This window comes from Arthrobacter burdickii, from assembly GCF_030433645.1.
Classification (GTDB): Bacteria; Actinomycetota; Actinomycetes; order Actinomycetales; family Micrococcaceae; genus Arthrobacter_D; species Arthrobacter_D burdickii.
The window spans coordinates 1,991,465-2,048,056 of sequence record NZ_JAROCG010000001.1 but is presented as its reverse complement, the minus strand read 5'-3'; the positions used below and the strand labels follow the sequence as shown (position 1 = coordinate 2,048,056).

General features: G+C 66.4%; 55 protein-coding genes, 1 other RNA gene and 3 pseudogenes (2 of these 59 only partly in view). 29 read left to right on the top strand and 30 right to left on the bottom strand.

The genetic code is table 11. From position 1 onward, the window contains the following. The 5 genes from P5G52_RS09530 to P5G52_RS09510 form a co-directional block, all read left to right on the top strand. On the top strand, positions 1-2 hold a 2-nt sliver of the coding sequence (locus P5G52_RS09530) for a GDSL-type esterase/lipase family protein (RefSeq protein WP_301226818.1). It extends 598 nt beyond the left edge of the window; a 2-nt sliver of its 600-nt coding sequence is all that appears in the window; its start codon lies off the left edge, out of view; only part of the stop codon is in view: it crosses the left edge, with 2 bases visible at positions 1-2. A gap of 223 nt (positions 3-225) precedes the next feature. Next, the gene (locus P5G52_RS09525; protein ID WP_301226816.1) at positions 226-2,010 is read left to right on the top strand and encodes an ABC transporter family substrate-binding protein; all 1,785 of its coding nucleotides are present in this window, start codon (positions 226-228) and stop codon (positions 2,008-2,010) included. Positions 2,011-2,112: 102 nt separating this feature from the next. Further along, positions 2,113-3,645, top strand: coding sequence for an ABC transporter permease (locus P5G52_RS09520; protein ID WP_301226814.1), 1,533 nt, complete (start codon positions 2,113-2,115; stop codon positions 3,643-3,645). 9 nt (positions 3,646-3,654) lie between these two features. Beyond that, the gene (locus P5G52_RS09515) at positions 3,655-4,689 is read left to right on the top strand and encodes an ABC transporter permease (RefSeq protein WP_301226812.1); all 1,035 of its coding nucleotides are present in this window, start codon (positions 3,655-3,657) and stop codon (positions 4,687-4,689) included. Next, positions 4,686-6,464, top strand: a complete 1,779-nt coding sequence (locus P5G52_RS09510) for an ABC transporter ATP-binding protein (protein WP_301226810.1) — start codon at positions 4,686-4,688, stop codon at positions 6,462-6,464. The genes P5G52_RS09515 and P5G52_RS09510 overlap by 4 nt, the downstream gene beginning before the upstream one ends. A 103-nt stretch (positions 6,465-6,567) precedes the next feature. Here P5G52_RS09510 and P5G52_RS09505 read toward each other — a convergent pair whose 3' ends face one another. After that, positions 6,568-7,533, bottom strand: coding sequence for a zinc-binding dehydrogenase (locus P5G52_RS09505; protein WP_301226808.1), 966 nt, complete (start codon positions 7,531-7,533; stop codon positions 6,568-6,570). A gap of 172 nt (positions 7,534-7,705) precedes the next feature. Between P5G52_RS09505 and P5G52_RS18365 the strand changes: the two genes are divergently transcribed. After that, positions 7,706-7,780 (top strand): 50S ribosomal protein bL37, encoded by a 75-nt coding sequence (locus P5G52_RS18365; protein ID WP_369299106.1) that lies wholly within the window; start codon positions 7,706-7,708, stop codon positions 7,778-7,780. Between the two features lie 115 nt (positions 7,781-7,895). Here the strand turns inward: P5G52_RS18365 and rsrA are convergent, their stop codons facing one another. After that, positions 7,896-8,156 (bottom strand): mycothiol system anti-sigma-R factor, encoded by a 261-nt coding sequence (gene rsrA, locus P5G52_RS09500; RefSeq protein WP_087076341.1) that lies wholly within the window; start codon positions 8,154-8,156, stop codon positions 7,896-7,898. Next, positions 8,153-8,947 (bottom strand): sigma-70 family RNA polymerase sigma factor, encoded by a 795-nt coding sequence (locus P5G52_RS09495; protein ID WP_435868697.1) that lies wholly within the window; start codon positions 8,945-8,947, stop codon positions 8,153-8,155. Before P5G52_RS09495 ends, rsrA begins: the two co-directional genes overlap by 4 nt. 331 nt (positions 8,948-9,278) lie before the next feature. Here P5G52_RS09495 and P5G52_RS09490 point away from each other — a divergent pair, with 331 nt between their 5' ends. The 11 genes and pseudogenes from P5G52_RS09490 (at position 9,279) to P5G52_RS09440 (ending at position 19,364) form a co-directional block, all read left to right on the top strand. Beyond that, positions 9,279-9,827, top strand: a complete 549-nt coding sequence (locus tag P5G52_RS09490) for a DoxX family protein (RefSeq protein WP_301226803.1) — start codon at positions 9,279-9,281, stop codon at positions 9,825-9,827. Positions 9,828-9,832: 5 nt separating this feature from the next. Then, positions 9,833-11,209 carry a 3-phosphoshikimate 1-carboxyvinyltransferase gene (aroA, locus tag P5G52_RS09485; RefSeq protein WP_435868663.1) on the top strand — a complete coding sequence of 459 codons (1,377 nt, stop codon included), beginning with the start codon at positions 9,833-9,835 and terminating at the stop codon, positions 11,207-11,209. Next, complete coding sequence (gene rsgA / locus P5G52_RS09480; protein ID WP_301226801.1) at positions 11,206-12,336, top strand: ribosome small subunit-dependent GTPase A; 1,131 nt, start codon at positions 11,206-11,208, stop codon at positions 12,334-12,336. The genes aroA and rsgA overlap by 4 nt, the downstream gene beginning before the upstream one ends. Before the next feature lie 173 nt (positions 12,337-12,509). Then, positions 12,510-12,713 carry a cold-shock protein gene (locus tag P5G52_RS09475; RefSeq protein WP_043446208.1) on the top strand — a complete coding sequence of 68 codons (204 nt, stop codon included), beginning with the start codon at positions 12,510-12,512 and terminating at the stop codon, positions 12,711-12,713. 142 nt (positions 12,714-12,855) lie between these two features. Then, on the top strand, positions 12,856-13,665 hold the full coding sequence (gene hisN, locus P5G52_RS09470) for a histidinol-phosphatase (RefSeq protein WP_301226796.1): 810 nt from the start codon (positions 12,856-12,858) through the stop codon (positions 13,663-13,665). 30 nt (positions 13,666-13,695) lie between these two features. After that, positions 13,696-14,457, top strand: a complete 762-nt coding sequence (locus P5G52_RS09465; protein WP_301226795.1) for a class I SAM-dependent methyltransferase — start codon at positions 13,696-13,698, stop codon at positions 14,455-14,457. A 31-nt stretch (positions 14,458-14,488) separates the two neighbouring features. Then, the gene (locus P5G52_RS09460) at positions 14,489-15,409 is read left to right on the top strand and encodes a metal ABC transporter solute-binding protein, Zn/Mn family (RefSeq protein ID WP_301226793.1); all 921 of its coding nucleotides are present in this window, start codon (positions 14,489-14,491) and stop codon (positions 15,407-15,409) included. Continuing rightward, positions 15,406-16,269 (top strand): metal ABC transporter ATP-binding protein, encoded by an 864-nt coding sequence (locus P5G52_RS09455; protein WP_301226791.1) that lies wholly within the window; start codon positions 15,406-15,408, stop codon positions 16,267-16,269. Before P5G52_RS09460 ends, P5G52_RS09455 begins: the two co-directional genes overlap by 4 nt. 1 nt (position 16,270) lies before the next feature. Continuing rightward, a pseudogene (locus P5G52_RS09450) lies at positions 16,271-17,119 on the top strand (metal ABC transporter permease); the annotation flags it as partial. Between the two features lie 260 nt (positions 17,120-17,379). Then, the gene (locus tag P5G52_RS09445) at positions 17,380-18,090 is read left to right on the top strand and encodes a metal-dependent transcriptional regulator (RefSeq protein WP_301226789.1); all 711 of its coding nucleotides are present in this window, start codon (positions 17,380-17,382) and stop codon (positions 18,088-18,090) included. Positions 18,091-18,263: 173 nt separating this feature from the next. Beyond that, the gene (locus tag P5G52_RS09440; RefSeq protein ID WP_301226787.1) at positions 18,264-19,364 is read left to right on the top strand and encodes a carboxylate-amine ligase; all 1,101 of its coding nucleotides are present in this window, start codon (positions 18,264-18,266) and stop codon (positions 19,362-19,364) included. 24 nt (positions 19,365-19,388) lie between these two features. Here P5G52_RS09440 and P5G52_RS09435 read toward each other — a convergent pair whose 3' ends face one another. From P5G52_RS09435 to P5G52_RS09370, 14 genes are all read right to left on the bottom strand, one after another. Further along, positions 19,389-19,616, bottom strand: coding sequence for a hypothetical protein (locus P5G52_RS09435; RefSeq protein ID WP_301226785.1), 228 nt, complete (start codon positions 19,614-19,616; stop codon positions 19,389-19,391). Between the two features lie 45 nt (positions 19,617-19,661). Then, positions 19,662-20,966 carry a D-alanyl-D-alanine carboxypeptidase family protein gene (locus P5G52_RS09430; RefSeq protein ID WP_301226783.1) on the bottom strand — a complete coding sequence of 435 codons (1,305 nt, stop codon included), beginning with the start codon at positions 20,964-20,966 and terminating at the stop codon, positions 19,662-19,664. 125 nt (positions 20,967-21,091) lie between these two features. After that, positions 21,092-21,459: a transfer-messenger RNA gene (gene ssrA, locus P5G52_RS09425) on the bottom strand. Positions 21,460-21,568: 109 nt separating this feature from the next. Then, the gene (locus tag P5G52_RS09420) at positions 21,569-21,946 is read right to left on the bottom strand and encodes a hypothetical protein (protein WP_301226781.1); all 378 of its coding nucleotides are present in this window, start codon (positions 21,944-21,946) and stop codon (positions 21,569-21,571) included. Next, positions 21,943-22,416 carry an SsrA-binding protein SmpB gene (gene smpB, locus P5G52_RS09415; protein WP_087076369.1) on the bottom strand — a complete coding sequence of 158 codons (474 nt, stop codon included), beginning with the start codon at positions 22,414-22,416 and terminating at the stop codon, positions 21,943-21,945. Before smpB ends, P5G52_RS09420 begins: the two co-directional genes overlap by 4 nt. 67 nt (positions 22,417-22,483) lie before the next feature. Next, a complete protein-coding gene (locus P5G52_RS09410) occupies positions 22,484-24,055 on the bottom strand; it encodes a M23 family metallopeptidase (protein ID WP_301226778.1) in 1,572 nt (523 codons plus the stop codon). Positions 24,056-24,083: 28 nt separating this feature from the next. Then, positions 24,084-24,998, bottom strand: coding sequence for a permease-like cell division protein FtsX (ftsX, locus tag P5G52_RS09405; protein ID WP_301226777.1), 915 nt, complete (start codon positions 24,996-24,998; stop codon positions 24,084-24,086). Next, the gene (gene ftsE / locus P5G52_RS09400) at positions 24,995-25,699 is read right to left on the bottom strand and encodes a cell division ATP-binding protein FtsE (protein ID WP_301226776.1); all 705 of its coding nucleotides are present in this window, start codon (positions 25,697-25,699) and stop codon (positions 24,995-24,997) included. Before ftsE ends, ftsX begins: the two co-directional genes overlap by 4 nt. A gap of 172 nt (positions 25,700-25,871) precedes the next feature. Further along, on the bottom strand, positions 25,872-26,987 hold the full coding sequence (gene prfB, locus P5G52_RS09395) for a peptide chain release factor 2 (RefSeq protein ID WP_087076375.1): 1,116 nt from the start codon (positions 26,985-26,987) through the stop codon (positions 25,872-25,874). A gap of 89 nt (positions 26,988-27,076) precedes the next feature. Then, on the bottom strand, positions 27,077-27,556 hold the full coding sequence (locus tag P5G52_RS09390) for a pilus assembly protein TadG-related protein (protein WP_301226773.1): 480 nt from the start codon (positions 27,554-27,556) through the stop codon (positions 27,077-27,079). Next, on the bottom strand, positions 27,556-28,014 hold the full coding sequence (locus P5G52_RS09385) for a hypothetical protein (RefSeq protein WP_301226772.1): 459 nt from the start codon (positions 28,012-28,014) through the stop codon (positions 27,556-27,558). Before P5G52_RS09385 ends, P5G52_RS09390 begins: the two co-directional genes overlap by 1 nt. 46 nt (positions 28,015-28,060) lie before the next feature. Continuing rightward, a complete protein-coding gene (locus P5G52_RS09380) occupies positions 28,061-28,477 on the bottom strand; it encodes a TadE family protein (RefSeq protein ID WP_301226771.1) in 417 nt (138 codons plus the stop codon). Continuing rightward, complete coding sequence (locus P5G52_RS09375; protein WP_301226769.1) at positions 28,478-28,738, bottom strand: hypothetical protein; 261 nt, start codon at positions 28,736-28,738, stop codon at positions 28,478-28,480. 617 nt (positions 28,739-29,355) lie between these two features. Beyond that, positions 29,356-30,240 carry a DUF3800 domain-containing protein gene (locus P5G52_RS09370; protein WP_301226768.1) on the bottom strand — a complete coding sequence of 295 codons (885 nt, stop codon included), beginning with the start codon at positions 30,238-30,240 and terminating at the stop codon, positions 29,356-29,358. 375 nt (positions 30,241-30,615) lie between these two features. Here P5G52_RS09370 and P5G52_RS09365 point away from each other — a divergent pair, with 375 nt between their 5' ends. Beyond that, complete coding sequence (locus tag P5G52_RS09365) at positions 30,616-31,218, top strand: RNA polymerase sigma factor (RefSeq protein ID WP_301226766.1); 603 nt, start codon at positions 30,616-30,618, stop codon at positions 31,216-31,218. 370 nt (positions 31,219-31,588) lie between these two features. Continuing rightward, a complete protein-coding gene (locus P5G52_RS09360; RefSeq protein WP_301226765.1) occupies positions 31,589-31,870 on the top strand; it encodes a hypothetical protein in 282 nt (93 codons plus the stop codon). 214 nt (positions 31,871-32,084) lie between these two features. On the opposite strand, the gene P5G52_RS09355 is transcribed toward P5G52_RS09360, so the two are convergent. The 8 genes and pseudogenes from P5G52_RS09355 to P5G52_RS09325 all read right to left on the bottom strand — a co-directional run. After that, positions 32,085-33,257: a phage major capsid protein gene (locus P5G52_RS09355; RefSeq protein ID WP_301226764.1), complete on the bottom strand. Its 1,173-nt coding sequence runs from the start codon at positions 33,255-33,257 to the stop codon at positions 32,085-32,087. 524 nt (positions 33,258-33,781) lie between these two features. After that, positions 33,782-34,030: a hypothetical protein gene (locus tag P5G52_RS09350; protein ID WP_301226763.1), complete on the bottom strand. Its 249-nt coding sequence runs from the start codon at positions 34,028-34,030 to the stop codon at positions 33,782-33,784. Next, a complete protein-coding gene (locus tag P5G52_RS18310) occupies positions 34,030-34,311 on the bottom strand; it encodes a WhiB family transcriptional regulator (RefSeq protein ID WP_363321879.1) in 282 nt (93 codons plus the stop codon). The genes P5G52_RS09350 and P5G52_RS18310 overlap by 1 nt, the downstream gene beginning before the upstream one ends. An 809-nt stretch (positions 34,312-35,120) precedes the next feature. Next, entirely contained in the window at positions 35,121-35,330 is a 210-nt protein-coding gene (locus P5G52_RS09345) for a hypothetical protein (protein ID WP_301226761.1), read from the bottom strand. Between the two features lie 823 nt (positions 35,331-36,153). Then, entirely contained in the window at positions 36,154-37,566 is a 1,413-nt protein-coding gene (locus P5G52_RS09340) for a recombinase family protein (protein WP_301226760.1), read from the bottom strand. An 18-nt stretch (positions 37,567-37,584) separates the two neighbouring features. Next, the gene (locus tag P5G52_RS09335) at positions 37,585-38,460 is read right to left on the bottom strand and encodes a type II secretion system F family protein (protein WP_301226759.1); all 876 of its coding nucleotides are present in this window, start codon (positions 38,458-38,460) and stop codon (positions 37,585-37,587) included. Beyond that, positions 38,457-39,314, bottom strand: a complete 858-nt coding sequence (locus P5G52_RS09330; RefSeq protein WP_301226757.1) for a type II secretion system F family protein — start codon at positions 39,312-39,314, stop codon at positions 38,457-38,459. Before P5G52_RS09330 ends, P5G52_RS09335 begins: the two co-directional genes overlap by 4 nt. After that, positions 39,311-40,291: pseudogene (locus tag P5G52_RS09325) on the bottom strand (TadA family conjugal transfer-associated ATPase); the annotation flags it as partial. The pseudogene P5G52_RS09325 and the gene P5G52_RS09330, both read right to left, overlap by 4 nt. A gap of 387 nt (positions 40,292-40,678) precedes the next feature. Here P5G52_RS09325 and P5G52_RS09320 point away from each other — a divergent pair. The 3 genes from P5G52_RS09320 (at position 40,679) to P5G52_RS09310 (ending at position 42,810) form a co-directional block, all read left to right on the top strand. Continuing rightward, positions 40,679-41,515: a tyrosine-type recombinase/integrase gene (locus P5G52_RS09320; RefSeq protein WP_301226755.1), complete on the top strand. Its 837-nt coding sequence runs from the start codon at positions 40,679-40,681 to the stop codon at positions 41,513-41,515. A gap of 226 nt (positions 41,516-41,741) precedes the next feature. Continuing rightward, positions 41,742-42,329 carry an Rv1352/Rv1906c domain-containing protein gene (locus P5G52_RS09315; protein ID WP_301226753.1) on the top strand — a complete coding sequence of 196 codons (588 nt, stop codon included), beginning with the start codon at positions 41,742-41,744 and terminating at the stop codon, positions 42,327-42,329. Positions 42,330-42,465: 136 nt separating this feature from the next. Further along, positions 42,466-42,810 (top strand): histone-like nucleoid-structuring protein Lsr2, encoded by a 345-nt coding sequence (locus tag P5G52_RS09310; RefSeq protein WP_301226752.1) that lies wholly within the window; start codon positions 42,466-42,468, stop codon positions 42,808-42,810. A gap of 74 nt (positions 42,811-42,884) precedes the next feature. Here P5G52_RS09310 and P5G52_RS09305 read toward each other — a convergent pair whose 3' ends face one another. Together P5G52_RS09305 and P5G52_RS09300 are read right to left on the bottom strand one after the other, a co-directional pair. After that, a complete protein-coding gene (locus P5G52_RS09305) occupies positions 42,885-43,109 on the bottom strand; it encodes a helix-turn-helix domain-containing protein (RefSeq protein ID WP_301226751.1) in 225 nt (74 codons plus the stop codon). Between the two features lie 17 nt (positions 43,110-43,126). Next, entirely contained in the window at positions 43,127-43,429 is a 303-nt protein-coding gene (locus P5G52_RS09300; protein ID WP_301226750.1) for a hypothetical protein, read from the bottom strand. A 251-nt stretch (positions 43,430-43,680) separates the two neighbouring features. On the opposite strand from P5G52_RS09300, the gene P5G52_RS09295 reads away from it, so the two are divergent. Continuing rightward, the gene (locus P5G52_RS09295; RefSeq protein ID WP_301228747.1) at positions 43,681-44,931 is read left to right on the top strand and encodes an IS256 family transposase; all 1,251 of its coding nucleotides are present in this window, start codon (positions 43,681-43,683) and stop codon (positions 44,929-44,931) included. 1,908 nt (positions 44,932-46,839) lie between these two features. Next, positions 46,840-47,403 carry a hypothetical protein gene (locus tag P5G52_RS09290; RefSeq protein WP_301226748.1) on the top strand — a complete coding sequence of 188 codons (564 nt, stop codon included), beginning with the start codon at positions 46,840-46,842 and terminating at the stop codon, positions 47,401-47,403. Positions 47,404-47,463: 60 nt separating this feature from the next. On the opposite strand, the gene P5G52_RS09285 is transcribed toward P5G52_RS09290, so the two are convergent. Continuing rightward, on the bottom strand, positions 47,464-48,330 hold the full coding sequence (locus P5G52_RS09285) for a hypothetical protein (RefSeq protein WP_301226747.1): 867 nt from the start codon (positions 48,328-48,330) through the stop codon (positions 47,464-47,466). A gap of 110 nt (positions 48,331-48,440) precedes the next feature. Here P5G52_RS09285 and P5G52_RS09280 point away from each other — a divergent pair, with 110 nt between their 5' ends. Beyond that, positions 48,441-48,695, top strand: a complete 255-nt coding sequence (locus P5G52_RS09280) for a tyrosine-type recombinase/integrase (protein ID WP_301226745.1) — start codon at positions 48,441-48,443, stop codon at positions 48,693-48,695. Between the two features lie 30 nt (positions 48,696-48,725). On the opposite strand, the pseudogene P5G52_RS09275 reads toward P5G52_RS09280, so the two are convergent. Both P5G52_RS09275 and P5G52_RS09270 read right to left on the bottom strand, forming a co-directional pair. Continuing rightward, positions 48,726-48,989: pseudogene (locus P5G52_RS09275) on the bottom strand (CpaF family protein); the annotation flags it as partial. 280 nt (positions 48,990-49,269) lie between these two features. Next, positions 49,270-49,539: a hypothetical protein gene (locus P5G52_RS09270; protein ID WP_301226744.1), complete on the bottom strand. Its 270-nt coding sequence runs from the start codon at positions 49,537-49,539 to the stop codon at positions 49,270-49,272. On the opposite strand from P5G52_RS09270, the gene P5G52_RS09265 reads away from it, so the two are divergent. The 4 genes from P5G52_RS09265 to P5G52_RS09250 form a co-directional block, all read left to right on the top strand. Then, positions 49,532-52,270, top strand: a complete 2,739-nt coding sequence (locus P5G52_RS09265) for a hypothetical protein (RefSeq protein WP_301226742.1) — start codon at positions 49,532-49,534, stop codon at positions 52,268-52,270. The genes P5G52_RS09270 and P5G52_RS09265 overlap by 8 nt on opposite strands. Before the next feature lie 42 nt (positions 52,271-52,312). Next, a complete protein-coding gene (locus P5G52_RS09260; protein WP_301226740.1) occupies positions 52,313-54,931 on the top strand; it encodes a GH25 family lysozyme in 2,619 nt (872 codons plus the stop codon). A 71-nt stretch (positions 54,932-55,002) separates the two neighbouring features. Continuing rightward, positions 55,003-56,319, top strand: a complete 1,317-nt coding sequence (locus P5G52_RS09255) for a hypothetical protein (protein ID WP_301226738.1) — start codon at positions 55,003-55,005, stop codon at positions 56,317-56,319. After that, on the top strand, positions 56,316-56,592 hold the 5' portion of the coding sequence (locus P5G52_RS09250; RefSeq protein ID WP_301226736.1) for a glycosyltransferase family 2 protein. 716 nt of this gene lie beyond the right edge of the window; 277 of the gene's 993 nt are visible here — the first part of the coding sequence; it begins with the start codon at positions 56,316-56,318; the stop codon falls past the right edge of the window. The genes P5G52_RS09255 and P5G52_RS09250 overlap by 4 nt, the downstream gene beginning before the upstream one ends.

Genomic DNA, 56,592 nt, shown 5'->3' with positions numbered 1-56,592 from the left:
AGCGGCACGCTGCAGGAAGCCCCCGGGATTCGCATCCCGGGGGCTTTCTCGTGCTCGGGTGCCCCATGTTTCCCTCCGGTAACGGTTGGGTTATCACTGGCTCACTGAGTGTCCGAAGGCAACGATCTGCCGCTATGCTGTCCGAGTGTGATTGCCGTCACTGCCGCAATCCGCCGCGGAGGACCTTCCTGCGTTCCTCGCGCCAAGCACAGTAAGGACTATCGAATGCGTAATAAGCGCACTATGACGCTCGCCGCACTGTCCATCGGAACGCTCATGCTGAGCGCCTGCGGATCGGCGGGCGGTACGGCCGAGACACCGGCATCCCAGGGTGCGACGGAGAACATCGCCCCGACGATCAATATCGCGATCAGCCAGGCGCCCACCGGCTACAACGGCAACACCGCCAGCACCAATGCGGTCTACAACACCTACGTGGACAACCTGACCTCGAGCGGTTTCGCTGCCTTCGCCGCCAACGGCAACCTGGAGCCCAACGAGGAGTTCGGCACCTACGAGAAGACCAGCGACGACCCGCTGACGATCAAGTACACCATCAACGAGGATGCTGTCTGGTCCGACGGCACGCCGATCGACTACGACGACGTCCTGCTGAGCTGGGCGGCCCTGTCCGGCACGCACCCGAGCGGTGAGAAGGATCCCGAGACGGGCGCCGAGGCCGATCTCTTCCAGGCGGCCTCGACCAACGGGTTCGCCTCCATGGAGAAGATCGAGGGTGAGCCCGGCGCCAAGGAGTTCGAGGCCGTCTTCACCGAGCCCTACGCCGACTGGGAAGCCCTGTTCACCACCGGCGTCTTCATGCCTGCCCACATCGCTGCCGAGCAGGCCGGGATGTCCGCCGAGGGCGACGGCGCCGAACTCGTCGAAGCCATCCAGAACGACGACAGTGCGGCCCTTGGTCCGGTCGCCGAGTTCTGGAACAGCGGCTGGAACTACGAGGCCGACCTGCCGACCCTTCCCGACACGGCGATCCTCCCCTCCTCCGGCCCGTACAAGCTGGACAACGCCACCGACGGCACCCTGACGCTCGTCAAGAACGACAAGTACTGGGGCGAGGAGCGTGCCGGCAAGACGGACTCGATCGTCTTCAAGACCATCGTCGACGAGGAAGCAGTCCAGGCACTGCAGAACGGCGACGTCGACGTCATCGAGCCGTCCAGCCCGACCGTCGACACGAAGGCGGCCCTCGAGCAGATCGGCGAGACCGTCACGGTGGACACCGGGCAGTCGCTGACCTTCTCGCATGTGGACCTCGACCAGCGTCCCGGTGCCGTCTTCGAGGACCTCAAGGTGCGCCAGGCCTTCGGGAAGTGCGTGCCGAGGGCCGACATGGTCGACAAGTTCGTGACCCCCATCGATCCCGAGGGTTCGGTCATGAACCTGCACGAGTACCAGCCGGCGCAGTCCGACTACGAGACGGTCCTCGAGGGCGCACCCGCCGCAGAGGGCGACGGGACCGCCGACATCGAGGGTGCCAAGGCGCTCCTCGCCGAGGCCGGCAAGACCGAGCCCGTCAAGGTCAGCCTGATGTTCGCCTCCACGAGCCAGTTGCGCGCCGACATGGTCGCCCTGATCAAGGACTCCTGCGACAAGGCGGGCTTCGAGATCGTCCCGCAGCCCGAGGCCGAGTGGAGCGCCAAGCTCTCGCAGCCCGGTGCCTGGGACGCTGTCGTCTTCGGCTGGGCAGGCTCCGGCCTCGTAGCCTCGGGCCAGTCCATCTACATCACCGGCGGTGAGCAGAACTTCGGTGGCTACAGCGACCCCGAGGTGGACCGCCTCTGGGACGAGATCGTCACGAGCACCGACTCCGAGGCGGTCGTCCCGCTGAAGACCGACCTCGAGCAGCGCCTCGCCGAGACGCAGTACAACGTGGTCCTCTACGCCAACCCGAACATCGCGGGCTACTCCTCGAAGCTCGAGGGCGTGGAACTCAACCCGACGCAGACCGGCATCACCTGGAATGCCTACAGCTGGACGAAGCAGGCCTGATTGCATCATCCGGAGAACGCATGAGGACGGGCAGGCCCTCGGGCCTGCCCGTCCCTGTGCCCGGCCGCGCCACCGCCTGCACCGTTTCCTAGGAGCCCCCACGTGTTCTACTTCATCGTCAAGCGAACCATCATCTCGTTCTTCATCATGCTCGCGGCGACCACGCTGATGTACTTCCTCACCATCTCGTCGGGCGATCCCTTCGAGGATCTCGGCGAGACCAGCGGCCCCGAGAAGGCCGCCACCATCGCGGCACGTACTGCGGCGATGAACCTGGACGTCCCGCCCATCCCCCGGTACTTCCTGTGGCTGCAGGACATCGGCCACTGCATCGTCCCCGGCGGCGTGAGCTGCACGCTCGGCCAGGACCGCACGGGCGCCGCTGTCCTCCCCCAGCTCGAGAACGCCATGGGTTCGACGCTGCGGCTCGTCATCGTCGCGACCGTGCTCGCCCTCGTCCTCGGCGTCATCGTCGGCATCGTCACCGCCATCCGGCAGTACAGCACCTTCGACTACTCCGTCACCTTCCTCTCCTTCCTGCTGTTCTCGCTGCCCCTGTTCTGGCTCTCGACGCTGCTCAAGCAGTACCTGGCGATCGACCTCAACACCTGGCTGGCGAATCCGCAGTTCCCCTATCTGACGATCGCCCTCATCGGGGTGGTCTCCGGCGTCGTCTGGGCCGTCGTCGTGGGTGGTGACCGCAGGCGCCGGGCGACCGTCTTCGGCGTCGCCGCGGTCGTCACCGCACTCGCCCTCTACCTCCTGCTCGTCACCGGATGGTTCGTCACGCCGGGCCTCGGCGTCGTCGGGATGCTCGTGTCGGCAGCAGGGATCGCCGTGCTCTGGACCGCCCTGCTGGCGGGCTTCCGCCGCCGCCGCGTACTGAACGCGGCCCTTGCGGCCGCAGGGGTGGCCTTCGCCGGCTACCTCCTCTCGATCCCCCTGCTCGACGATCCGAACTGGCTCCTGGTGCTCGCGCTCGTGGTGGGCACAGCCGTCGTCGCGTACGTCGTCGCCGGCGTCGTGGGCGGTCCGTTCCGGGCCCAGGCGGCGAAGATCGGTGCCGTGATCGCCGTGTCCGTGGGCCTGCTGATCGTGCTCGACCGCCTCCTCCAGGCCTACCCGACGCTCTCCGCGAAGGCGGGCGGACGGCCCATCCCGACCACCGGCTCCCAGTCGGCCAACCTCGCCGGGACCTTCTGGGAGATCAACCTGGACTACGCGCTGCACCTCATCCTGCCGACCATCGCCCTGACCCTGATCTCGTTCGCCACCTACACGCGGTACACCAGGGCGAGCCAGCTCGACGTGATGAACCAGGACTACATCCGCACCGCCCGGGCCAAGGGCCTCAGTGAACGGACCGTCCTCGTGAAGCACGCCTTCCGCAATGCGATGATCCCGATCACCACGCTGATGGCCTTCGACTTCGCCGGCGTCCTCGGCGGCGCCGTCATCACCGAGCAGGTCTTCGGCTGGAACGGCATGGGCAACATGTTCGTCGAGGGCATCGACAACGTCGACCCGGGCCCCGTCATGGCCTTCTTCCTGGTCGTCGGAACGGCTGCCGTGCTGTTCAACATGCTCGCCGACATCGCCTACGCGTTCCTCGACCCGCGCATCACCCTGAGCTAGGACACACCCATGAGCACTGACGACAAGATGCGGGACGACTCCCGCACGTCCCTGGAGCTGTCCGAGATGACGCTCCAGAGCCAGGACAACGACATCGCGACCGCCGCCCCCACGCGGGAGCAGACGGACCGCATCCGCACCACCGAGGCCAAGAGCCAGGGGCGCCTGATCCGTGAGCGGTTCTTCCGCCACAAGGGTGCCCTCGCGGGCATCGCCCTGCTGGTGCTGATCTTCCTCCTCGCCTTCAGCTCGATCGGTTTCGCAGGGATCCCCGGCTGGTGGAACAAGGACTACGACGTCCTCGCCGCGCGCTTCAACGAGGGACGCCCCACGCTGACGCTCTGGCCCTTCAGCCTGGGCGAGCACCCGTTCGGCCAGGACGTCCTCGGCCGCGACTACTTCGCGCTCACCATGCGCGGCATCCAGACCTCCCTGATCATCGCGTTCATCGTCGGGCTGGTGGCCATGGTCATCGGCACGACGGTGGGGGCGGTCTCGGGGTACTTCCGCGGCTGGACCGAAGCGTTCCTCATGCGCATCACCGACGTCGTCATCACCATCCCGACGGTCGTCATCGCCGCGGCGGTCGCCGGCATCGTGGCGAAGCACGGCATCATCCCCTTCGCGATCTTCCTCGGCCTCGTCACGTGGACCGGCCTCGCGCGGCTCGTGCGCGGCGAGTTCCTGTCGCTGCGCGAGAAGGAGTTCGTCGAGTCGGCGAAGTCCGTCGGTGCGAGTTCGGCCCGCATCATCTTCCGGCACATCCTGCCCAACACGGTCGGAGTCATCATCGTGTCCACGACGCTCGCGATCTCCGGCGCCATCCTCCTCGAGACGGGCCTGAGCTTCCTGGGCCTCGGCGTCACGGCGCCGGACACCTCGCTCGGCAAGGCCATCAACGACAACCGCTCGGCCCTCACGGTGCGCCCGTGGCTGTTCCTCTGGCCCGGAGCGTTCATCATCGGCATCGCCCTGGCCGTCAACTTCATCGGTGACGGCCTGCGCGACGCGTTCGACCCCAAGCAGACAAGGGTGAAGCAATGAGTTCCAGTTCCGTCATTATCACGGACGAGCAGACTCCGCTCGCCAGCGGCCCCATCCTCGCGGTCCGCGGCCTCGGCGTCGAGTTCAACGTCGACAACGAATGGGTCATGGCGGCGGAGGACGTCTCCTACGAGATCCACCCCGGCGAGATCCTGGCGATCGTCGGCGAATCCGGATCCGGCAAGAGCATGTCCTCCATGGCCCTGCTCGGCCTGCTCCCCCGCAACGGTCGCTCGACCGGCAGCGCGAAGATGCTCGGCCGCGAACTGATCGGTGCGCCGCAGGGCACCCTCCGGCGGGTCCGCGGCAACGAGATCGCGATGATCTTCCAGGAACCCATGACGGCGCTGAATCCCGTGCTGACGGTGGGTGAACAGATCCGGGAGGCCGTCGAACAGCACACGGAGCTGTCACCGGCCCAGGCGAAGAAGCGCGCCATCGAGCTGCTCCGCATGGTCGAGATCCCCGAGCCGGAGCGCCGCTACGACAACTTTCCCCACCAGTTCTCGGGCGGCCAGCGCCAGCGCGCGATGATCGCCATCGCCCTGGCGAACGATCCGATGCTCCTCATCGCCGACGAACCCACGACGGCGCTCGACGTCACGGTGCAGGCGGAGGTGCTCGACCTCCTGCGCAAGCTCAACAAGAGGCTCAACAGCGCCGTGCTGCTCATCACCCACGACATGGGAGTGGTCGCCGACCTCGCGGACCACGTCGTCGTCATGGAGCGCGGGCGGATCGTCGAGGCGGCACCGACGGCGCAGCTGTTCGCCGCCCCGGCCGAGGCCTACACGAAGCAGCTCCTCGGAGCGGTTCCCCACCTCGGGTCGAAGGTGGGCGGCGTCCTCTCCGACGTCGAGGTGGTGGACGGGCGCCTGAGCATCCACGAGGGGTACGCGGAGGCGGCCGTGCGCGCGCAGGAGACGCACAGGGCATCGGGCGTGGTGCCGGCGCTCGAGCTCCGGGACGTGGACATCGAGTACCCGGGCCGGTTCCGCCAGCCACCCTTCAAGGCGGTCTCCGGCGTCTCGCTCACCATCCAACCGGGCGAGGTCCTGGGCCTGGTCGGTGAGTCCGGCTCGGGCAAGTCGACGATCGCGCGTGCCGTGACCGGGCTCATCCGGACCTCGGGGGGCAGGGTCAGCATCGGCGGCACGGACATCACGGACCTCAGCGCCCGCCAGCTCCTGCCGCTGCGCAAGAAGTTCGCGATCGTGTTCCAGGACCCTGCGGCGTCGCTGAACCCTCGACTGTCCATCGGCGACAGCATCGGCGAGCCCCTGCTCCTCCACGAGAAGCCGGGCCGCGCCGAGCTGGACCGGCGGGTGGCGTCCCTGCTCGACGACGTGCAGCTGCCGGTCGCGTTCCGCAACCGGTACCCCCATGAGCTCTCGGGCGGGCAGCGCCAGCGTGTCGGCATAGCCCGGGCGCTGTCCCTCCGTCCGGACCTGCTCGTGGCCGACGAACCGACGTCTGCCCTGGACGTCTCCGTGCAGGCGCGGGTCCTGGACCTGCTGCAGGAGCTGCAGCGCGAGCGCGGCTTCGCGTGCCTGTTCGTGAGCCACGACCTCGCCGTCGTCGAACTGCTCGCAAGCCATATCGCAGTGCTGAACAAGGGCACGCTGGTGGAGCAGGGCAGCACGGAGCAGATCCTGAAGTACCCGCGCGATCCCTACACGCGGCGCCTGCTCGCGGCAGCCCCGGTGCCGGATCCGGCCGAGCAGTCGCTCCGCCGGGAGCAGCGCTCGGCCATCCTCGCGGCAGGCGCCGAGTAGCGGCCGAGCGGGTACACGGCAGGCAGGGCAGACACCGCAGACACGGAAGGGAACCCTCCGCGGAGGGTTCCCTTCGGTGTCTGCGGCGTGCGACGGGTTCGCGTCAGTGGCGGAAGACGACCTTGCCGAACACGTCGCCGTCGAGCATGCGCTGGAAGCCCTTGGCCGCGTCGTCGAGGGGCAGGACGGTGTCGATGACGGGGCGCACCCCCGTGGCCACGAGGAAGCGGGTCAGCCGGACGAGCTCCTCCCGCGTCCCCATGGTGGAACCCAGCACGCGCAGCTGGAGGAAGAACACCCGGTTCAGGTCCGCCGACGGAGCCGGCCCGCTCGTCGCTCCGCACGTCACCACGGTCCCGCCGGGCACGAGCGACTTGAGCGAGTGGGCCCACGTGGCCTCCCCCACCGAATCGAAGACCACGTCGACGCGTTCCGGCAGCCGCGCCCCTGCGTCGAACACCTGCTCGGCGCCGAGGTCGAGCGCCCGGTGCCGCTTCGCCTCGCTGCGGCTCGTCGCCCAGACCCGGAACCCTGCCGCGGAGGCGAGGGCGATCAGCGCGGAGGCGACACCGCCGCCCGCTCCCTGCACGAGCACCGTGGACCCGGGCGCTGCCGGCGACACCGTGAACAGCATGCGGTACGCGGTGAGCCACGCGGTGGGAAGGCATGCCGCTTCCTCGAAGGACAGCGCGGCGGGCTTGGGCACCAGGTTCCGCTCGGGTACCCACACGTAGTCGGCCATGGTGCCGGGGTGGCGCTCGGACAGGAGGGAGCGCTTCGGGTCGAGCGTCTCGTCACCGCGCCAGTCGGGCGAGGACACGACGCCGTGCACGATCACCTCGTTGCCGTCGTCGTCGATCCCGGCGGCGTCGCAGCCGAGCACCATGGGCAGGCGGTCCTCCGGCAGGCCCACACCCTTCAGCGACCAGAGGTCGTGGTGGTTGAGGCAGGACGCGACCACCCTCACCCGCGTGAAACCCGCAGGGGCGTCGGGTACCTCGAGGTTACCGATGGTGAGTCCGGCGAGCGGATCGTCTCCTGACTGGGTTGCTGCATAGGCGGCGCGCATACATAAGCTCCTTCGGTCACGGATGTCCACCTATCCTAGGGGGCAGCCCGAGAGGCTCCGGGCGCCGCCCCCGCCCCGTGCCTGCCGCTGTTTAGGTGACGCCCGTTGCAGTATGGGAGACTTGGGTGCAGTTCTGTACGACTACAGTGCCTGAAGAAAAAAGGAGGCAGCCATGAGCAAGCGAGCACGCAAGCGTCGCGACCGGAAGCGTGGAGGCGCAAACCACGGTAAGCGCCCCAACACCTGAGTCCAGGCGTTATCCGCTGCATCAGCAGCACAAGAAAGAACCTCCGGGCCGTCACGGCACCGGAGGTTCTTTTGTCTCTGCAGTCAGACAGCGCATTCAGGCAGCCAGGAGTGGGTCAGTGATCGACGGTCCTGAGGTGGCTGATGCGGTCGAGGATGCTCGTCTTCAGGGTCGACGGCGCGACCTCGGTGCAGGACCGCTTCACGACCGACCGGATCACGCACTCGAGGTCATGTTCCTCGGCACACTCCGGGCAGCCCTCCAAGTGGTCCTTGATCTCCACGAGGTCCTGATGGGACAGCGCGCCGTCCAGGTACTCGTACAGCCGTTCGATCCTCGAGTCGGCGCAATCGCCCATGCTCTCGCAATCGCTCATTTCTCCATCTCCTGTTCCTTGCCCGCTGCACCCGTCGCGACCCGGGTCCTGGTACCAGCACCTGCGCCGGTACCGAGGCCCCGCTCGTGCGCGTACTCGGAGAGGAGTTCGCGCAGCAGTTTGCGGCCGCGGTGCAGCCGGGACATGACGGTCCCGATGGGCGTGTTCATGATTTCCGATATTTCCTTGTACGCGAAGCCTTCGACGTCCGAGAAGTACACCGCGAGCCGGAATTCCTCCGGAATGGCCTGCAGGGCGCTCTTGACGTCGGAATCCGGCAGGTGGTCCAGCGCCTCGGCCTCGGCCGAGCGGAGACCGGTGGACGTGTGTTCGGCGGCCTTCGCCAGCTGCCAGTCCTCGATGGTGTCCGAGTGCGACTGCAGGGGCTCGCGCTGCCGCTTGCGGTACAGGTTGATGTAGGTGTTCGTGAGGATGCGGTAAAGCCACGCCTTCAGGTTGGTCCCCGGCTTGTACTGGTGGAAGGCCGAGAACGCCTTGGTGTAGGCCTCCTGCACCAGGTCCTCCGCATCACTGGGATTCCGGGCCATGCGCATGGCGGCCGAGTAGAGCTGGTCGACGTACTGCATGGCGTCGCGCTCGAAGCGTGCCTTGCGGTCGGCTTCCGACTCCGTAGACACGTCCAACTGGTCGTCTTCGGCCTGGCTGCTACCTGCGGGGGCTGTTGTATTCATCGTCCCAAAGTCTACGCGTCCGCGCGCTCCCACGGCCGGGCGAACATCCCGCCGGACCGACGTCGAGAGCTGGAAATCCGGTCTTTCGACCGGGGCCATCCGTACACCCGTCATGCGCACCCATCTCCCGTTCCGGTTTCCTCCACGCCTCTTCCAACCGGCCTGACGGCGCCCTTATTCCTGCCACCCTCCGCCGCCTTCCTCCCGCCTTCCTCCCGCCTTCCTCCCGCCTTCCTCCCGCCTTCCTCCCGCCTTCCTCCTTGGTAATCCCTCGTGCGCCGTCCGTTGCCGCCGCCCTCCCCGCAACCCGGAGCATCCAGCCCGACCGCGGGATCGCACCGTATCCGGAGGCATGCAAAACTAGTCCCAGCGTGCTCCGCAGAACAAAACCCGATGCCCGGCGAATCGCGCCGGCAACCAGGAGGCAGTTGTGACCCTTGTCCGCGTATTAGCCCGACCCTTGATCGCCAGCGGTTTCGTGTTCTCCGGTATCGACCGGCTCCGCACGGCGGGTACCACGGCCCCGCAGCTCAAGCCCGTCCTCGCGGGCATCACGAGGGTCGTCCCCTCGGCCGCCGCGGTCACCGGCAACGAGAAGCTCGTGGGCCAGGTGCTCGGCGGCACCCAGGTCGCGGCATCGCTCCTGCTCGCCATCGGTCGGTTCTCCCGGGTCGCGGCCCTCCTCCTGACGGTGACGGCGACGGTGAACACCCTGGTCGACTACCGCTCGGCGGACGCCTCGACGCCCGAGGGCAAGAAGGCACGCCGCTCGCAGCTGCTCAAGAACCTCTCGCTGATCGGCGCCGTCCTGCTGGCCGCCGTCGACACGAACGGCCGCCCGGGGATCGCCTGGCGCGCGGAGCACCTCGCCGTGGGTGCCCGGAAGAACGCCCTGGGCCTGGGCAAGGACGCGCGCAAGCAGCTGCAGAAGGCCGACAAGGTCGTGCGCAAGACCGCTGCCGACGTCGTCGGTTCATAAGCTCGATGACAGCGACTCCAGGCGGGGTGTCCGACCAGACCATGTGGCGGGCGCCCCGCCTGAGCCGTCCCGTGGATGCCGACCTCTCGGTCCCCGGCTCGAAATCCCTGACCAACCGCTACCTCGTGCTCGCCGCCCTCGCGGACGGGTCGTGCCTCATCCGGCGGCCCCTGCACTCCCGTGACTCCGCCCTGATGGTCGCCGCCCTGCGCGCCCTCGGCGCGGTCGTCGACGAGGTGCCCGGTGACGGCGACTTCGGCCCGGACCTGCGCGTCACTCCCCTGCCGGCCGGAGGCGGCGACACGCGTCCGCGGGCGGTCGACTGCGGCCTCGCCGGCACGGTGATGCGCTTCGTGCCGCCCCTCGCAGGCCTCGTCGCCGGCACCACCACCTTCGACGGCGATCCGCACGCGCGCCGACGCCCCATGGGAAGCATCATCGCCGCGCTCCGCGGACTCGGGGTCCCCGTCGACGACGGCGGGTCCGGCTCGCTCCCGTTCGCCGTCCGGGGCGAGGGGGACGTCCGCGGGGGCCACCTCGTCATCGACGCCTCGGCGTCCTCGCAGTTCGTGTCGGCGCTGCTCCTGGTGGGCGCCCGCTTCACCGAGGGACTGCACCTCGAACACGTCGGTAAGCCGGTGCCGAGCCTCGACCACGTCCGCATGACCGTGGAGACGCTGCGCTCCCTCGGGGTGGCGGTCGACGATTCCGTCCCGAACCACTGGCGCGTCTCCCCGGGCCCGATCGCGGCCTTCGACGTCGCCGTCGAACCCGACCTCTCCAACGCCGGGCCCTTCCTCGCCGCGGCGGTCGTCACCGGCGGTACCGTCCGCGTGCGGAACTGGCCCGAGGACACCACGCAGGTGGGCGACGAGTGGCGGCGCATCCTCCCCCTCATGGGTGCGACCGCGGTGCTCGACGGCGACGTGCTCACGGTGACCGGTGGGGCCTCGATCACCGGGGGAACCTTCGCCGACACCTCCGAACTCGCCCCCACGGTCGCGGCGCTCTGCGCGCTGGCGGAGACGCCGTCGGTGCTCTCCGGCATCGCCCACCTCCGCGGGCACGAGACGGACCGCCTCGCGGCACTCGTCGCGGAGATCAACCGCCTCGGCGGCGACGCCGAGGAAACGGCCGACGGCCTGGTGATCCGGCCCGCAGCCCTCCACGGAGGAGTGTTCCGCACCTACGACGACCACCGCATGGCGACCGCCGGCGCCATCATCGGCCTGGCCGTCGACGGCGTCGAGGTGGAGAACATCGGCACCACGGCCAAGACGATGCCGGAATTCCCGGAGCTCTGGGCGGCGGTCACCGGAACCGCCGGGACGAACGGTTCCGGGGACGCCGGCGCACGAGGACCAGCGGCGGCACGCGCATGAGCGAGGCCGGCAACCGCCGCGGCTCACGGTCCTGGGACGAGTCCGACGTCCGGATCCGCCCCAACAAGAAGGGGTCCCGCCCGCGCACCAAGAACCGTCCCGCCTACGAGGACGCCGTGCTGGGCCGTGTGGTGACCGTGGACCGCGGACGCTACACCACGGTGGTCGACGAGGACACCCCGGACGAGCGCATCGTCATCGCCGCGCGTGCGCGGGAACTGCGCCGCAGCGCCGTCGTCGCCGGTGACATCGTCTCCCTCGTCGGAGACCTCTCCGGAGGACCCGACTCCCTCGCACGCCTCGTGCGCATCGAGGACCGCCGGACGGTCCTCCGCCGCAGCGCGGACGACACGGACCCGGTGGAACGCGTGGTGGTCGCGAATGCGGACCAGCTCGTGATCGTCGTCGCGGCGGCGAACCCGGAACCGAGGACCGGCTTCATCGACCGGGCGCTCGTCGCCGCCTACGACGCGGGCATCGAACCGCTGCTGTGCATCACGAAGGCCGATCTCCGCGACCCCGCTGCCCTGCTCGCCAACTACGAGCACCTCGACCTCCGCGTCATCATCAGCCGGACCGACGAGAGCGTCGGGATCGAGGCCACGTCCGACGACGGCGAGTCCGCCCGGCTCTCGCACGGGGCGGTCGACGCCCTGCGCGACGAGCTCGACGGACAGGTGAGCGTGCTGCTCGGCCACTCCGGTGTCGGCAAGTCGACCATGGTCAATGCCCTCACCGGCTCCTCCCGGGCGACGGGCGGCGTGAACGCGGTGACGGGCCGCGGACGCCACACGTCCTCGTCGGCCCTCGCGCTCAAGGCCGCCGACGCCGCGCCCGGTACGTGGATCATCGACACCCCGGGCATCCGGTCCTTCGGGCTGGCGCACGTGGACGCCGACCGGATCCTGAAGGCGTTCCCCGACCTCGAGCCGGGGACGGAGCGCTGCGAACGCGGGTGCCGGCACGACGACAACGCCGTCGATTGCGGACTGGACAGCTACGTGGACGAGGGGCTCGCCGGGGAGTCGGGCCCTGTGAGGCTCGCCAGCCTGCGCCGGCTGCTCACTGCCGGGACCGCCGACCCGCGGGGCAGTGCCCACGACGCCAAGGAGCTCGGCCAGCAGTGAGTGGTCGGAGGCGACCGGAAAGACTGTTAGGCTGAAAGCTGTTGTTGTTTGCGCATTAAATTTCAAGCCTTGACCCTCCACCTGGAGTTCGACAGCTTTTGACGATAAGCGAGTAACGAACACCACGATGAGCCCCGAACGTCGGGACGCTCTCCCAGGTAAGGAAATACGACATGGCTACTGGCACAGTGAAATGGTTCAACGCCGAAAAGGGCTTCGGCTTCATCGCTCCCGAGGACGGCGGCGCTGACGTGTTCGCCCACTTCTCCGCGATCAACTCGAACGGCTACCGTTCCCTCGAAGAGAACCAGAAGGTCAACTTCGAGACCACCCAGGGCCCCAAGGGACCCCAGGCCGAGAACATCACCGTTCTCTGATTCTCCCCCGGCTGCTCCTGTAGCCCGGATCCGAAAGCCACCACGCGGCGCAAGCCCGCGGTGGCTTTCTGCTGTCCGGGTCCACCCGCGCACCCCGCGCCGCCGGGCGGGATGTGCCTGCAGAGACGATAGGTTGAACGGTATGAGTTTCACGCAGGGCTACAACGACGACCTCCGCCTCGCCCACATCATGGCCGACTCGGTGGACGACCAGACGATGGCGCGCTTCAAGGCGCTCGACCTCCGGGTCGAGACCAAGCCGGACCTCACTCCCGTGACCGACGCCGACAAGAGCGCCGAGGAAGCGATCCGCGGACAGCTCTCCCGGGCCCGGCCGCGCGACGCGGTGCTCGGCGAGGAGTTCGGCAGTTCGGGCTCCGGGTCGCGCCGCTGGGTCATCGATCCCATCGACGGCACCAAGAACTTCGTCCGGGGCGTGCCGGTCTGGGCCACCCTGATCTCCCTGATCGACGACGGGAAGCCCGTGGTCGGCGTCGTGAGCGCACCGGCGCTGGGCAAGCGGTGGTGGGCGGCGGACGGCACCGGCGCCTATACCGGCAAGTCCCTCGCGGCGGCGCAACGCCTGCGGGTGTCGAACGTCTCGCGGCTCGGGGATGCGTCCCTGTCCTACTCGAGCCTGTCCGGCTGGCGCCAGCGCGGATCCCTGGCCGAGTTCGTGAACCTGACCGACCGCGTCTGGCGCACCCGCGCCTACGGCGACTTCTGGTCCTACTGCCTGGTGGCGGAGGGCGCGGTGGACATCGCGTGCGAACCGGAGCTGAACCTGTACGACATGGCGGCCCTGGTGCCGATCGTGACCGAGGCAGGGGGCCGCTTCACCTCCCTCGACGGCGAGGACGGCCCCTTCGGCGGCAACGCCCTGGCGACCAACGGAACCCTGCACAGCGAGGTCCTGCGCACCCTCAACCCCGATGTGGATGACCTGCTCTAGCAGCACCGCCGGCTCCTGGAGCCCCTCGTGGTGAGAGGCGGGCCGAGGCTCGACGAGGAGCGGCGCCGAGAGATGGGCCGCGCCTACCTCTCGGGGGCAGGACGGTACGACCGCGTGCGTCCCGGGTATCCGGCACAGGTCGGCGACTGGATCGTCCCCGAGGGTGCCCGCCACGCCGCGGACATCGGCGCCGGCACGGGACTCTTCACCGGCCTGCTGGTGGAGCGCGGACTCGGGGTGACGGCGGTGGACCCGTCGGAGGACATGCTCGCCGTCCTCTCGACCCGGCTGCCGGAGGTCCCCGTCGTCCAGGGCACCGCGGAACACTCGCACCTGCCCGGCGGCTCGGTGGACCTGCTCACGCTCGCGCAGGCCTGGCACTGGTGCGACCACGCGGCGACGGTGCGGGAGGCCGCGCGCGTCCTGGTGCCCGGAGGCCGGATCGCCCTCGTCTGGAACCAGCTCGACGTCTCGCTCCCCTGGGTGCACCGGCTGTCCCGCATCATGCACGCCGGGGATGTCTTCTCCCCCGCGTACCGGCCGGACTTCGGACCGGCCTTCGCCCCTCCCGAGGACCTGCTCGTGCACTGGACCCAGGAACTGCGGGTGCCCGACGTCGTCGACCTCGCGCGGTCCCGCAGCTACTACCAGCGGGCCTCGCCGGCCCTGCAGCAGCGTGTGGAGTCGAACCTGCGGTGGTACCTCACCGACTACCTCGCCTTCGAACCCGATGCCCTCCTCCGCATCCCGTACTACACGCATGCCTGGCGCACCTCCCTGCTCCGCATCTAGTTTTCGGCATGCCTAAACGCTATTTTTAGGTATGCCTCAAATCGAGCTCCGTGGGCGGGCGGGCAGGACGGCCGCGTGGTGTCTCGCCGTGGCGTTCCTCGCCGGATGCGCGGCCACCGCGGCGCCGGGCGCCCCGACGGACGACCGGCCCCTGGTCCTCACGACCTTCTCGGTCCTCGCCGATCTCGCCGACACCGTCGGCGGAGGCCACGTCCGCGTTGAATCGATCACCAAGGTGGGCGCCGAGATCCACGGATACGAGCCGACGCCGTCCGATCTCGTGAGGGCGCAGGATGCGGACCTCATCCTCGACAACGGGCTGGGCCTCGAGCGCTGGTTCGAGCGCTTCCTGCAGTCGGTCGATGCCCCCCACGCCGTCCTGTCCGACGGCGTCGAGCCCGTGGACATCCGCTCCGGCGACTACGCGGGACTCGCCAACCCGCACGCCTGGATGTCCCCACGGGCAGCCCAGATCTACGTGGACAACACCGTCGAGGCGCTCTCCGGTCTCGCTCCTGACCATGCCGCCGACTTCGAGGCCAACGGCCTGCGCCTGAAGGACGACCTCGAGGATCTGCTGACGGGCTTCCGGGAGGAACTCGACGCGGCCGACACAGCCGCGCTCGTGACCTGCGAAGGAGCCTTCTCGTACCTGGCGCGGGACGCGGGCCTGCAGGAGGCGTTCATCTGGCCGGTCAACTCCGACACGGAGGGCACCCCGCGCCAGGTCCGGGACGTCATCGGCTTCGTGGAGGATCACCGGGTGCCGACCGTCTTCTGCGAATCCACGGTCAACCCCTCGGCGCAGGAACAGGTGGCCCTCGCCACGGGCGCGGAGCTCGGCGGCACGCTCTACGTCGACTCGCTCTCGGAAGCCGACGGCCCCGTGCCGACCTTCCTGGAACTCATCCGCTACGACCTCCGGACCATCGCGGAAGGACTCGCCCGATGACAGCCCTCGACCTCCCCGCAACCGTGCCCGTGCTCGGCGTCCGGAACCTCAGCGTGAGCTACAACGACGTCCACGCGCTCGACGACGTCACGATGAGCCTCGACGCCGGAAGGATCTGCGGCCTCATCGGCGTCAACGGCTCCGGCAAGTCGACGCTCTTCAAGGCGCTCATGGGTCTCCTGGTCCCCCGGGACGGCAGCGTCGAACTCTTCGGCATGTCCACCGCGAGCGCCCGGAAGCAGGGCCTCGTGGCCTACATGCCGCAGGCGGAGGAGGTCGACTGGACGTTCCCGGTGTCCGTGTCCGACGTCGTCGCCATGGGGCTCTACGGACGCCTGGGTGCCGCCCGCCGCCTGCGGGCGGCGGACCGGGTGGCCGTCGACGACGCCCTCGAACGGGTGGGCCTGACCGAACTGCGGAAACGCCAGATCGGCCAGCTGTCCGGTGGACAGCGCAAGCGGGTCTTCATCGCGCGCAGCATCGCGCAGGACGCGCGGCTGCTCCTCCTCGACGAGCCCTTCGCAGGAGTGGACCGGGCGAGCGAGCGCACGATGACGGCCCTCCTGAAGGCGCTGCGGGACGAGGGACGCTCGGTGCTGGTGTCCACCCACGACCTCGCCGGTGTGCCCGAGCTGTGCGACGAGGCCGTCCTCCTGCACCGGCGCGTTCTGGCCCAGGGCGATCCGTTCCAGGTGCTGACGCACGGCAACCTCGCACTCGCCTTCGGCCCGGTGCCGCCCGCACGCTCCACACCCTCCGTCGCCCCCGCGGGTCCGGCCGCAGCTCCCACTGCAGCTCCCGCCGTAACTCCCCCCGCGCCTTCCACCGCGCCTCCCGCCGCCCCGAACGGAAAGTCCTGACATGGATGTCCTCACCTTCCTGCTCGAACCGCTGCAGTACGGATTCCTCACCCGGGCCCTCGCCGTCACCGTCGCCGCAGCCGTGGTGGCGGCCGTACTCTCCTGCTGGCTCATCCTCATGGGCTGGTCGCTCATGGGCGATGCCGTGTCGCACGCCGTCCTGCCCGGAGTGGCCCTCGCGTACATCCTCGGCATCCCGTTCTCCATCGGCGCCTTCGTCTTCGGTGCCGGTGCTGTCGCGCTCATCGGGATCGTCCGGTCCACCACCAAGCTGAAGGCGGACACGGTGATCGGTGTGGTGTTCACCGCCCTGTTCGCCACCGGACTGGCCATCGTCTCGGCCACGCCCTCGCAGATCGACCTGATGCACATCCTGTTCGGCAACGTCCTCGGTGTCTCCACGGGCGAGGTCTGGCAGGTGCTCATCCTCGGCACGGGAACCCTCGCCGTCCTGCTGTTCAAGCGGCGCGACCTGACCCTGCTGGCCTTCGACCGCACGCACGCCCACGTGATCGGACTCAACACCAGGATGCTGTCGGCCCTGTTGCTCGGACTGCTCGCCCTCACCGTCGTGGTCGGGCTCCAGGCCGTCGGGATCATCCTCGTCGTGGCCATGCTCATCACGCCGGGGGCCACCGCGTTCCTCCTGTCCCGCAGTTTCGACCGGATGCTGGTGATCGCCGTCGTGCTCACCGTGGCCGCGTCGGTCGCCGGGATCTACGCGAGCTACTACCTCGACATCTCCACGGGCGCCGCCGTGGTGCTGTGCCAGGCGCTCGTCTTCACTGCCGTCTACCTCTTCGCCCGGCCCGACGGGGTGCTGTGGCAGGCCCGACGGCGGCGCGAAGCCTCGCGGACCGGGTCCGGGTCGGGGTCCCAGTCCGGGACCGGGCGTACCGCCGCCCGAGCCGCGGCCGATGTCCCGCCCACCCGACCCGCCGCCGATATGCCGCTCACCGGCACGCCTGCCGCCGGTACCCCTGCCGCCGGTATCCCTATTGCCGGTATCTCTATCGCCGGCGCCGGCGCCCCGGCAGCTCCCCCGCCCGCGTCCCGGGCGTCCGAAGCGGCACTGCCCGGTGACGCCTGATGGCGGCCCGCAGGGGTGCCGTGCTCAGCATCGAATCCACGAGCGTCCAGGACTACGTCAAGGCGATCTACGCCTTCACCGAGTGGCAGGGCGATGCCGTCACCGCGACGCACCTGGCGGCGCGGCTCTCGGTCGCCAACTCGTCCGTCACGGGGATGGTCGCCAAGCTCGTGGACCTCGGGCTGGCGCATCACCGCAAGTACGGGCCCATCAGCCTCACCCCGTCCGGGCAGGCCCTCGCCCTCGCCATGGTCCGCAGGCACCGGCTCATCGAGACGTTCCTCGTGACCGAGCTGGGCTACGGCTGGGACGAGGTGCACGACGAGGCAGAACTGCTCGAGCACACCGTCTCCGACGCCTTCATCGAGCGCCTGGACGCGAAGCTCGGCCACCCCCGCCGCGACCCGCACGGGGACCCGATCCCGGGTGCCGACGGCTCGGTCCGGTACCCGTCCGCGCATCGGCTCGACGGCCTGGACGACGGCCATGCGGGCCGGCTCGTGCGGGTGAGCGACGACGACCCGGACGTGCTGCGTTTCCTCGACCGGAACGGCATAGCGCTCGACGACGACCTGCTGGTGGCCCAGCGCGCCGCCGGGTCCCTCCTGGACCTGCGCCTCGGCGCCGACGCCTCCGCACCGCACCTCGCGGTGGACGCGGCCCTCGCCCGGTCCCTGTGGATCGAGAGCACCGCACCCCACGAGGGGTGCACGATCGGTGCCCACCGCTGACGCGCCCACGTACCGGCCGTGACCACTGCACCTGCTGAACGGACCGGACCCGCGGGACCCACTGCACCGGCGGGACCCGGGACCTGCGGCAGATCGCCCTCGCCGGGGTGCCCCTCCTAGACTGGTCGGAATGCCGTGCCCGATGCCCCTGATATCCCGGAAGGGAGTTCCCGATGACCACCCTCGGACTTGAGGAGGAGTACCTGCTCCTCGACCCCGTGTCAGGACTGCCCGCACACCGCGCCACCGAGGTTCAGGGGCTGCTCGAGTCCACGCCGGAGATCAGCCGCGACGAGATCCAGCGCGAGCTGCTGTCCTGCCAGATCGAGACGGCGACTCCCGTCTGCGAGACCCTGACCGAGGCGGAGGAGTCCCTGCTCAATTTCCGCCGGAAGTTCGCGGACGCTGCAGCGGGCGTCGGAACCATCGGCGCCGCGACCGGGACGGCGCCCTGGATCCGGCAGGCGTACCCGGAACTGACCGACAAGCAGCGTTACGAGGATCTTCGGGCCAGCGCGCCGGGTATCGTGGGCGACCAGTTCGTCAACGGCCTGCACGTGCACGTCGGCGTCCCCGACCAGGAGCGCGGTATCCAGGCCCTCAACCGCATCCGCCCCTGGATACCGCTGCTGACCGCGCTCAGCGTCAATTCGCCCTACTGGCTCGGCCGGGACAGCGGCTTCGACAGCTGGCGGGTGGTCCACTACCGCCGCTGGGCCGTCCAGGGCATAGCTCCCTACTTCGCCGATGCAGCCGACTACGAGCGGCGCATCACGCGGCTCGGCACCACCGGGGCCATCCTCGACCGCGGGGTCCTGACCTGGGTGGCGCGCCTCTCGGACCACTACCCCACGCTCGAGCTCCGGGCCTGCGACGTGCAGCTCGAGGCGCAGGACTCGGTGCTGCTGGGCGCCCTGACCCGGGCGCTGGTGGTCACGGCCCTCGGCGAGGCCGAGGCGGACACGCCGCCCGTCGTCCCCGACCCCGAACTGCTCGATGCCGCTCTGTGGCAGGCCGCGCGCGACGGGCTCGAACACCATCTCGTGGACTGTGCGACGGCGGAACGGGTTCCCGCCGGAGAACATCTCGCAGCCTTCCTCGAGCACATAGGCCCGGCTCTCGACGCCGAGGGCGACACCGCCTGGGTGAAGGCGGGCCTCGCGACGGTGGACGAACGCGGCACCGGCGCCACCCGCCAGCGCCAGGCGATGCGCGAGGGCGGCCTGGAGGCCCTGCTGTTCCTGTACGGGCGGACCCTCACCTTCGAACCGTAGGCCCGCCGGGCAGGCACGGGGCCGTCAGCGCTCCCGGGTGTCACGCCGCAGCAGGCCGACGATCAGGCACAGGAGTCCAAGGAGGAGGGGCACGAGGGTGAAGAGGGTGTGCGTCCCGCCCAGGTAGCTCATCACGAAGATGTAGACGAACGTCCCGCCGACCAGGATCCAGCCGAGCACGATCAGGGCCCGGCCCCGGTGGGGCGGAGGCAGCGGCGGGAGCCACGGGGGCGGCCGGTCGGTCCAGCTCATTGCCCAAGTGTAGTGGCCGCTCCCGCGGCATGACCCGGACTGCGGTCAGTAGGAGGGCGCGGCCGGAAGGCTCATGTAGTGCTCGAGGGTGGGTAGTCCGTGGATGCGCATCTCCGAGGAGATCGTCGTGCCGACATAGCGCAGGTGCCAGGGTTCGTAGGAGTATCCGGTGACCGAGGTGAACCCCCGCGGATAGCGGATGACGAATCCGTAGCGCCAGGCGTTCCGGGCCGCCCAGTCTCCTGCCGGCGTTGTCGCGAAGCACTCCTGCAGCCCGCAGGCCCCGTTCGGGTTGCCGATGTCGATGGCGAGGCCGGTCTGGTGTTCGCTGAATCCCGGGCGGGCGGAGATGAGGTCGGCCGTCGCCTGGCCGTACTGGTTCACGTACGAGGCATACAGGGAAGCCTGTGTGTCGTAGGAGCGGTAGCCGCTGACCGGGACCATCCCGATACCACTGGCGCGCGCGTCCGAGAGCAGCCGCGCGAACTGCTGGGCGGCGTCGCTGCGGAGCAGGGGCCCCTCGACTCCCGCGAGCGGGCCGGGGACATAGCGTGCCGGATTCAGCTGCCGGCGCTTGTTGACGACGACGAACACCGACGCGGCGACATCGATGTCGCGGGCGATCCGCGCTCCGCCTCCCGGCGACCACGAGATGACCCCGCGCTGGTACCGCTGACTGCACGCACCCGCCGTGCACGACTCGTCGGACACGGGGTAGCCGAGGGCGCCGTTCTCGTAGCGGGTGGAGGCCCAGGCCGCCCGGATCGCGCCGACGGAGATCCGCGCCCCGGTCGTCGGTGACCAGATGATCGACCCGCCCTGGTAGTTCTGGTAGCACCCGCCGCCGCGCAGCCCGCAGACCTCGTTCGTGGTCGGGTAGCCCAGCTGGCCGTTCTCGTACCCTGAGCGTGCCCAGGCCCCGCGGATCGCGCCCCAAGTCGGCCGCCCCCCGGTGGCCGGGGACCAGTGGACCGAGCCGCCCTGGAAGCTCTGGTAGCACCCGCCGTTCCTCAGTCCGCACACCTCGGAGCCCGTGGGGTAGCCGAGCTTGCCGTTCTCCCAACCGGTCCGGGCCCAGGCTGTGCGGATGCCGCCCCAGGTCGGCTGGGCACCGGTGGCCGGGGACCAGTGGATCGATCCGGCCTGGAAGCTCCGATAGCAGCCGCCGCCGCGCAGCCCGCAGGTCTCCGCAGACGTCGGGGCACCGAGGCGTCCGGACGCGCCACCGAGTTGAGCGTATTTCGCGTCGATCGCCGTCACCGCCTGGGCCACAGGCGCCGCGACGACGGTGCCCGCCAGAAGCATCGCACAGGTCAGCAGGGCGAGCAGGTACCCGGCGATGCGTCTCATGATGACCCCTGGAACTCGACGACCCTGCTCACAGGGTATGCGCCGGGGACAGCGGCGACAAGGCTTCGGAAGAGGAGCCGGAGACGACGAAGCGCCCCGCCGGGTACCGGCGGAGCGCTTCGTGGTGGTGGAGATGGCGGGAATTGAACCCGCGTCCGATGCAGTGTAGTCAGGGCTTCTCCGGGCGCAGTTTGCGTCGGTTTTTCTCGGCTTCAGCCATCGTGCAAACAAGTGGCTGCCAAGCCCAGTTGTATAAAAGTCCCCCCGGTCCCTACAACGAGGACCGGGAGCAGTGGCCCTCTAAATGACGCCAGTATCCGGGGCGAGAGCAAACCCGGGCTGACGGACTAGCTAGGCTGCTTAGGCAGCGAGAGCGAAGTCAGTGCGCTTTTGTTCGGCACTTATTGTTTTACAAGGAGCGTTTACGAGATAACCCTGTATCCTCGGCCCGCTTCCCCTGTCGCGACTAACATCGTCGAAACCTGTCATCCCCATGTTCAGTTATCAAGTGATTCCTGTACCGCTCAGCCCACCGGCTGAGCGACTCCTCGAGTGTACAGCACGGCGGTCCCGCCGTTCCGTAGCTTCGCCAGCAGAGAACATCACTGTCCCAGCTGGATACCCAGGATGACGACCGGCGACTGCCAGAGGCGGACGACGACGAAGGCGAGCGTGACGAACGCGATGCCGAGGGCTGCCAGGGCCGTGGTGCCGGCCTGCTTGCGCCGGAAGCTCCACCAGAAGATCGCCGCATTCAGCAGGAGGAGCGCCGGCGAGATCCAGACGAGGGCCTGCGCGAAGAAGACGTAGACGAGGAAGACGAACGGGATGAGCGAGAGAATACCGACCGGCACCACGACCATCAGGATGATCAGGTCGATGAGCGCACCGAGGGTCACCCACCACGGGCGCCTGTAGGTCAGCTCGGACGGGTCGGGCTCGTCGTCGTGCTCCTGGGCTTCCCAGAAGACATCGCTCACGCGCCGAGGTTCTTCTCGCGCATCGCACGCAGCGCCTCGCGGTTGTCCTGCTTCTCGCGCAGGGTCTGGCGCTTGTCGTAGTCGCGCTTGCCCCGTGCCACCGCGATCTCCACCTTGGCCCGGCCGTTGAGGAAGTAGAGCTGCAGCGGGACGAGGGTGAAGCCGGACTCACGGATCTTCTGCGAGATCTTGGTGAGTTCCTCGCGGTGCAGGAGCAGCTTCCTCCTCCGGCGGGCCGCGTGGTTCGTCCAGCTGCCCTGCGAATACTCGGAGATGTGGATGCCCTCGAGCCAGAGTTCGTCGCCGTAGAAGACCGCGTAACCGTCCACGAGGGAGGCGCGGCCCGCTCGCAGGGACTTCACCTCGGTGCCCATCAGGGCGAGGCCGGCCTCGTAGGTATCGAGCACGGCGTAGTCGTGGAAGGCCTTCCGATTGGTGGCCACCACTTTCCGGCCACTTTCCTTCGGCACGGCAATACTCCTTCGGCGCTGCGGCGGACGGCGGTCCGCGGGAGGACAGTGCCTTCCATCCTACGACCTAGAGCAGGCCCATCGGGTCCACGAGGGTGCCGTTCAGCATCGTCTCGAAGTGCAGATGGCACCCGGTCGAGTTGCCCGTGGTCCCGGTGTAGCCGATCAGCTGGCCGGCACTGACGCGCTGGCCGGCCGAGACGAGGAAGTTCGTCAGGTGGTAGTAGTTCGTCGCGAGCACGTTGCCGCCCACCACTCCGTGGTTGAGCACGATCCGGTTGCCGGCTCCGGGCAGGACGTTAGAGTCCGCGTACCAGACCTCGCCGGCCGCGGGCGCGTAGAGCGGCGTTCCGCAGCCCACGCCGTAGTCGATGCCGGTGTGCATGTAGCCGCCGGTGCCGTTGAAGTCGATGGTGCCGACCGGCGTCGGACGCCAGCCGAATCCCGAGCTGATCGGGCCGCTCACCGGGGAGTTCAGCCCGAATCCTCGGGGGCCCGGCGCGGGGTCCGACGGCGCAGGGGCGGGCGGTTCCGGGATCACGGGGGCGACCGGCTCCACGATCTGCGGCTGGACGGGCGCAGGAGCCGGCCGGTTCGCGGCTTCGGCCTCCGCTTTCCGGCGCGCGGTCTCCGCAGCTGCGGCGGCCTCGGCTTCCGCCTGAAGCCGGGCCTGCTCGGCGGCCGCCGCGGCTTCGGCCTCGGCACGCAGGCGCGCCTGCTCCGCCTTCTGGCGGGCTTCCTCCGCTTTCTGGCGGGCTTCCTCCGCCTTGCGGGCTTCTTCGATCAGGCGGCGCTGGCGCTCCGCGATGTCCGAGTTCACCTGCTGCTGGGCCTGCTCGACGCTCGCCAGCTTCGCCTCGATGACGGGTTTCTGTTTCTGCAGCGTGGCGGACAAGGCCGACGTGTCGGCCACGAGCTTGTCCACCTTGGCTTTCTCGCTTGCTGCCTGGTCACGTGCCGACTGCTCGGCGGCGAGGGCGGCGTCGGCCTTCTCCTTGAGTTCGGTGATCTCGGCCTCGACGGCCTCGAGGCGGGCCTGGCTGTTGGCGTTCGTGGCGTTCTGCTCCGAGAGACGCTGCATCGCCGCGTTCTGGCTGCGCAGGGCCTGGTCCACCATGTCCATCGACTCGGTGAAGTCCTCCACGCCCTCCGCGCCGAGGAGCAGCGAGACGTTCGTGGGGATTCCGCCGTTCTTGTAGGCCTCCGTGGCGATCTGTCCGATGACCTCGCGCGTCTCGTCCATCTCCTGCCGGTCGGCGCGGAGTTCCTCGGTGATCTTGTTCCGGGTCTCCTGCGCCAGCTCGACGCGGACAGCCAGTGCCCCGACCTCGCCGGTGGCGGCCTCGACCTCGCCCTGCGCGTCGGCCAGGGACTGCTGCGCCGCGGGTAACTCCGCCTGGTAGGTCTTCAGTGCACCGATGGTCTCCGCGATGTCCGAGTCCAGGTACTCCATGGACTGCTGCACTTCCGCGACCTCGTTCTCGAGGGCGCTCTTGCGGTCGTCGAGTTCGTCCGCGACGACCGGCGTGGTGAACCCGAGGGCGAGTGCGACGACGAGGGCGATCGAACTCCCCGCGGTGCCACGGACGACGAAGGCCTTCTTGTCCTGCCGCGCCCACCAGGTTGCTGGCGGGCGCACGTGTTCCCTGGCGCTGAGCGGCATGCTGTCAGACCTTTACGTATCGTCGAAGGGTGAGCAGGGATGAGAGCCCTGCGAGGACGGCTCCGAGGAGGATCAGGACCGGGACCAGGATCAGCACCTGCTGGGACGAGATGAACGCCGTCTGGGGGAAGGTGTTCGCGAGCCAGCCGTCGATCACGAACCTCGACGCCCCCCACAGCGCGGCTGAGGCGAGCACGGCGCCGATGACGGCGGCGATCACGCCCTCCAGGATGAACGGCAGCTGGATGACGGCCTTCGACGCCCCGACGAGGCGCATGATGCCGGTCTCCCGGCGGCGGCTGAAGGCCGAGAGCCGGATGGTCGTCGCGATGAGCAGGATGGCGCAGAACGTCATGACGCCTGCGATCGCGAGTGCGACGACGGAGGCCCAGTTCATGTACCGGAAGATCGCCTCGAGGAAGTCCCGCTGGTCGCTCACCGCGTCCACGCCCGGCTCCGACGAGAAGGCCTCGTCGATGACCTCGTACTTCTCGGCATCCACCAGGCTGACGCGGAAGGACTCGGGAAGCTGGTCCGCGGTGACGGAATCGACGATCGGCGAGTTGGCGAACTGGTCGCGGAAGTGGGCGAGCGCCTCGTCCTGCGACTCGTAGGTCACGGTGTCGACGTACGGGGCGAACTGCTCGGATTCGAGTTTCGCCTGGATGGCTGCCCGCTGGTCCTTGGTCACGGGTCCCGTGGCGCAGCTGGTCTCCGAGGAGTTGTCGACGCAGAGGTAGAGGGTGACCTGGACGCGGTCGTACCAGTAGCCCTTCATCTGGTTGATCTGCAGCTGGAACAGCCCGGCTGCGCCGACGAAGGTCAGCGAGATGAAGGTCACGAGGATCACCGACGTGACCATCGACAGGTTGCGGCGGATGCCCGAGCCGATCTCGGACAGGATGAACGCGAGCCTCATCCGGCCATCGCTTCGGTCTCACCGATGTAGATGCCTTGGGCGTCATCGCGCACCACGGAACCGCCACGGAGTTCGACGACGCGCTTGCGCATGGTGTTCACGATGTCGTCGTCGTGCGTGGCCATGACCACGGTGGTGCCGTTCTGGTTGATCTTGTCGAGGACCTTCATGATGCCCATGGAGGTCGTCGGGTCGAGGTTTCCGGTGGGCTCGTCGGCGAGGAGGATGCCGGGCCGGTTCACGATGGCGCGCGCGATCGCGACGCGCTGCTGCTCGCCGCCGGAGAGTTCGTGCGGCATACGGTTGTTCTTGCCTTCGAGGCCGACGGTCGCGAGGACGTCGGGCACTGTCTCCCGGATGACGGCGCGACTCTTCCCGATGACCTGCATCGCGAACGCGACGTTGGCGAAAACCGTCTTGTTGGGCAGCAGGCGGAAGTCCTGGAACACGACGCCGATCCCGCGGCGGAGGCGGGGGACGCGCCAGCTGGGGATGTTGGCGACGTTCTGGCCGGCCACGTACACCGCACCCCTCGTTGCCCGGTCCTCCTTGAGCACGAGGCGGATGAAGGTCGACTTGCCGGAGCCCGAGGCGCCCACGAGGAAGACGAACTCGCCGCGGTCCACGTCGAGGGAGACGGCATCGAGGGCGGGCTGCGACTTGGAGTCGTAGGTCTTCGTGACGTTGTCGAATCGGATCATGATCACTCTGCGCCCATGGTGTTCACCGGGTACGGGCATTGGCTGGGGGAAGGAAGCGCCGGCTCCTCGACTATAACGATGGCATCACGAAGCGCCCATTACCCCGGCGGTGTGTCGCGCGCAAGAGCTCCACCCCCAGAACAGGTGGTGGAGCGCCGGATTCGCGTAGCGGCTAGGCGGCGTCGTTGCGGTTGTTGGTGCGCCAACGGATGCCGGCATCGATGAAATCGTCGATCTCGCCGTCGAAGACCGCCGAGGTGTTGCCCACCTCGTGGTTGGTGCGGAGGTCCTTGACCATCTGGTACGGGTTGAGGACGTAGGAGCGCATCTGGTCCCCCCAGGATGCCTTCACGTCGCCGGCGAACGCCTTCTTCTCCGCGTCCTCCTGTTCCTTCTTGAGAAGCAGGAGGCGGGACTGGAGCACGCGCATCGCCGCGGCGCGGTTCTGGATCTGCGACTTCTCGTTCTGCATCGACACCACGAGTCCCGTGGGGAGGTGGGTCAGGCGGACGGCGGAGTCGGTGGTGTTGACGGACTGCCCGCCGGGGCCGGACGAGCGGAAGACATCGACGCGGATCTCGTTGTCCGGGACCTCGATCACGTCCGTCTGCTCGATGAGCGGGATGACCTCGACGGCGGCGAAGGACGTCTGCCGGCGGCCCTGGTTGTCGAAGGGGCTGATGCGGACGAGGCGGTGCGTCCCGGCCTCCACCGACAGGGTGCCGAAGGCGTACGGCGCCTTGACCTCGAACGTCGCCGACTTCAGGCCCGCCTCCTCCGCGTAGGAGGTGTCGAGGACCTGTGTGGGGTAGCCGTGGCGTTCGGCCCAGCGGAGGTACATGCGCAGGAGCATCTCGGCGAAGTCGGCGGCGTCCACTCCCCCGGCTCCCGAGCGGATCGTGACCACGGCTTCCCGCTCGTCCCACTCGCCGGCCAGCAGGGTCACGATCTCCAGGTCGTCGAGGGACCTGCTCAGCGAGACGAGCTCCTTCTCGGCTTCGGCGAGAGAGTCCTCGTCGCCTTCGTCCTGCGCGAGCTCCACGAGGACCTCGAGGTCGTCGATGCGGCTTTGGAGGGTCTCGAGCCGCTCGAGGGCAGACTGCCGGTAGGACAGCTTGGAGGTCACCTTCTGGGCTGCAGCGGGATCGTCCCAGAGGTCGGGGGCCCCGGCTTCCTCGCTCAGTTCCTCGATGTCCTTGCGGATTCCCTCGACATCGGAGACCTGCTCGATGGACTGGTACTTAGCGCGCAGGGCGCGAATCTCTGCGGGAAAATCAGTGGTTGCCATGGTCCTTCCAGCCTACGTCATCGGCGTGGGGCGGCATCGGGCGCGTCGATGGGCGGCAGCGGGAGCGGCATCTGGCGGCAGCGGGTGCGTCAGCGGGTCAGTTCAGCGCGCGCGTCGGCCTGAGCGACGATCGGGACCCCGGCGGGCACGAGGAAATTTACGATCGGCGGACGCACGACGGCGGTGAGGACGACCCGGGCGGTGCGTCCGTCGGGCGCACCCGTGGCGGGGTCGATGACCAACTGCTCGAAACGGGCATCGGCACCGGTCGCCGCCAGGTAGCCGGCAGTCGACTCCTCGACGCCGGAGTCCTGCAGGACGGGCAGCGGCGTCGTCGTGCCGGACCCGCCGGCCCCGACCGGAATGCTGTAGTTGTCCGCGGCGGCGAGGGCAGCGCCATCGGCAGCCGACAACAGCTTCTTGTGCTCTATGTATACGGCCGAGACGGCGAGCACGACGGTGACGACGAGCAGTGAGATGAGGAGGTATCCGATGATCAGGACCCCGACCTGCCCATCCTCCGCCCCGTCCTCCGCCCTGTCGTTCCCCTGTACCTTCAGCCGCGGCATCAGCCGAACCGTTCGACGAGCTGGGTGGAGGTCGCATCCACGGTCGCGGCAGAGGCGTGGGAACCGGCGATCCCAGGAATTAGTGGCAGGGGTACCTCGAGGCGCACGACGACAGTCACGGTCGAGCCCGGAGCCAGGCATTCCTCGCTGCAGGCGATGTCCACGGCCGCCTGGTCCTCGCTGAACCCGAAATCGGACAGGGCGATGCGCACCGCCTGCCGCGCCCGTGCATCCGCCGCCTGGGGTGTCGGTGCATCCACATAGACCTTCGCGGCCTGGTCGGCGGCACCGACGACGGCGAACGATCCGCCCTGCAACTGCCCCACGGTGAGCACGAGGTAGACGACCGGGACCAGGAGCACGACGCCGAGGAACACGAACTCCACGACGGCGTTTCCGTCCTCCCGGCCCCGGAGGGCCCTCCATCCCAGCGGTCGCCGTCGACCTCGTGCATGCATCTGCTTCCTGCCGTGTTGCCGGCCCCGGAGCGGAGCCGGCACCACCTCAGGAGGGAAGGGCGGCATGTCCATGCACCTCCATCCCACCGGTCGGCCCGATCAGGCCCAGGACGGGCAGGGGTGCGCGGACCACCACTTCGAGGATCCGGACACCACCGACCGTGCTCTCGCCGATCGTGATGTCCGACCCGTAGGAATCGGCCAGGGAACCGCGGATCAGCTCCTCGGTGCGTCCCACCGCGTCCTGGGGGTTGCGGTCGGCAAGCGTGCCGTAGCGGGCGCCGGACGAGGCCGCGTCGATGAGCGTGTTGCGCACATGGAGGACGAGCGTCAGCTGGACGATCGCGATAAAGATGACCGTCAGGAGACCGCCGATCAGGGCGAAGTCGACGACGGCGGCACCGCGCTCGTGATCCCCGTCCGTGCCCGCAGCGGCGTGCAGCGTGCGCGGTCGGACGCTCACCTAGGGCGAGACCTGGTCGATCGCCTGGTTGAACAGGCCCTCGAGGGCGGGCCCGGCGATCGCCAGGAGCGCGGCGACGAGGACGGCGGACATCAACGTGATCATGACCCAGCCCGGCACGTCGCCCCGTTCGCCGTCGTTCCGTTCACTTTCGCCATGTGCGCCATCGCCGCTATCGCCGTCGTCCGGGGGCCGGAGCAGGGCGGTGACCGCCACGAGTACCAGGAGTGCGATGCGCGATGCGCTGGTCATGATCTTCATGGGAGTGCCCCTTCTTGTGGTTGTCGGTGGGTCAGAAGCCGAGGTTGATCAGTGCGATTCCCGGATACACGGCGAAGAGGACGGTCAGAGGAAGGACCCCGAAGACCAGCGGCACCCTCCTAGTGCAATGTCGTGGTTATTCCGGAGACGGAAAAGCCGGGTCGGACCTCGACAGTCCACCCGGCGCGGCATCCCAGGCTGACACTTGGAATGCAGGCCCCAGCATACCGGCATGGGCCCGCGTCCACTACTGCCTGCCAGCTGCCGCAGGCGGTTCTTCTTTACGCTCTTACGCCATAACCAATGAGCGGGCGGTACATCTCCACCGAAGTCCCGCAACCGCGCGAGACAGGCACCAGCGAGCTACTGCAGCCCAGGTTCACACCAAGGCGCGGCCCAAATCAGGGCCGGGTCCAATCGTGCTGAGCAAATGCGGCAGAGCGGAGACGGGGGCGGCGGGTTTTTTGGGGAAGGGGACGAATGAGAAGGCTTTACTCTTCCCCGGCTCTTGCGTCTGGGCTTCTATGCGGTACGGTTGGATCAACGACCGGGAGGGGCTCATCAGCTCCGTGGCTCATTAGAGCCCCCGGTCTCCAACTTTAAGAACCTCTGCTCGGCTAGACGCTTGGGACCTGTTCGTGGGCGGGATAGTACCTACTGGGGGTACCGTCCTCCCACCACTCACAGGAGTCGCGGTCAGCAGCAAGCTCTGCCTCGTGAACGTCCCGGTCGAACTTGGGCCAAGGAACTGTTTGCGGCCTTGGAGCCGGCACTTTTGCAGCCCGTGGGACCGTGACGATGCCGTAGCCGTTGCGCTCGCCCTGCCGGTGGCGCATATGAGGCCAAATGATACGCAGATAACCTGCGTCCTTATAGCCCGTATTCAAGTACCGGCTAACGCTGCCTGCGATCAGGTCCGCCAGCTGAATGCCCGGGCTCTCTTCTGACGGTAGAAATCCGATGGTGTCATGAAGAAGGGTGAAGGACTTTATGAGGCTCGAGCCGCTCCGCATCGCGTCTCGAAGATCGTCATCGATGGCGTTTTCCTCGTCCATCATTACCATGCTGCCGGAGCCGAAGCCCTGCGAGTCCATTTGCACGCGTTCGAGTAGTTTGGTCACTGCCGTCACCATTGCTGATTCTCCCTCGGCGAGTTCGCGGGTATCAACTGCAACGGCTATCACCCTAAGTGACTCTATGAGGGTCCCGTTCCTCAGGCATGCGTAGGCAAGTGCTCTCCTCTCCGCGTTGGTGGTGAGGCCAGCATCCAGCATCCAGTTCCGGCGGTCTCGAACCTTGTCATGACCGTTCTTGCCCACATGAAAAAACTTCAACTCAGCGGGGTACTCCAACTTGAGGCCATGCCTACTAGCGGCTCTACGCACTTTCGCAGACATCTTCAAGAGGTCATCGGCATCGATACCGAAGCCAGCGACCACAAACCATGGGCTGTCTTCGTTTGCCTCCCGCTTGCCTGAGTCATCGAAGTAGTAAACGCGCACAGGTATCCCTCTCTCGCAGCCCAAAGGTATGAGTGTATAGCCCCCCCCTCAGTCTCGGAGGGGGACGACCTCCTACCCGGCGCTCGGGTCCACCGATGGTTTAGGCCGGGATTCATAGGGCCCCCACCGGGGGGAAGCGCGCCGGCAGGATTCAGCGGCGGCAACCCATCGGCACCGGTGACGAGGTCATCAGGCTCGAGGAGCCGGCACCGTATCGGAGAGGGCCGGCACCGCCGGGGAACGCGCTACTCAACCTGAACTCCAGCCGCCCTTAACTAAGGCTGCCCGCTGAAGGATGCTCCACCGGACGATTCCAGAAGGAAGAGTTTCTTGGATTTGAGTGGAACCATCGGTGGGAAGCGGACACTACTGGGTATGGGTGGAGTGGACGCTTCGGATGAGGTGTTGTGGCGTCGGGTCGTCAATGGCGATGGGGATGCGTTCGGTGTGGTGTTCGATCGGCACCACGATCGGGTGCTGCGTCACGTGCTTCGCTTGATGGGCATGCACACGGTTTCCGAGGATGTGACCGCCATGGTGTTCTACGAGGCATGGCGGCGTAGAGCCTATGTGCGGATGGTCGAGGAATCGATCCTTCCGTGGCTACTGGTTACCGCCAATAATCTGGTCCGGAATCAGGTCCGCAATGAGCGCCGGTACAGGCGGTTCCTGTCCCAGCTGCCGCCACCGGCCCCATTGGGAGACGTCGCCGATCAGGTCAGTGACGACGATGAACGTGTGGGCGAGTTCGCGGCCCTGCGGGAAGCATTCGCTCGGCTTCGGCCGCTCGATCGGGACGTGCTGACCCTGTGTGTGGTCGAGGGCATGGCTCTCAAGGACGCGGCCCTGGTCCTGGTGGTTGCTGAGGGAACCGTGAAGTCCCGGCTGAGCAGGGCAAAGAAACGTCTGGGATCCCTGTACGAGGAAGCGGCCACGCTGAGTGAACGACGGATGGACGGAGTGCACGATGGGCGCTGATCAATTCCAGGCAGATCGGCGAGAGGCGCTGCGCCGGCAGCTGGTGTCCATGCCCTCGCTCGAGGGCGCTGCCGGACCAGCGCCCCGCCAGCCCTTAGATCACTCTGCGCGAGCGATGACCGTTCAGGCTGTCCGTACCCAAGAACCCAGCGCCGCTCTGTCCGCACGAGGTGGAGCGGCAAGTCCGCAGCCCGAGAGGAGCCGTTCGTCGCAGCAGCGCCGGCGGCGGAAGATCCTCCTCGGTGCTGCGGTTGTCGGTGTCGCTGTCACTGCAGGGGCGGTAACCGCGCTGCAGGCTCCCGTCACCAACGCCGGCGACGTTGCCTGCTTCGCCAGGGCTGAGTACGACAACGGACGCTTCCCGGGGGCGATGGCCACACTGGGCGTTGGCTTCACTGCCGCCGAGGGGCGGCAGGACAGCCGAATCGACATCGAAGACCCTGTTGGTCTGTGCTCTGACATGTGGGCGCAGAATGCCCTTGATCCAGAGGATGAATTTGGTGCTGCCGATCCCGGAGACTACGACCCAAGCGGCAGCCACCCTGTACCGAACCTGCTCACCGTCTGCGTCATGGACGACGGCAGAGCCGCGGTCATACCCGGACCCAGCACCGTCTGCCAGGACCTCGGTCTCGCTGAACTGCCTGCTTAAGCCCGTCCCGTAGGAGGGTAGTCAAACGGCCATGCTAGGCCGCCTCGGAATTGAGCTCCGCAAGGCGGTAGCCGGCCAGCGAAGGGGGCCGGCCGGCTACCGCCGTACATGGCGCTGGAAGCGTCGTAGCTAGAAAGGGGCTCTGCTTCCATCCATCCCGTCGCCGCCTATGGACCGGCGGCGCGGGTGAGGTTAACGCCGGGAACCTAGGCCGTCAGGCCGTAGGAAGAGTAAGCGCCACGACCCCGGAGGGCTGGAAGACGGACACGGAGAACCGGCCCTCAACGCGCGCCTTGAGCTGGTTACGGTCGAAGAGTTCCCCCGCGTCGCTCCACTTCGTTTCGACGCCGACGCGGTCCGTGTCCACGGCCAGGGCTGACCCGTCGAAAACCAGCCCAGTACGCGCGGGCACCGTGTTGGAGAGCACGACCTGAACGCCCCAGAGCTTCCGTGCGGCCCGATCAACCGGGCCCGCGAGGTCAAAAGCCCCGGATGTATTGCGCGCCGTTTCGATCTCCGCCCAGTCCGCAGGAGCAAGCACGATCACGGACGCGTCATGGCCCGTAGCTTCAAGCTTGGTGACGCCGGCGCGAACCGTCGTCACGCTATCGGCGGCCGCTGCTTGCGACTGAATGCCCGACGTCGCCAGGAGGCCGCGCAGGTGCCCGGCAGTCCCGTCGCCGTTAAGAATCTCGTCCTCAACCGCAGCATTGAGCCCGGCTAGGAGCTCGTCAGCAATAAACCTCTCCAGGCTCGCGACGTCGGCAAGCAGGTACTTGTCCACGGGGTCCGACAGGTGAGCGAAGACGCGCAGCTCATTCGGCACCCCTTCCACCGAGAAAATAGACGTGGGCTTCACAGCGCCCGGCGCAACTATCGCGGCGTTGTTCTCCCGCCGTGTCTGCCTGAGGAACCGGAAGGTAGCCAAGTCGTGTTGGAGGACCGGCAGGACTTCCAGCAGCGACGCCGGCACCCGGCCCATGCTCGCGACGTCGCCCTGAATGGGAACCGGGGTCACGATCGAACCGGAATCCGTCAGCGCCTTACGGCCTCCGAAACCGTCGCTGGTCATCATTTTCCCGGCGATGACCCGGGCCGAGTCCTTACGTCCGGCACCCGTCAGGGCCAGACGCTTCGCACCGGTTCCCGGTGCCCCGCCGACCTCAGCCGCGAGGGCCCGTGCTTGACGCGTCACTTCGTCGTCCGTGTCGAGCTGCCGGAGCTGTTCCCGGCCATCCTTCGCCCTTGTCATGGCGCGGCCGTAGTCCGCCAGCTCGTCGGCCGTCATGTTGCGGCCCTCTGCTTCGGCTTTTTCGGCAATCGCCGTAGCGGCCTGAATGTCGGCCAGGGCAGCGGCCCGAATCTTTTCCCTACGTACATTGGTCATTGTTTTAGCCCTCCCAGGGCATAGGAACGCGGCCCCGCATGGCAGGGGTCAGCGCGTAGTGAATGAAGGAACCGGAGCCGTTTCGACGCGGAAGCATCCCAGCAAGGCCCAGCCCTTATCCCCCGCTAAAGGGACCTCAGGCGGCCGGCGTGGGATCGTCGGCGGAACAGTCGCACACGGCGGGACGACCAGCCAGGTAGTCGGCGGCTGATCAATGCCGGCCGGCCCGTGGCCCGTGTCCCTCACGCCTGCCCCGGATGCCGGGCCAATCTCAGAACTTGACGGCTACGCCCTCATTCCTTATCGACCCGCGCACCCGAAGGCCAGCGTTAGAACCGATATTAACGTGCCCGGTCAGGGACTGTCTCGCCAGTCGCTCACCCGCCAGTCAGAAGCGGACTCGGGGGCCACAGTTACCGCCTCCGCCCAATCCAACCGGCCGAACAGGTCCCGCCGTACAGGAACCACCCCGGCCGGTTCCACGCCCGCCGACCCCACCGGCGCGTTTTCACCTGCCGTCGTCATCACGAGCCGCCCGCAGGACGTCCCAGCGCATGCTGCCGGTACTGGTCCAGGAACCATTGTTCGCGCTCCGGAGCGAGGCCCAAAAGCAGGGCAGCAGCCAGACCGCAGGCTGCTCGCGCAAGCCCGACCGGGTTGTCCGTCTCGCTGACCATCGTCTCCGCTCCCGCGTCCCCCTCATTCCGGATGATCAGCCCGACTACGGCGACTGCCTCTAAAATCCCGGTTTGTTCGGCGTTACTAAGTTCCATCACCGTCTTCCCTTCTTTCGTTCGTTCTCAGTCCGCCCGGCATACACGCCGGAACGCTCGGGGTAGTCGTTTTCGTATTGCCAGCACGCAGCCAGGGCCGGGCAGCGCCGGCACTCTCGAGCTGCTTTCTCCTGCTCCGCAGCGACCGAGGACAGCCAGCCGGCCCCATCGGACACGCACGGCACGACACCGCCAGCCCGAATAGCACCCTCAACAACGGCCAGGAACGCCCGGTGAGCGGCCCCCCGCCGGCTATCGATTGACGGATCAGCGCCGGTCATAACGAACCCACCAGGCAGGCGAACCGTCAGGCCGGCGCGAGACAACCGAGTGCCGTTTGCACCTCAAACAGGGCACCGGCCTGCCCGCCGGGTCCTCACCCGTCCAGCCGTTCTCGCACTCGTGCACCGTGGATACCTCAGGCAGGGAGGACAGTCCGAGGTCCGATCTGAGCGGCGCGCCGCCGGCCGGCATCATGCCGCCGCCCCCGCGTGTTCGGCGCAGAATGGCCCAAACTCCCGACGCAGGAAATCGGTGACTATCCCGGAACACCCGTGACAGAACGCGGCCGGACCCGACGACTCAGGACTACCCGAAGCCGTGGAGCTGGAACCCGTACCGGTTCTGTTTTCAAGTTCCCCACGTCCAGAGCCTTGTCCTTGGCCTAGTCCTTGTCCTTGTCCTATGTCGTCACGTGATTCCGTCACGTGACGGTCACGTGATTCCGTCACGTGATGACCAGCCCTACTCGCGGATTCCTTGTCTCGGCGGCGTTTGGCCTTCTGTCGGTCGGCATCCTGACGCTTTCGCGCTTCGAAACCGTCTAGCTGTTCCTTGCTGGTCTGTGTCGTCTGGAAGTCATAGACGAGCCAGCCGCGAGGCGTCGGCACCCATAAGCCGGCACCCACAAGCTGGGGGACGCTACCGGACACAAAATCCGGGATCCAGGGCAGGTCATCGGGCGACAGGTGCCCATCGGTGCGATTGGCAACACACCAGACGAGGGCCATGAAGTACGAGCGGAACTCATCCGACGCCAACCGACGGAACCGCCGATCATTCAGCCACCGCTCCGGCAGCCGCGCGTCCGTCATCGCTGATCCTCGCCTTCTGTGGGCCCGGCCGGCACGAGCTGGCAGAGGATGATCTGACAAGGGCGGCCGGCATCGCGGGCACGCCGGGCAGCACGCTCGGCCGCGGGCAGGTTCAGAAACACACGCCGGCGGATATGGTCCTCCGACACCCGGACAACGACAACGTGCGCGCCGGCCGTCGCGCGCTCCGCGTCCTCCTGGGTCATCGGCGGTAAGGTGATTGAATCTCGTCCGGAGATATCGACAGCCGCCCCGGCCCCCACGTTGGGGCGGCTTGCCTCGCTCATTTGGTGCCGCCAGCGCGCAAAGCCGCCGAAATTTCGTCGAGCTGCTCCGTGGTTAGCGGTGGAGCTTCGGCAACAGTGCGGGCTACGAATGCCTGAAGTTTGGCGGCAGCGAGGTCGCGGCGCGCGTCGCGGACCTTCGCGGGGTCACCACCTCGAGCGGCATTACCGACCGCGGACCGGGCTTTGAGTACTAGTGAATTCGTGGGCATGAAAGAGCTCCCGTGACAGGGCAGCACTGAGCTGCATGTCACCGGGAGCTAGCTTGCCACTTCCCCTTGAGGGGCCCTGAATTGTCGGCTTTTAACACCCACCGTCGCGGAGCGGCGAACCGCTCCCCCAGATCGTAACATCCTTGAACTTAAGGGCCTAGGCGGGCCAGCGGAAGCGTGCCACGCCCTGCCGGCCCTGCTCCTGCCACACTCGGAGGGCACCGAGCGCGCGCACGTACACCTGCCAGCAGCCTCTGATCGCGCCCAGCGCGCACTCCGGGCACTCTAACCACCAGCCCACCTGGTCTGGTGCCTCTTCCGGCCGTTGAAGGAGAAACAGGCCTGCTGGCTGCGCTCTCACGATCACGTGTTCGCCGTCCACGCGCAATTGCAGAGATGCCCCCGTGTCATGTCCCCTACACGAGAGACGAATGGGGCGCGTCCAGCCGCCAGGACGATGGAGAGACGCGGATACCAGCGCCACGATCTCGGGGGTAGCCCGCACGTTGAAAACGTTGTCCATGAAGGCCTCCCTAGCCCTTCCACTGGAGCCGCAGCTGCTCCGCGCTGAACCGGACGCCCTTACCCGCGGGCATGAGGGTTACATCAATCAGCGCTCGAATAATCCGGCGTTTGTTGCCGACTGGTAAAGCCGCCCACGCGGCGGCGACGTCGTTCTCCATCAGCAGGGCGGCGGCAGGATTCGTTGCCCCGGCTGCGTCAATATCCGCCGATACGTCGTTAAGTTGATTGGTCAATTTTGCAGCCAACTCCCGGCCCGTCCCGGGAGAGGTGAGTCCGTCGGCCACCATCTCAGCGACAGCATCGCGGCGCTTCCGGAGCTCCGCCGCCCGATCACGCAGCCGGACCACGTCGTCGCCGCTTCGGAACAGTTGAGCGGCGTCAGGGCGCACCAACCGCGCCACGACGACGCCCTCCACCGCTTCATCTACAAGGTCTAGACGCCTAGACAAGCAGTAACCGCCCAGGCACCGGTAAACCATCCACTCGCGGCCGCGACTCTTCACCGGAGCCGCGTAGAGTTTCCGCTGGCACTTCCCGCAGGTGAGGACGCCGCTTAACAGGTATCGCGCGTTAAGGTCTACCGGCGCTGTTCGACGGCGCGGATCGGTCAAAAAAACCTCCAGCGCCTGGTGTTGTTCCGCCGTCAGGATGGGCTCCCACTCGCCGGCACCCATATCTTCGCCGTTATAAATGCGCTTACCCGCGTACCGAGGATTCAGCAGGAGCCGCCGCAGTTGAGTAACTCCCCACAACCCGCCGTTCTTCGTTAGGGCTCCGGAGCTATCGCTGCGCACGTCCGTTGTCCGTAGACCCGCGTCATTCCAAGACCGGACGACACTGGACATAGTCGCTCCGCCCAGTACGAGGTCCGCGGCCTTCTTGATGGCATCGGCTTCATGCTGAATCGTCACGACCGTCCCATCCTTTAAGCGGTCATAACCAAACGGCCGACGTGACCAAAAGGCGTTCCCGGCTTCCGCGCGTTGCCTATTAGCCCGCTTCTGACGCTCCCCCTTGTGCGCTGTCTCCATCCCCGCAACGGCCGTAATGATCTGCGCGAGACCCACCCCAGTCGGATCATTAAGGTCCATTGACGGACCACGCACGGCGGCAAGACTAACCCCCCAACCGTTGCTCGCTTCGAGAAGGCGCAGGAGATCCGACATGCTGCGAGTCAGTCGGTCAGAGTGCCACACCACAAGTCGCGTCACTCGCCCGGCCGCGATCTCCGTAAGCAGCCGCTCGAACTCGGGGCGGGTTTTTCCGTTGGTTGCGCTGATCGAGTTGTCCGCGAAACGTTCCGCAGTGCCCCAGCCTTTCAGGGCCGCGAGCTGTAGGCAGTCCTGCTCCTGCCGCTCAATGGCGACGGCATCACCGGTTTTGTCCTCGGATTGCCTGATGTAGTACGCGGTGCCGGTCATACGATCAGCATAAGCCGGTTAGTTGACAACCGGGACCATCATCGCGATCTCCTTCCTGCCGGCGGATTCCATCAGGTCGCGCTTGGCCAGGTCCCGGACGTCCTGGGCCTGGGCGCGCAGCACGTCCGCGAGGGGTGTACCCCGCTGGACGGCGACGGTGATGCCATCGACGAAACGGGAGAGCGGAGCGAGACGGGTCCGGTGGGAGAACTCCTGCAGGGCGTCGACGAGCGGCTTCCCGGCCCGGGTCGCTGCGAGGACGAGGGCGAATTCACCGGCCAGCTCGCCGGACGCCGTCCTGCAGATGCGCTCGAGCGCGCCCGTCGTACTCTCCCCTGCGGAGACTGCCAGCGCCATCAGCTCCGCGAGGCTCGGGAACTCGGCGAGCATCCGCGCCTCGCGCCGCCTGATGTCGGACGACAGGACGTAATCCGGCCCGACGAACCCCATCACGGCGCAGGCGAGGATGATGACGACGGCGAGGGGGATGTTCGCCGAACCCGACGCCGCCAGGAGGACCATGACCAGCGTCGACCCGGCCAGTCCACCCGCAGCCCACAGGAGTTGCTGGGCCCGGAAGTCGGTGGTCGTCTGGCCCCGGCCCGCCTGGGCGAGCCTCCGGGCGAGCGTTGCCGCCGCCGGGTTGAAGCGGTGGGACCAGGAGACGGCGTCGGCCAGCAGGGGACGGAGAATGCGCTCGAGTGGCCCGAAGGGCGTGACGTTGGCCGGCGACTCCGAGAGCAGCCTGGACCGCACATCCACTGCACGCAGCTGCGGCGCCACGCGCTGCGTCAGCGTTGGAGGCCGCATGGCCGGCAAACGTACGACCACCAGCCAGAGGCCCGTCCCGAGGACGATCCCGCAGAGGGCGGCCAGGGCTGTGGCCGGGTTCATCGGAGCACCCGCTCGTCCTCGGGTAGTGCCCCGATCCGCAGCATCACGCGATAGCAGACGATCGAGACCAGGAGCCCGCCGAGGAGGACCACGGCTCCTCCTGCGGAGTTGTAGGCCCGTACGGCCTCCGGCCTGGTCGACAGGAGCAGCAGGACGAACCACGGAGCAGCGACAGCCAGCCGGGCAGCGTTGACGGTCCAGGACTGCCGGGCCTCCAACTCGCTGCGCGTCCGCGCCGCGTCCCGGAGGAACTCGGACAGCGTGCCGAGCAACCGGCCCAGGTCCGAGCCACCCACCTCGCGTGTCATGCGGAGCGCCTCGACGATCCGGTCCGCCACGGGATCAGCCAGCCGCTCCTTGAGGCGGTTCAGCGCGTCGTCGAAGCGTCCGCCCGCACGATAGTCCACGGCGAATGCCCGGAACGCGGGCCGCAGCTCGAGCGGGCCCTTCTCTCCCAATTGGATCAGCGCTTCCGGAAGCGACAATCCGGCCCGGATCGCGGAGCGGAGGTGGTCCACCACGTCCGGCCAGAGTTCGCGCAGCGAGGCCGTACGCCGGGCAGCACGCCACCTCACGATCGAGAACGGCAGGAACCCGCCGAACAGTGCGAAGCACAGCGCGATCGGGGCGGAACCGGTCAGGACGAAACCGATGAGCAGCACCACCACGCCCACGGCGCCGCACGAGGCGATCAGGCCGTTCGATGAGACCCGCTCGACACCGGCACGCAGGAGCAGGTCGTCGAGCAGACGGCGCCGTGCCGGAACCTTGCGCTCCTTCGACGGCCGCTCCCAGAAGGACCACCAGACGAGGAAGAGACCGGTACCGAGGGCGACACCGAGCGCGGTGCTCATGAGCGAACTCCGAGGAGGGCCGACACGTCGACCCCCGCGGCGGCGAATTTCTCCTCGGCCGGCATGCCGCTGGCCGTCAGCTGCAGGTTCCCGTCGACGCTCCTGAAGATGGAGGAGGACTCGATGACACCGTTCTCGACGCGGCGGCCCAGCGCCATGATCTCCATGACCTTGCGCTGCCCGCCGGAGAGCCGGGCGCAGTGCACCACGAGGTCGATGCACGATGCCACCGTGGGCACGACGAAGCTGCTGGAGATGTTCTGCCCTGCGAGGAGCGGCAGCGTGCAGATCTTGGTCACCGCATCATGGGCACTGTTCGCATGGACGCTGCACATCCCCGGTAGGCCGCTGTTCAGGGCGATGAGCATGTCCAGGCTCTCGGCCTCGCGGACCTCGCCGACGATCAGGCGGTCCGGCCGCATCCTCAGGGCCTCCTTGACGAGCCGCCGCAGGGGTATCTCCCCGTGGCCCTCGAGGTTGGGCTGCCGGCACTGCAGGCCGACGACATCGCGCAGGGGAAGCTGCAGCTCGAAGATCTCCTCGACCGTGATGACCCGCTCCCGGGCGCCGGTCGATGCTCCGAGGCAGTTGAGCAGCGTCGTCTTCCCGGCCTGCGTGGCGCCGGAGACGAGGATATTGAGGCCGCTGGCGACGGCGGCGCCGAGGAACCGTGCCGCCTGCGGGGACAGCGAGCCCAGTTCGACGAGGTGCTCGAGCCTCGATGCACGGGCGATGAACTTCCTGATGTTCACGGACCAGTGCTTGCGGGTGACATCCGGAATCACCACGTGGAGGCGGGACCCGTCCGGAAGGGAAGCATCCACGAAGGGAGAGGACAGGTCGAGGCGGCGCCCGGACGACTTCAGCATCTTCTCGACGAGGTCCCGCACCGGCTGGTCCGTCAACGTCAGCGCCGTGAGCTCGGATTCGCCGTTCCGCGCGACGTACACCTCCGACGGCGCATTGATCCAGAACTCTGTGCCTATGATTGGGCGGTGTTGGAGGTTGTTAGGATCCGCATGTTTCCGGGCTTCTCGCCGTTGTCCGCGGAGGGCTGCAATAGGGGTTTTGCGGACTTCTTGCGGACTATCTGCGGACTCGGCGCGCTAGCCAGAAGCGGGATGCAGGAGCGTAACAATCAACGTCAGCCGACCCATGCGCGAATGTCGCGTGAGCTACGGCAATTGAGAAGTCACTACAGGTGCATGGATTCACCAATACGGGGTTCCGGAAGTAGACGGTAACGCAGGCGCACCTAAGCGCCGTAGGGCGCCTTGAAGCCGCTCCGTAACAGTGTTCCGTGAGTGCGGTACTCCCCCGTCCTTGCCGAGACGATGCTGCTTCAACGAATGATTGGAGTGGGCATGGCTAGGCAGCCAGTGGTGACCGTGCGGGATGCTCTCGAGCGGCATATCGAACTCCGGACCGCGGTAGGCGACTACACGCTGAAGAGGTACGCAACCAGCCTGGACCGGCACTTCGCGGGAGAGCTTGGGCCCACACTAATTGCGGATCTTGACTACGAAGGAGTCGTCTACTGGGTGCGAGTGCTACAGAGTTTGGGATTGGCGCCGAAGACGGTTCGCAACTACTTCGGGTTCCTTTCGTCGGCCATGAAGACAGCCGTGCGCCTGAGCCTGAGAGCGGACAACCCTTGTTACGGCATCCCTCTGCCGTCCTCTGACTCAGTAGAAGCTGCGGTCCGAGTGATCACCCGCGACGAGTGGGCCAGGATCTATGCCAACCTTGACCCGCACTATCGCCCGTTTTTCCAGTTCCTCCTAGTGACCGGCATGAGGTTCAGCGAGGCGACAGCTCTCACTGGGTCTGATTTTAACTACTCCGACAGCCCTGTGCTGGTGAACGTATCGAAGGCGTGGAAGGAGGACGGACTCGGGAACCAGGTATTGGGTCCGCCGAAAACAACCAGTTCGCGCAGGAAGATCGCATTGAGTTCCAGGATGGCCGGCGAACTCGTGCCACTCGTGCGCGAAGCTGGTGCTGGCCTAGTGTTCAGAAACAAGGTGAGCGGGCAGATCATGTCATCCGCTGCGCACAAAAACTGGTCGCCGGCCTGCTACGCCGCGGGCTTCACGAAGGAGAACAAACCGCGCATACACGCCCTGCGCCACACCAGCTCGAGCATGTTCCTCCAAGGCGGCGCCCGATATGCACTCCCTATCCAAGCGCCTAGGCCATAAAGACATTCGCATGACCGTCAACATCTACGGGCACCTCCTGCCCGAAGAACACCGCAAGCTGGCAGCCATCGCAGATGAGATCTTCGAAGCAAACAAGTAAGTAACCTCGGTGACCACATTCGACCACTGACGTGCTAACGTTCCTCGATTGCACTGTCGCAATCACCAGGGTACTGAGCAAAATCGACTCATATCCGGTCTCATATCACGTAGGAACCTGGGGAAGATGAATCGAAAGTTGAAGCTTGGCGGTGCAGCGGCAGTTGCTCTCGCAGTGTTCGCCGGCGGCATAGGGGTTGGTTCGGCTGTCGCCGACCCGACAAAAAGCGAAGAGTACGCAGCTGTAGCAGCCGAAAGCACATCGCGACAAACGCTGATCGAAGAGAAGGACGCCTATAAGGACAAGCTTCTCGATCGTCAGAAGGAACTTGAGGCACAGCTCGACAGTGCGCGTGCTCTCGAGGGCGAGTTCCGTTCGAAAGAAGAGTCAGTGGCAAAGCGCGAACAGGCTGTAGGAGCCGCGGAAGCTGCTGTGAAGAAGCGTGAGGACGCGGTGAAGGGCGCTGAGGCTAAGAAGGCTGCTACGACGATCACCGAAGGTTCGTGGACTGTCGGCAGAAATGTCGAGCCCGGGACATACACAACGAGCGCCCCTGTTACCGGTCGTTGTTACTGGGGTATCTACGTGTCGGGGACAAATGGCGACGACATCGTAGCTAACGACAATGTGTCGGGTGGTCAGCCTACGGTCACTTTGCAGGTTGGGCAGGATTTCACCACGAACCGCTGCGGTTCCTGGTCAAAGATCGGTTAGTTCAGTACGTGTGGTAACAGGCCCTATGACTTCGGTTATGGGGCCTCTCCTCGTTGTGGCACTTTTGCTTTGGCATTCGCAGTGCGGATATGGTCACCACATGGGGGTCATACTTTCGATGACTTAGGAGTTTGTTGTGGCGCAGCGTGTGCAGGTGCAGTTGGTTGATGACCTGAATGGTGAAGAAGCTCAGGAGACCGTTCGATTCGGTTTCGAGGGCACGGAGTACGAGATTGATCTGACCACTGAGAACGCTGAGAAGCTGCGTTCGACACTGTCTGAGTATGTGGAAAAGGGCCGGAAGAGCAACGGCGGGAAGCGGAGTCAGGGCGGCACCAAGTCGACCAGCCGTAACAAGCGCCAGAACACGCAGGAGATCCGCCAGTGGGCTCAGGACCACGGGTACAACCCCAGTTCACGGGGACGCATCAACCAGACAATCGTCGACGCCTACAACGAATACAACGAAGCGGATGGCTAACACGCACCTAGGCTAGAACAAACGAAGGACGAGACCGTCAGCTGCGGTGTCGTCCTTCGTTTGTCTCCATCCAGTCAGTTCTCAGCCGGCTCTGCTGGCAAGTCATCCAGGTTGAGTTTGGCGCGCTGCTTCTCAGCCTGCTCGTACAAGCGGGCTATGTACTCCTCAAGCTTCACCCGCCCCGCCCGCCACTGCCCACGACCGCCAACCTGGATGGCCGGCAGGTCACCGCTTTTCACGAGGGCGTACATCTGCGACTGACTCACCGCCAACTCCTCAGCAACATCGGTAAGAGTCATGAAACGAGGCTGAGAAGTCACCTAGTCTGAGCCCCTAAACACTCGATCTTGATCGCATTGAACAGGTCAAGGCTCGCCGCGGCTGATCGAATTGAGTCGTGCCCGCCCCGTACTGTGATGGCGCCAACAGAAGGGTAAACGGCCTCAAACGATACGAACGTCTCGCCGCCGTCGTATGAATAGTCCTCAAGGCCCGAGACGGTGAGCCCAGTTATGCTTCCCCGCGCTGCAAATTTGACGTAGGCAATCATCTCTGCCCCTTGTGTCTGCTCTATCGGAGCCGTAGCAGAAACGACTATCGAGTCGGTGAACAGAAGCACCTCGTAAGCGTTCCTTGGATCAACAACCTGATCCCCTGTGCGCCCAGCCAGGTAGACGATCTCAGAATCACCGATAACGAGAGCTAGTCGTTGCTCTAAGGCGAAGGCAGGGTCACCTTGGCGGCGAAACTCACGATGGGGCCAACCTCGCACGTGCTGCGCGGGACTGTAAGAAAAACGGTGTGTGAGGGGCCGGCCTGATCCGGAAGGAGATGGCCGTGAACGACTTCACGACCGAAGTATCAGAGACGATGATCGATCCTGTGACGGGAGAATTCATCGATCAAAAGGACCTTGCCGAACGCCTGCTTGCCCAAGCGAAGGAGCAAGGCGTGAGCTTGGTCGGCCCTGGTGGGCTGTTGAACCAACTCACGAAGAACGTCCTCGAGACGGCGTTGGACGCCGAGTTGACGGAGCACCTCGGGCACGAGCACGGCGGGATGCCGATCGCAGCGAATATGCGCAACGGCACGAGGTCGAAGACCGTGTTGACCGAGATCGGCCCAGTCGAGATCGAGGTGCCCCGGGATCGCGACGGGTCGTTCGAACCGGTGATCGTGCCCAAGCGGAAACGGCGCTTGGACGGGATCGATCAGATTGTGCTCTCCCTCTCCGCCCGCGGGCTGACCACCGGGGAAATCGCGGCGCACTTCGAGGAGGTCTACGGGGCGAAGGTCTCCAAGGACACCATCAGCCGAATCACGGAGAAAGTCGCCGGGGAGCTGTCCGAGTGGTCCTCCCGTCCCCTGGATCCGCTCTACCCGGTGCTCTTCGTCGACGCGATCGTCGTAAAAGTCCGCGATGGACAAGTGCGGAACACTCCGTTCTATGTGGTCATGGGCGTCACCACAAACGGGGAACGCGAGATCCTGGGCATCTGGGCCGGCGACGGAGGTGAAGGCGCGAGGTTCTGGCTGCAGGTCTTCTCCGAGCTGAAGAACCGTGGCGTCACCGATGTGCTCATCGCCGTCTGTGACGGTCTCAAGGGCCTGCCGGAAGCGATCACGACCACCTGGGAGCGGACCGTGGTGCAGCAGTGCGTCGTGCACCTGATCCGCAACAGCTTCCGTTACGCCGGCCGCCAACACCGTGACGGCATCGTCAAAGCCCTCAAACCCGTCTATACGGCCCCGAGTGAGGCTGCGGCAAAGGACCGGTTCACGGAGTTCGCCGCCGAGTGGGGCTCACGGTATCCGGCGATCGTGAAGCTCTGGGAAAGCTCTTGGGCGGAGTTCGTACCCTTCCTTGAGTACGACGTGGAGATTCGTCGGGTGATCTGCACGACGAACGCGATCGAGTCGATCAACGCGCGCTACCGCCGAGCGGTGCGGGCCAGGGGTCATTTCCCGAACGAGGCCGCAGCCCTGAAGTGTCTCTACCTCGTCACCAGGTCCCTTGACCCGACCGGCGGCGGCAGAGCACGCTGGGTGATCAGGTGGAAACCCGCACTCAACGCGTTCGCGATCACCTTCGCGGGCCGATTCGAGAAAACCAACCACTAATGAAATGCCGGACCCACACACCGTTTATACGACAGTCCCTGCTGCGCGAGAGTGCTTCGGATCGAAGACGTGTGTTCTGAGAGCATGTCCCCATCTTTCAACTAGTGTGATGAGGCAACGGTAGTCGTGGCTGAACTGATTGGGAAGTAAGCCGTATGCGTCAACAACTGACTGTCACCACCAGCCCGTATGCTGCCCCTCGAGGTCGAGAACAAGCGGCATGACGAGCACTATGGTTGCTTGATATGGGACGGATGACTGTTACAACTCACCGCCCAGAGTGGGCGGTAGCTTGTGAGAGCAGGTTCCAAGTCACTCAGCTAGTGTCAGCAGGGACCGTCCAGGATGGTGCCGCAGAATGAGTAAACGACACCGTTGCCGCCGACATCACCGGGGACCTGAATGACATTTATAGTTACCAGCTTCACTCGTTACCATATCTTCCAAACGGCCGACCGTTTGGTCTCCCTTCGCGGCGCCCCATACGAGCGAAGAAGCAACAAGAACGTCATTATGCGGACATGGGACGCGGTGGCTACGGTCGGGTACACGGGGGTTGCTTATTTCGGCGCAACGCCCACAGATCAGTGGATTGCCGAAGTTGCATGGGAAGATGCTTTCGGACGGGGAATGGGCAGTGTCCAATCAGTTCCTACACTGTGGGAAGTTGCTACACGGCTGCAATCGAAACTTCGCGACGAGTTAATCACGCGCAAACTCACGGCACACTATCACGAGATCGTAATATCCGGGTTTTTTTGCCCTCGTGGGGCCAAGGTCCGATTGAGACCGTTCAGATGGTTAATACGACACCAGCCCGGAAAAGGTGGTCAGGTCGATTTCGTAACAACCAGCCTCCGCAATCTACCAACCCAGAGATTAACGGCATACCCAATTGGGCAGATTGATTACGATGTTGCGAAGAAGATGATCAGCTCGTTGAGTATGGTCGGTAGCGAGGGAGAGGAAACTTTTCAGGAATGCTTGGACAATTTTCAGTCCTACTTGGTTGAAGCAGTACGTCAAACTGCCTTGAGTTTCCCTGGAACGGTCGGCGAGGACGTCACTTCTATACATCTATTCTGGGACGCTGAGGGCGGCCCTGAAGCTAAGATAACCTATTTCCCTAAAGTCCAAGAGTCCATGTCGTTTGGAGCAGCTGTTGCATCGCCGGTTTCGTATTCTCCGTGGATTCTGACTCCGTCTGGGTATTTTTCGCCTTCCTTGGTATCAGGGGCGGGAGCAGGATGGAAAACAGATCATTTTAAGTTCGAGATAGTAAATATGGCAAATGCGTCAAGTGACCAAAACCAAATGTCGTGGAAAAGCTTCGAAGGAAGAAGTGCCCCGGGATATCGGCGAAACGCCAGTTCTTGGGCCTCAAATTCAACTAGAGCTGTGTTTGACGACATAACTATTGGTCCGCCAGGTGCCAGCTGAGAAGCAAGCCAAGTTGCATGCCGTGTTGACGAAAGAAGCGCCCCACCTTCAAAGAGGTAGGGCGCTGTCGTGCCGGGGTCTAGCTCTGCGGTGGGTACGCAGACACGACGAGGTTATAGGCCTGAGCGAGGTCGGTGAGACTGTACCTACCGGCGTCATTCCCAACCTCTTCTGCAATAGCTTTGAGCAGCGTAGCGTGCGTCTTCAGCCGTGACGGGTCCTCAATGTTGAGCCGGTGAGTCTCATGCACCGTAGCAGGTAAGGATGTCAACATCGACGCTTGGCGGGAAGGATGGGTGCGGCGCTAGGCCGTGACCCCCGTGATTGCTCGGTCCCTGCGTTTCGATTGCCGCGAACTACTTGATATGCAAGAAATGTCACAACTTACCCGTAGGCTTCAAAAGCCTTCTCCGCACGGACGCGGAGAGCTACCGTATCAGCCCACAGGGGCTAAACCAGGGGATCACATTGAAGAGAAGACTGGCACTTACCACCGCACTCATCATGGGGCTCGGCCTCACAGGTTGTAGCGGGTCGACTCCGACCGTCACGCCGGCGAGCGAGGCACCAGCCGCAGACGCGGCCGCAACCTCAGCACCAGCCGAAACGACCGAAGCCGTATCGAGCCGCACCGCTGCTTTCGGCGATACCGTCACTTTCGATAGTGGCGTTGCCGTCACGGTCACTTTTGATGGATTTAAGCCCGCCTCCCCGTCTGCCTACGGAGCTGTCGAAGGGCAGTACGCAGTCTTCACGATCACGGCGGTAAATAACAGCGCTGAAGAGATAGAGGCAGGAATTATGGGCGGTCCGACGGTGCGGGTTGGAGCTGCGGGCACGCAAGCCCAACTCGCGAGCGATGTTGAGGTGGGTATTGGTTCCAGCATTCTCTCAACGATGCTCCCTGGAAGCACCCAGACGGGCCAGGTGGCTTACGGGATCGCGGCAGCGGATGCTGGCCAAATCCAGATGGAAATAATGGATCCGTCCTTCTCCGGCAAGGACGCGATCTTCCAAGGCTCACTGCTTTAGCAGATTGAAGCAGGCTGTAGCGCCCCACCCTCGAAGAGATGGGTCGCCACAGCGTCGCGGCTAGAACTCGCGTTCGTATTGCACGGTAACGCCGACGATGCGGGCGTTATCGGCCAACGTGTCAGCCGCGTCTCCCGCGACCCTGATTACCCTGAAGCCCAGTAGGTCACCCGGCCGCACGCCACCGGCCAGGACGCTGACCCGTTGGATCTTCTGAGCGTTGCCAGGGGTGTGTGCCGGGGCGTCGTAGTTCGTCGCAGCCGTAGCGACCGACCCATTCAGGGCGGCATCGGGTGAGAGCGAGTCATTTGTCGCCACGCGCCACACAACCGCGCCACCGATCGTGTTCGAGTAGTACGTCAACACAACCCGCGCCCTACTTCCGGGGATCGCATCACCAGGCACGACGACCGCGAAACGAGCTTCCTGCTCGGTCGTCGGATCGAAGTTGATGTACGGGAGGTTGTTCACGTACCCCGCCGTCCCGGTGGTGTTCACGCCAACCAGCGACGGGGACACCACGCCCTTGCTGTAGAGCCTGGGCGATTGCCTGAGGTCGTTCACAACCACGACATCCCTGTTCCCGGTATAACCGGCGAAGACCAGGCCGGCCCTGCCAACGCTTGCTCCAACCCTGATGATTTCGGCGGCAGTGCTCGCAGACCCGCCAGTGAACGAGACACCAGAGAGCATGAGCGCGCCGCCCTGATGGTCGATATACCGGGGGACAAGAGTGGACTCCGAGTTGAACGTAGACGCTGTGTAGGTCGTCGGTCGGCCGATACCCGTCTTCGTGTTCTTCAGGATGAGTGTCCCATTGCGGGATGCGTTGGCGCTGATGCTCAGGCCGACGAAGACACAATTCTGGGAATAGGCGTCGTCGATGAACGGGTAAGAGCCCGACCCGCCTTCCATCTTCGTGTTCATGAAGCGCACGTCGTTCGACGGATAGTTCGTGACCCCGTCGAACTTCAGATCGGTCCCCTTATTACCCTGGAAGATCGAGCCGGTGAAGTGAACAGTCGCGTTGTGCCATCATGAAAGCCGAGGATCTAGTCGGCCTCCGATTGCACGACTGCCGGCACTTCTACGCGTCCGGACTTATCGCCTCTGGGTGCGATGTCGTGACCGTCCAAAGGGCGATGGGACATGCAACTGCCAGCACGACACTGAACACTTACAGCCATCTTTGGCCTACGGCTGAAGACCGTACGAGAAGCGCTGCCTCGGACATGATGCGCGAGTCTTTGGGCGTTCTTGCGGACTCTGGGCGGACAACCGCCGTTCTATAGGGACCTGACTAGGCACGATACCGCGCAGGAAGAGTTGATCCACATCTCCTCCACGGACGGATCGTCGAGGTAGGGCTGCAGAACCCCGAATCCGGCCACGGCGTCATAGATCTGTCGGCGCGCGACGTCGATCCTTCCCAGCGGCGGAAGGACGCCCCGGACGGAGCGCTCCTCGTAGTCGGCGATGGCGTCGTTGACGAGGAGCTGCACTTCGGAGATCTGCAGGGAGGGGTCCAGGCCGCGCCTGCGGATGAGTTCGCGTACCTCGCCCTCGACCAGGCGCACAGCATCCATGGATACCTCCGCACATCCGCACGCCGACGCCGGCGTGACGGCCGAAGCCTGGTGGCTCCCGCCGCTCCACACCCTACTGAACGCCGACCGGCGCGACTAGACGCTGGAGGCCCTGTGCATAAGTACGCGTCCCGCAAGAACGTGCCGCGTATCACGCCCCAGACGCATCAACACGCCGGGAGGAATGCCGGGGCAGCCGCAGGTTTTACCTAAGATTCCGCTTTCACATCCGAAACGTGAGTCCCATTCGTAACAGATATGTAGTCTTCTCGAGATTCACTCAGCTGGCTGACGCCCGGATTCTGCTGGAGAAACCCGTGACCTTGCCCTCCCCCGCCCGGCTACTGTGCGCCGCTCTACTGTCCTTCGGTCTCCTGGGCAGCGCGGTTCCTGCAGTAGCCAACGACGCCGTACCGGCGCCGGTCCCCTCCTCGACGGCCGCTCCGACCGTGCCCTCGACTGCTCCGGCTCCGGCCACCGCTCCGAGTGCCGCTCCTGCTCCGAGTGCGTCTCCCGCTCCGGCTGCGTCTCCTGCTCCGGGTGTGACCACCGCTCCTGCCGCGCCGGCTCCGGCCGGCACGGGCGCCACGAAGCCCACGGCACAACCGAGTGAGGGCGCAGCAGCGACTGCCAACCAGGCGCCCGCACAGGACAAAGTCACGTCCTTCGTTCCGGACCTGAACTGGAACCCGCTCGACGACCCGGACTCCAACGCCCGGTACGGCGAACACTTCGCCCAACCCGTCACCCCGCTCAAGACGGCATCACCCCTGAACATCGACGGCAGCGCCGGGACCGCGGCCATCGGACCGCGCTCGGGCGACTTCAAGGTCACCCTCGTGACGGTGCAGCTCGCAGGAAAGACCAAGGCCGACACCGACGCGATCAACATGACCGCGGCGCGCAACTCGATCACGAAGACCAGCGCGTACTGGAACACAGCTTCTGCCGGTCAAATCTCCATGACCAAGGTGAACGAGTACCGCCACGTCTCCGCCGCGCGGATCACCGACTCGTACGGCACGATCATGGCGACCGTGACGAAGGAACTGAACTGGCAGTACCGGCCGTACGAGGCCCTCGTGATCTTCGTCCCGCACGCGGACCTCAACTACAACGGATCCTGGGGCATCCTCGGCGGTGGCTTCACGGACAGCGACACCAGCGGCCGCATCATCATGCCGTACCCCTCGGCGCTCACCAACAATGTCGTGACGCACGAGTTCGGCCACGTCCTCGGGCTGCACCACGCGAACTCCCTCGCCTGCACCAACGGGCGCTCCGACGTCCCGCGCTCCGGCGGATCCTGGGCCGACCCTGCCTGCTGGTCCTCCGAATACGGCGACACCTCGGACCTCATGGGCTTTGCCCAGGTCAGCTCGCCTCGCATCAACGCCTTCCTCTGGGAGTACGGCGGCTTCGGAACGGCCGGCGACGTCCAGAACGTCGGGAAGCTGACCGACTCTCGCCAGGTAATCCTCCGCCCCTGGGCGGGAACATCGAGCAACCGTGCGGCGAAGTTCACGGATCCCGTGAGTGGCGAGGTCTACTACCTCGAACTCCGGGCCCCTGTGGGCGACGACGCGCAGACAGCCGTCAACGGCAACCGCGGAGTCAAGATCACCAAGCAGGACATCCTCGGATGGTCCGGCAATGCCTCCATCGTGCTCACGCCCAACAGCGGCATCTCGGGATGGGGCAACACGTCGCTGGCATGGCAGGCGGGCCAAACCTTCACCACGCACTCCGGTACAAAGATCCGCATCGACTACGTCAACAACACGGATGCCCGCGTCACGATCGATCCCGTCCAGTCGGTGGCGGGTGTGGCGGGGCCGTTGGTGACGGCTGCTGCTAAGCAGACCCCGGATATCGGCAACCCGACCTCGTCCCTGGTCTGCGGGATCAGCGAGGGCGGCTGCTACCAGAACTACCAGTACGGACAGGTGCACTGGACCAAGGCCACCGGAGCCCATGCCACACAGGGAGCCGTCAACAGCGCCTGGGGCAAATCCGGATGGGAGAAGGGAACCCTCGGCTACCCGGTCACCGACCTGACCTGCGGTCTCAAGAACAGCGGGTGCGTGCAGTCCTTCCAGAAGGGCAACATCTACTGGACCCCCCTCACCGGAGCGGCACTGACCCTCGGAGCGATCGACGGCACCTGGAGTTCCCTCGGCCGCGAGAACAGCAAACTCGGCTACCCCACCGCCAACGAGGCCTGCGGGTTGGTCGACGGCGGCTGCTACCAGAACTTCCAGGGCGGCCAGATCCACTGGAGCGCAGCATCGGGCGCCTCCGCGACCTGGGGCGCCTTCGGCCGGGCCTGGGGCCAGACCGGCTGGGAGAAGGGCTCCCTGGGCTACCCCACCGACAACGAGGTCTGCGGACTCGTCAACGGCGGCTGCTACCAGAACTTCCAGGGCGGCAAGATGCACCGCTCCTCGGCCACCGGCGCCTACATCACCAGCGGCACCATCAGCGCCGCGTGGGGAGCCAGCGGCTGGGAACAGGGCAGGCTCGGCTACCCCACCAGCAACGCCATCTGCGGACTCGTCAACGGCGGCTGCCTCCAGACCTTCCAGAAGGGCAACATCTACACCTCACCGGCATCGGGAACAGCCATCACCGCCGGCGCGATCGACAGCACCTGGAGCGCACTGAGCCGCGAAAAGGGAAAACTCGGCTACCCCACCACGAACGAGGTCTGCGGACTCACCAACGGCGGCTGCTACCAGAACTTCCAGGGCGGCCAGATCCACTGGTCCCCCACCACCGGAGCGAACCCCACCTACGGCACCATCGGAGCCGCCTGGCGCGCCACCGGCTGGGAAACCGGAACCCTGGGCTACCCCACCAGCGGCGAGATCTGCGCGCTCACCAACGGCGGCTGCTACCAGAACTTCCAGAAGGGCCAGATCCACTGGTCCCCCACCACCGGCGCCTACGCCACCCGCGGCGTGATCAACAGCGCCTGGGGCAAGACCCGCTGGGAAGCCGGAACCCTCGGCTACCCCACCAGCAACCAGGCCTGCGGACTGGTCAACGGCGGCTGCTACCAGAACTTCCAGGGCGGCCAGATCCACTGGTCCCCCACCACCGGCGCCCACCCCACCAGCGGCGCCATCGGAGCCGCCTGGCGCGCCACCGGCTGGGAAAAAGGCACCCTCGGCTACCCCACCACCAACGAAACCTGCTCCACCACCACCAAGACCTGCACCCAGAAATTCCAAAAAGGCCAACTCACCTGGACCCCCACCCGCGGCGTCACCCGCTCCTAACCCACCAGGCGCCTAACCGCGTTGACGATGAGGACTTTCGACATGCACCCGTTTTCCCTGACAGCCAAGCTGGCGACCGCGGCCTTTCTCGGGGCCCTGACGCTCTCGCCATTGCCGGCGGTCGCCTCGGAGCCGATTCTTCCGTCTCCGCTCACCCAGCCCGGCCCGACGGCCGAACCGTCAGTGCCTGCTGCCGAGGCGAAGACCGATGGCGGGGAAGCGGGAACGGCTGACACCGCACCTACCGCTGACCCCGTTCCGGCCGCAGAGCCCACACCGGCTCCGTCCGCGTCGTCGTCGGAAGCGGTGACGCCGAAAGCGGTGACGCCGGCACCGGCGACGGCCGATGCCGTCCCGCCCAAGGACGGTGCGGCGTCCGTCGCGTCCCCCTCGGCGGCCGACGCACTCCGCGGTCGGGGCAATGCGCACATGGGCCAGGGGCTGGAGCGGATCTCGGCGACGGGCAACGCGCAGGTCGCAGCACCCCTGCTGTCGCAGCAGTCCTCGACGGACCAGTTCGGAGGCTTGGCGGCCACGTGGCGTCCGGCGGGCATCCAGGGGATGGATGTCAGCAGCCATCAGGGCTACGTCGACTGGGCCACTGCCCGGGCCCAGGGGTCGGTGTTCGCCTATGTGAAGGCGACGGAAGGCACCGGGTACGTCAACCCGTTCTACTCCGACCAGTACGGCGGAGCGGCAGCCGCGGGGATGATCCGTGGGGCATACCACTTCGCCATCCCGACGACAGGATCCTCCGGAGCCGAGCAGGCCACCTATTTCGTGCGTAACGGCGGAGGCTGGTCGGCCGACGGACGGACCCTTCCCCCGCTCCTGGACATCGAATACAACCCGTACCCTTCGCTCGGCAATTCCTGCTACAACATGTCGGCGGCGCAGATGGTCGCGTGGCTTCGGGACTTCTCCTCGACGGTGCGCACCCTGACGGGACGTGTGCCCATGATCTACACGACGACGGACTGGTGGGCCACGTGCACCGGCAATTCGGGAGCGTTCGCCGACCACCCCCTGCACATCGCCGCCTACGGACAGACATCGGCCGGCCTGCTACCCAACGGGTGGTCGTCCTATGCGGTGTGGCAGTACAGCAGCACCGGCCCCTTCGTCGGTGACTCCAACGTCTGGCGCGGAACGGCGGCCGAGCTGTCCGCCTTCGCCGTCAACTCGCAGGTGCAGTCGGTGGCGGGTGTGGCGGGGCCGTTGGTGACGGCTGCTGCTAAGCAGACCCCGGATATCGGCAACCCGACCTCGTCCCTGGTCTGCGGGATCAGCGAGGGCGGCTGCTACCAGAACTACCAGTACGGACAGGTGCACTGGACCAAGGCCACCGGAGCCCATGCCACACAGGGAGCCGTCAACAGCGCCTGGGGCAAATCCGGATGGGAGAAGGGAACCCTCGGCTACCCGGTCACCGACCTGACCTGCGGTCTCAAGAACAGCGGGTGCGTGCAGTCCTTCCAGAAGGGCAACATCTACTGGACCCCCCTCACCGGAGCGGCACTGACCCTCGGAGCGATCGACGGCACCTGGAGTTCCCTCGGCCGCGAGAACAGCAAACTCGGCTACCCCACCGCCAACGAGGCCTGCGGGTTGGTCGACGGCGGCTGCTACCAGAACTTCCAGGGCGGCCAGATCCACTGGAGCGCAGCATCGGGCGCCTCCGCGACCTGGGGCGCCTTCGGCCGGGCCTGGGGCCAGACCGGCTGGGAGAAGGGCTCCCTGGGCTACCCCACCGACAACGAGGTCTGCGGACTCGTCAACGGCGGCTGCTACCAGAACTTCCAGGGCGGCAAGATGCACCGCTCCTCGGCCACCGGCGCCTACATCACCAGCGGCACCATCAGCGCCGCGTGGGGAGCCAGCGGCTGGGAACAGGGCAGGCTCGGCTACCCCACCAGCAACGCCATCTGCGGACTCGTCAACGGCGGCTGCCTCCAGACCTTCCAGAAGGGCAACATCTACACCTCACCGGCATCGGGAACAGCCATCACCGCCGGCGCGATCGACAGCACCTGGAGCGCACTGAGCCGCGAAAAGGGAAAACTCGGCTACCCCACCACGAACGAGGTCTGCGGACTCACCAACGGCGGCTGCTACCAGAACTTCCAGGGCGGCCAGATCCACTGGTCCCCCACCACCGGAGCGAACCCCACCTACGGCACCATCGGAGCCGCCTGGCGCGCCACCGGCTGGGAAACCGGAACCCTGGGCTACCCCACCAGCGGCGAGATCTGCGCGCTCACCAACGGCGGCTGCTACCAGAACTTCCAGAAGGGCCAGATCCACTGGTCCCCCACCACCGGCGCCTACGCCACCCGCGGCGTGATCAACAGCGCCTGGGGCAAGACCCGCTGGGAAGCCGGAACCCTCGGCTACCCCACCAGCAACCAGGCCTGCGGACTGGTCAACGGCGGCTGCTACCAGAACTTCCAGGGCGGCCAGATCCACTGGTCCCCCACCACCGGCGCCCACCCCACCAGCGGCGCCATCGGAGCCGCCTGGCGCGCCACCGGCTGGGAAAAGGGCACCCTCGGCTACCCCACCACCAACGAAACCTGCTCCACCACCACCAAGACCTGCACCCAGAAATTCCAAAAAGGCCAACTCACCTGGACCCCCACCCGCGGCGTCACCCGCTCCTAACCCACCAGGCGCAGTCCCGGGCATCGATCAGATTGTGCCCGGGACTGACCGCATCGCTATGATCGGGGCTTATGTCCCGAAGTGATCCGCCCGAGTCCGCGGCTGAACCCGCACAGGAGAAGGGCGGACGAACCCGGGGCAAAGGACTGCCGGCAGTAGGCGGGGCGTCCGTCGTCGCCGCGGGTGCAAGCTACCTGATCCTCTTCCTCGCGGCGCGTGCCCTCAGCCCGGAAGAGAATGCCCAGTTCCTCACCTTCTGGGCCGTCCTGTTCCTCATCCTCGGCGTCATCGCGGGCATCATCAACGAGTTCACCCGTGCCGTCCGGACGGCGGCGACCGACATCGGGCGACCAGCACAGGGTGCGGCCGTCTTCCCCCTCGGATTGCTGATCGGATGTGGCGGGGCCGTGCTGATCGCTGCCTCCTCGCCGCTCTGGGCGCCGTCGATCCTGCCCGACGACACGATCCTGCTGGTGGCTGTCCTCGCGGTGGCCTCCATCGCCTATGCCGGCCACTGCTCCCTGGCGGGGGCGGCCGGAGGGTCCCAGCGGTGGTCGCTGTTCGCTGGGCTCGCCGCCTCCGAAGCCGTGCTGCGCCTGCTCCTCGTGGTCGTCGTCGTGCTCACGGTGTCCACGCGGGTCGGGCTGGAAGCCGCCAGTGCCGCCGGTGCCCTGACCTGGCTGCTCATCCTCCTGTTCGCACGGTCGTCACGGTCGGCGGTCCGCGCACGGGCAGACGTGGGTACGGCGGCCCTCCTGTCCAACACCGGCCATGCCATGCTCTCGGCCGCGGCCACGGCCGCTCTCATCACCGGGTTCCCCATCCTGCTGCGCCTGACCACGCCCCTCGAGCAGTACGCCGGCGCGGCGCCCCTCATCCTCGCGATCTCCCTCACCCGCGCGCCGATCATGATCCCCCTCCAGGCCTTCCAGTCGGTGCTCATCTCACGCTTCGTCGGCGTGACGGGCACAGCGCTCGTCCGGGCCATAGCCCTTCCCGCCGCGGCGCTGCTCGCGCTCGGCGGCGTCGGGGCGGTAGCGGCCGGCCTGCTCGGGCCCTGGATCATGCTGGTCTTCGGACCCGCCTACGTCGTCGCGCCCCTGACCATGGCAGCCCTGACCTTCGCCGGGTGCCTGATGGCGGTACTGACCGTGACGGGAACCGCCTGCCTCGCCCGGGGCGCGCACACCGCCTACTCGGTGGGCTGGCTGACCGCGACCGCGGCCACCTTCCTCCTGCTCCTGCTGCCCGGTTCACTCGAGTCGCGGGTGATCCTCAGCCTGGTGCTGGGCCCCGTCGCAGGAGCCCTCATCCACCTCGCGGCCCTCCTGACCTCCACCGGGCGCCGGAAAGCCGAGACATCAGCGGAAGAAGGTATCGGACGGTGACAGCCGGACCCCTCGTCAGCGTGATCGTGCCCGTCTACAACAGTGCCTCGACGATCGACCGCGCGCTTGCCAGCGTGCTCGCCCAGAGCTACGGGAACTGGGAACTGCTGGTCGTCGACGATGCCTCGACCGACGACTCCGCCCGGCGCGCCCGGGCCGTCGCAGCGAGCGTCCCGGACAGGCCGGTGCGCGTCATCGACTCGCCGGAGAACCGCGGCAGCTCCGCCGCCAGGAACACGGGCCTCGACGCGGCGGCTGGTGAGTTCGTCGCCT

Bases quoted from the DNA above. Each gene is read 5' to 3' on its own strand.
- P5G52_RS09525 (WP_301226816.1), top strand. From the start codon at position 226: ATGCGTAATAAGCGCACTATGACGCTCGCCGCACTGTCCATCGGAACG.
- P5G52_RS09515 (WP_301226812.1), top strand. From the start codon at position 3,655: ATGAGCACTGACGACAAGATGCGGGACGACTCCCGCACGTCCCTGGAG.
- P5G52_RS09510 (WP_301226810.1), top strand. From the start codon at position 4,686: ATGAGTTCCAGTTCCGTCATTATCACGGACGAGCAGACTCCGCTCGCC.
- P5G52_RS09505 (WP_301226808.1), bottom strand. From the start codon at position 7,533: ATGCGCGCCGCCTATGCAGCAACCCAGTCAGGAGACGATCCGCTCGCC.
- rsrA (WP_087076341.1), bottom strand. From the start codon at position 8,156: ATGAGCGATTGCGAGAGCATGGGCGATTGCGCCGACTCGAGGATCGAA.
- P5G52_RS09495 (WP_435868697.1), bottom strand. From the start codon at position 8,947: ATGGCCCCGGTCGAAAGACCGGATTTCCAGCTCTCGACGTCGGTCCGG.
- aroA (WP_435868663.1), top strand. From the start codon at position 9,833: ATGACAGCGACTCCAGGCGGGGTGTCCGACCAGACCATGTGGCGGGCG.
- rsgA (WP_301226801.1), top strand. From the start codon at position 11,206: ATGAGCGAGGCCGGCAACCGCCGCGGCTCACGGTCCTGGGACGAGTCC.
- P5G52_RS09475 (WP_043446208.1), top strand. From the start codon at position 12,510: ATGGCTACTGGCACAGTGAAATGGTTCAACGCCGAAAAGGGCTTCGGC.
- hisN (WP_301226796.1), top strand. From the start codon at position 12,856: ATGAGTTTCACGCAGGGCTACAACGACGACCTCCGCCTCGCCCACATC.
- P5G52_RS09460 (WP_301226793.1), top strand. From the start codon at position 14,489: ATGCCTCAAATCGAGCTCCGTGGGCGGGCGGGCAGGACGGCCGCGTGG.
- P5G52_RS09455 (WP_301226791.1), top strand. From the start codon at position 15,406: ATGACAGCCCTCGACCTCCCCGCAACCGTGCCCGTGCTCGGCGTCCGG.
- P5G52_RS09440 (WP_301226787.1), top strand. From the start codon at position 18,264: ATGACCACCCTCGGACTTGAGGAGGAGTACCTGCTCCTCGACCCCGTG.
- P5G52_RS09435 (WP_301226785.1), bottom strand. From the start codon at position 19,616: ATGAGCTGGACCGACCGGCCGCCCCCGTGGCTCCCGCCGCTGCCTCCG.
- P5G52_RS09430 (WP_301226783.1), bottom strand. From the start codon at position 20,966: ATGAGACGCATCGCCGGGTACCTGCTCGCCCTGCTGACCTGTGCGATG.
- ftsX (WP_301226777.1), bottom strand. From the start codon at position 24,998: ATGAGGCTCGCGTTCATCCTGTCCGAGATCGGCTCGGGCATCCGCCGC.
- ftsE (WP_301226776.1), bottom strand. From the start codon at position 25,699: ATGATCCGATTCGACAACGTCACGAAGACCTACGACTCCAAGTCGCAG.
- prfB (WP_087076375.1), bottom strand. From the start codon at position 26,987: ATGGCAACCACTGATTTTCCCGCAGAGATTCGCGCCCTGCGCGCTAAG.
- P5G52_RS09390 (WP_301226773.1), bottom strand. From the start codon at position 27,556: ATGCCGCGGCTGAAGGTACAGGGGAACGACAGGGCGGAGGACGGGGCG.
- P5G52_RS09385 (WP_301226772.1), bottom strand. From the start codon at position 28,014: ATGCATGCACGAGGTCGACGGCGACCGCTGGGATGGAGGGCCCTCCGG.
- P5G52_RS09375 (WP_301226769.1), bottom strand. From the start codon at position 28,738: ATGAAGATCATGACCAGCGCATCGCGCATCGCACTCCTGGTACTCGTG.
- P5G52_RS09365 (WP_301226766.1), top strand. From the start codon at position 30,616: ATGGGTGGAGTGGACGCTTCGGATGAGGTGTTGTGGCGTCGGGTCGTC.
- P5G52_RS09360 (WP_301226765.1), top strand. From the start codon at position 31,589: ATGGCCACACTGGGCGTTGGCTTCACTGCCGCCGAGGGGCGGCAGGAC.
- P5G52_RS09355 (WP_301226764.1), bottom strand. From the start codon at position 33,257: ATGACCAATGTACGTAGGGAAAAGATTCGGGCCGCTGCCCTGGCCGAC.
- P5G52_RS09350 (WP_301226763.1), bottom strand. From the start codon at position 34,030: ATGGAACTTAGTAACGCCGAACAAACCGGGATTTTAGAGGCAGTCGCC.
- P5G52_RS18310 (WP_363321879.1), bottom strand. From the start codon at position 34,311: ATGACCGGCGCTGATCCGTCAATCGATAGCCGGCGGGGGGCCGCTCAC.
- P5G52_RS09345 (WP_301226761.1), bottom strand. From the start codon at position 35,330: ATGACCCAGGAGGACGCGGAGCGCGCGACGGCCGGCGCGCACGTTGTC.
- P5G52_RS09340 (WP_301226760.1), bottom strand. From the start codon at position 37,566: ATGACCGGCACCGCGTACTACATCAGGCAATCCGAGGACAAAACCGGT.
- P5G52_RS09335 (WP_301226759.1), bottom strand. From the start codon at position 38,460: ATGAACCCGGCCACAGCCCTGGCCGCCCTCTGCGGGATCGTCCTCGGG.
- P5G52_RS09330 (WP_301226757.1), bottom strand. From the start codon at position 39,314: ATGAGCACCGCGCTCGGTGTCGCCCTCGGTACCGGTCTCTTCCTCGTC.
- P5G52_RS09320 (WP_301226755.1), top strand. From the start codon at position 40,679: ATGGCTAGGCAGCCAGTGGTGACCGTGCGGGATGCTCTCGAGCGGCAT.
- P5G52_RS09315 (WP_301226753.1), top strand. From the start codon at position 41,742: ATGAATCGAAAGTTGAAGCTTGGCGGTGCAGCGGCAGTTGCTCTCGCA.
- P5G52_RS09305 (WP_301226751.1), bottom strand. From the start codon at position 43,109: ATGACTCTTACCGATGTTGCTGAGGAGTTGGCGGTGAGTCAGTCGCAG.
- P5G52_RS09295 (WP_301228747.1), top strand. From the start codon at position 43,681: ATGATCGATCCTGTGACGGGAGAATTCATCGATCAAAAGGACCTTGCC.
- P5G52_RS09285 (WP_301226747.1), bottom strand. From the start codon at position 48,330: ATGAACACGAAGATGGAAGGCGGGTCGGGCTCTTACCCGTTCATCGAC.
- P5G52_RS09280 (WP_301226745.1), top strand. From the start codon at position 48,441: ATGAAAGCCGAGGATCTAGTCGGCCTCCGATTGCACGACTGCCGGCAC.
- P5G52_RS09260 (WP_301226740.1), top strand. From the start codon at position 52,313: ATGCACCCGTTTTCCCTGACAGCCAAGCTGGCGACCGCGGCCTTTCTC.
- P5G52_RS09255 (WP_301226738.1), top strand. From the start codon at position 55,003: ATGTCCCGAAGTGATCCGCCCGAGTCCGCGGCTGAACCCGCACAGGAG.